The organism is Bacillus sp. z14 (2026) (assembly GCF_058313575.1).
In genome coordinates this window covers 175,734-233,404 of record NZ_JBZFQK010000003.1, presented here as the reverse complement: position 1 = coordinate 233,404, position 57,671 = coordinate 175,734, and the positions used below count along the sequence as shown (strand labels likewise).

At 38.8% G+C, this 57,671-nt stretch carries 52 protein-coding genes, 1 tRNA gene and 1 other RNA gene (2 of these 54 cut by a window edge); 33 read left to right on the top strand and 21 right to left on the bottom strand.

Going from position 1 to position 57,671, the window contains the following annotated elements; genetic code table 11:
- The 4 genes in view from rapZ to AC4G3O_RS12140 are tightly spaced (at most 49 nt apart) and all read left to right on the top strand, a layout consistent with a single transcriptional unit that may run on beyond the window.
- On the top strand, positions 1 to 817 hold the 3' portion of the coding sequence (rapZ, locus tag AC4G3O_RS12155; protein ID WP_373925482.1) for an RNase adapter RapZ. It extends 110 nt beyond the left edge of the window; only the last 817 of its 927 coding nucleotides appear in the window; the start codon falls outside the window, past its left edge; its stop codon occupies positions 815 to 817.
- A complete protein-coding gene (locus tag AC4G3O_RS12150; protein WP_302621342.1) occupies positions 792 to 1,766 on the top strand; it encodes a gluconeogenesis factor YvcK family protein in 975 nt (324 codons plus the stop codon). The genes rapZ and AC4G3O_RS12150 overlap by 26 nt, the downstream gene beginning before the upstream one ends.
- 29 nt (positions 1,767 to 1,795) lie before the next feature.
- On the top strand, positions 1,796 to 2,737 hold the full coding sequence (gene whiA / locus AC4G3O_RS12145; protein ID WP_066106193.1) for a DNA-binding protein WhiA: 942 nt from the start codon (positions 1,796 to 1,798) through the stop codon (positions 2,735 to 2,737).
- A 49-nt stretch (positions 2,738 to 2,786) separates the two neighbouring features.
- Positions 2,787 to 3,041, top strand: coding sequence for an HPr family phosphocarrier protein (locus tag AC4G3O_RS12140; RefSeq protein ID WP_066106196.1), 255 nt, complete (start codon positions 2,787 to 2,789; stop codon positions 3,039 to 3,041).
- A gap of 69 nt (positions 3,042 to 3,110) precedes the next feature.
- Here the strand turns inward: AC4G3O_RS12140 and AC4G3O_RS12135 are convergent, their stop codons facing one another.
- The 3 genes from AC4G3O_RS12135 to clpP all read right to left on the bottom strand — a co-directional run bounded on the left by AC4G3O_RS12135 (position 3,111) and on the right by clpP (position 8,035).
- The gene (locus tag AC4G3O_RS12135; RefSeq protein ID WP_491136232.1) at positions 3,111 to 5,492 is read right to left on the bottom strand and encodes an immune inhibitor A domain-containing protein; all 2,382 of its coding nucleotides are present in this window, start codon (positions 5,490 to 5,492) and stop codon (positions 3,111 to 3,113) included.
- A 169-nt stretch (positions 5,493 to 5,661) separates the two neighbouring features.
- Positions 5,662 to 7,086 carry an amino acid permease gene (locus AC4G3O_RS12130; RefSeq protein ID WP_066106203.1) on the bottom strand — a complete coding sequence of 475 codons (1,425 nt, stop codon included), beginning with the start codon at positions 7,084 to 7,086 and terminating at the stop codon, positions 5,662 to 5,664.
- 346 nt (positions 7,087 to 7,432) lie between these two features.
- The gene (clpP, locus tag AC4G3O_RS12125; RefSeq protein ID WP_066106206.1) at positions 7,433 to 8,035 is read right to left on the bottom strand and encodes an ATP-dependent Clp endopeptidase proteolytic subunit ClpP; all 603 of its coding nucleotides are present in this window, start codon (positions 8,033 to 8,035) and stop codon (positions 7,433 to 7,435) included.
- Between the two features lie 296 nt (positions 8,036 to 8,331).
- On the opposite strand from clpP, the gene AC4G3O_RS12120 reads away from it, so the two are divergent.
- The 9 genes from AC4G3O_RS12120 to eno all read left to right on the top strand — a co-directional run bounded on the left by AC4G3O_RS12120 (position 8,332) and on the right by eno (position 17,419).
- Positions 8,332 to 8,403, top strand: a tRNA-Arg gene (locus AC4G3O_RS12120).
- Positions 8,404 to 8,572: 169 nt separating this feature from the next.
- On the top strand, positions 8,573 to 9,865 hold the full coding sequence (gene rpoN / locus AC4G3O_RS12115) for an RNA polymerase factor sigma-54 (RefSeq protein WP_490552568.1): 1,293 nt from the start codon (positions 8,573 to 8,575) through the stop codon (positions 9,863 to 9,865).
- A gap of 45 nt (positions 9,866 to 9,910) precedes the next feature.
- Complete coding sequence (locus AC4G3O_RS12110) at positions 9,911 to 10,150, top strand: glutaredoxin family protein (RefSeq protein ID WP_257469108.1); 240 nt, start codon at positions 9,911 to 9,913, stop codon at positions 10,148 to 10,150.
- 143 nt (positions 10,151 to 10,293) lie between these two features.
- Complete coding sequence (locus AC4G3O_RS12105) at positions 10,294 to 11,325, top strand: sugar-binding transcriptional regulator (protein WP_066106212.1); 1,032 nt, start codon at positions 10,294 to 10,296, stop codon at positions 11,323 to 11,325.
- A gap of 58 nt (positions 11,326 to 11,383) precedes the next feature.
- A complete protein-coding gene (gene gap / locus AC4G3O_RS12100) occupies positions 11,384 to 12,391 on the top strand; it encodes a type I glyceraldehyde-3-phosphate dehydrogenase (protein WP_066106217.1) in 1,008 nt (335 codons plus the stop codon).
- A 171-nt stretch (positions 12,392 to 12,562) separates the two neighbouring features.
- Complete coding sequence (locus AC4G3O_RS12095) at positions 12,563 to 13,747, top strand: phosphoglycerate kinase (protein ID WP_066106220.1); 1,185 nt, start codon at positions 12,563 to 12,565, stop codon at positions 13,745 to 13,747.
- Positions 13,748 to 13,778: 31 nt separating this feature from the next.
- Positions 13,779 to 14,537, top strand: coding sequence for a triose-phosphate isomerase (gene tpiA, locus AC4G3O_RS12090; RefSeq protein WP_066106223.1), 759 nt, complete (start codon positions 13,779 to 13,781; stop codon positions 14,535 to 14,537).
- Positions 14,534 to 16,069: a 2,3-bisphosphoglycerate-independent phosphoglycerate mutase gene (gpmI, locus tag AC4G3O_RS12085; protein ID WP_066106226.1), complete on the top strand. Its 1,536-nt coding sequence runs from the start codon at positions 14,534 to 14,536 to the stop codon at positions 16,067 to 16,069. The genes tpiA and gpmI overlap by 4 nt, the downstream gene beginning before the upstream one ends.
- A gap of 54 nt (positions 16,070 to 16,123) precedes the next feature.
- Positions 16,124 to 17,419: a phosphopyruvate hydratase gene (gene eno, locus AC4G3O_RS12080; RefSeq protein ID WP_066106229.1), complete on the top strand. Its 1,296-nt coding sequence runs from the start codon at positions 16,124 to 16,126 to the stop codon at positions 17,417 to 17,419.
- Between the two features lie 186 nt (positions 17,420 to 17,605).
- On the opposite strand, the gene AC4G3O_RS12075 is transcribed toward eno, so the two are convergent.
- Positions 17,606 to 18,841: a LysM peptidoglycan-binding domain-containing protein gene (locus AC4G3O_RS12075; protein WP_491136231.1), complete on the bottom strand. Its 1,236-nt coding sequence runs from the start codon at positions 18,839 to 18,841 to the stop codon at positions 17,606 to 17,608.
- A gap of 712 nt (positions 18,842 to 19,553) precedes the next feature.
- On the opposite strand from AC4G3O_RS12075, the gene srtB reads away from it, so the two are divergent.
- Positions 19,554 to 20,297 carry a class B sortase gene (srtB, locus tag AC4G3O_RS12070; protein ID WP_491136230.1) on the top strand — a complete coding sequence of 248 codons (744 nt, stop codon included), beginning with the start codon at positions 19,554 to 19,556 and terminating at the stop codon, positions 20,295 to 20,297.
- A 46-nt stretch (positions 20,298 to 20,343) separates the two neighbouring features.
- Here srtB and AC4G3O_RS12065 read toward each other — a convergent pair whose 3' ends face one another.
- Together AC4G3O_RS12065 and AC4G3O_RS12060 are read right to left on the bottom strand one after the other, a co-directional pair.
- Complete coding sequence (locus AC4G3O_RS12065; RefSeq protein ID WP_066106239.1) at positions 20,344 to 21,186, bottom strand: aldo/keto reductase; 843 nt, start codon at positions 21,184 to 21,186, stop codon at positions 20,344 to 20,346.
- A gap of 90 nt (positions 21,187 to 21,276) precedes the next feature.
- Positions 21,277 to 21,924, bottom strand: a complete 648-nt coding sequence (locus AC4G3O_RS12060) for a bifunctional 4-hydroxy-2-oxoglutarate aldolase/2-dehydro-3-deoxy-phosphogluconate aldolase (protein WP_066106242.1) — start codon at positions 21,922 to 21,924, stop codon at positions 21,277 to 21,279.
- A gap of 193 nt (positions 21,925 to 22,117) precedes the next feature.
- Between AC4G3O_RS12060 and AC4G3O_RS12055 the strand changes: the two genes are divergently transcribed.
- Complete coding sequence (locus AC4G3O_RS12055; RefSeq protein ID WP_490558638.1) at positions 22,118 to 22,888, top strand: IclR family transcriptional regulator; 771 nt, start codon at positions 22,118 to 22,120, stop codon at positions 22,886 to 22,888.
- Positions 22,889 to 23,067: 179 nt separating this feature from the next.
- On the opposite strand, the gene AC4G3O_RS12050 is transcribed toward AC4G3O_RS12055, so the two are convergent.
- The 7 genes from AC4G3O_RS12050 to AC4G3O_RS12020 form a co-directional block, all read right to left on the bottom strand.
- Entirely contained in the window at positions 23,068 to 24,018 is a 951-nt protein-coding gene (locus AC4G3O_RS12050) for a sugar kinase (protein ID WP_066106248.1), read from the bottom strand.
- 57 nt (positions 24,019 to 24,075) lie between these two features.
- Positions 24,076 to 25,065 carry a 2-keto-3-deoxygluconate transporter gene (gene kdgT / locus AC4G3O_RS12045; protein ID WP_066106251.1) on the bottom strand — a complete coding sequence of 330 codons (990 nt, stop codon included), beginning with the start codon at positions 25,063 to 25,065 and terminating at the stop codon, positions 24,076 to 24,078.
- Positions 25,066 to 25,240: 175 nt separating this feature from the next.
- Complete coding sequence (locus AC4G3O_RS12040; protein ID WP_262366002.1) at positions 25,241 to 25,690, bottom strand: NanQ anomerase/TabA/YiaL family protein; 450 nt, start codon at positions 25,688 to 25,690, stop codon at positions 25,241 to 25,243.
- 36 nt (positions 25,691 to 25,726) lie between these two features.
- On the bottom strand, positions 25,727 to 26,503 hold the full coding sequence (kduD, locus tag AC4G3O_RS12035; protein ID WP_148630660.1) for a 2-dehydro-3-deoxy-D-gluconate 5-dehydrogenase KduD: 777 nt from the start codon (positions 26,501 to 26,503) through the stop codon (positions 25,727 to 25,729).
- A gap of 92 nt (positions 26,504 to 26,595) precedes the next feature.
- Entirely contained in the window at positions 26,596 to 27,426 is an 831-nt protein-coding gene (kduI, locus tag AC4G3O_RS12030) for a 5-dehydro-4-deoxy-D-glucuronate isomerase (RefSeq protein WP_140461762.1), read from the bottom strand.
- A 359-nt stretch (positions 27,427 to 27,785) separates the two neighbouring features.
- The gene (gene putP / locus AC4G3O_RS12025) at positions 27,786 to 29,252 is read right to left on the bottom strand and encodes a sodium/proline symporter PutP (protein ID WP_066106265.1); all 1,467 of its coding nucleotides are present in this window, start codon (positions 29,250 to 29,252) and stop codon (positions 27,786 to 27,788) included.
- Positions 29,253 to 29,594: 342 nt separating this feature from the next.
- Positions 29,595 to 29,930 carry a winged helix-turn-helix transcriptional regulator gene (locus tag AC4G3O_RS12020; RefSeq protein ID WP_139892222.1) on the bottom strand — a complete coding sequence of 112 codons (336 nt, stop codon included), beginning with the start codon at positions 29,928 to 29,930 and terminating at the stop codon, positions 29,595 to 29,597.
- 174 nt (positions 29,931 to 30,104) lie between these two features.
- Here AC4G3O_RS12020 and AC4G3O_RS12015 point away from each other — a divergent pair, with 174 nt between their 5' ends.
- Positions 30,105 to 30,953 carry a VOC family protein gene (locus AC4G3O_RS12015; RefSeq protein WP_491136229.1) on the top strand — a complete coding sequence of 283 codons (849 nt, stop codon included), beginning with the start codon at positions 30,105 to 30,107 and terminating at the stop codon, positions 30,951 to 30,953.
- 42 nt (positions 30,954 to 30,995) lie between these two features.
- Positions 30,996 to 31,601: a nitroreductase family protein gene (locus AC4G3O_RS12010; RefSeq protein ID WP_491136228.1), complete on the top strand. Its 606-nt coding sequence runs from the start codon at positions 30,996 to 30,998 to the stop codon at positions 31,599 to 31,601.
- Between the two features lie 90 nt (positions 31,602 to 31,691).
- Here the strand turns inward: AC4G3O_RS12010 and AC4G3O_RS12005 are convergent, their stop codons facing one another.
- Positions 31,692 to 32,225 (bottom strand): hypothetical protein, encoded by a 534-nt coding sequence (locus AC4G3O_RS12005; protein WP_491136227.1) that lies wholly within the window; start codon positions 32,223 to 32,225, stop codon positions 31,692 to 31,694.
- Positions 32,226 to 32,403: 178 nt separating this feature from the next.
- Between AC4G3O_RS12005 and secG the strand changes: the two genes are divergently transcribed.
- The 8 genes from secG to AC4G3O_RS11965 all read left to right on the top strand — a co-directional run bounded on the left by secG (position 32,404) and on the right by AC4G3O_RS11965 (position 40,108).
- Positions 32,404 to 32,622: a preprotein translocase subunit SecG gene (gene secG / locus AC4G3O_RS12000; protein WP_373925489.1), complete on the top strand. Its 219-nt coding sequence runs from the start codon at positions 32,404 to 32,406 to the stop codon at positions 32,620 to 32,622.
- Positions 32,623 to 32,762: 140 nt separating this feature from the next.
- The gene (locus AC4G3O_RS11995) at positions 32,763 to 33,503 is read left to right on the top strand and encodes an alpha/beta hydrolase (protein ID WP_139892225.1); all 741 of its coding nucleotides are present in this window, start codon (positions 32,763 to 32,765) and stop codon (positions 33,501 to 33,503) included.
- A gap of 50 nt (positions 33,504 to 33,553) precedes the next feature.
- On the top strand, positions 33,554 to 35,920 hold the full coding sequence (rnr, locus tag AC4G3O_RS11990) for a ribonuclease R (protein WP_491136367.1): 2,367 nt from the start codon (positions 33,554 to 33,556) through the stop codon (positions 35,918 to 35,920).
- A gap of 202 nt (positions 35,921 to 36,122) precedes the next feature.
- Positions 36,123 to 37,505 (top strand): L-cystine transporter, encoded by a 1,383-nt coding sequence (locus tag AC4G3O_RS11985; RefSeq protein ID WP_491136226.1) that lies wholly within the window; start codon positions 36,123 to 36,125, stop codon positions 37,503 to 37,505.
- Positions 37,506 to 37,642: 137 nt separating this feature from the next.
- A complete protein-coding gene (locus AC4G3O_RS11980) occupies positions 37,643 to 38,020 on the top strand; it encodes a RidA family protein (protein WP_066106287.1) in 378 nt (125 codons plus the stop codon).
- A gap of 69 nt (positions 38,021 to 38,089) precedes the next feature.
- Complete coding sequence (gene smpB, locus AC4G3O_RS11975; RefSeq protein ID WP_066106290.1) at positions 38,090 to 38,554, top strand: SsrA-binding protein SmpB; 465 nt, start codon at positions 38,090 to 38,092, stop codon at positions 38,552 to 38,554.
- Between the two features lie 142 nt (positions 38,555 to 38,696).
- Positions 38,697 to 39,059: a transfer-messenger RNA gene (gene ssrA / locus AC4G3O_RS11970) on the top strand.
- A 176-nt stretch (positions 39,060 to 39,235) separates the two neighbouring features.
- The gene (locus AC4G3O_RS11965; RefSeq protein ID WP_066106293.1) at positions 39,236 to 40,108 is read left to right on the top strand and encodes a hypothetical protein; all 873 of its coding nucleotides are present in this window, start codon (positions 39,236 to 39,238) and stop codon (positions 40,106 to 40,108) included.
- Positions 40,109 to 40,253: 145 nt separating this feature from the next.
- On the opposite strand, the gene AC4G3O_RS11960 is transcribed toward AC4G3O_RS11965, so the two are convergent.
- On the bottom strand, positions 40,254 to 41,177 hold the full coding sequence (locus tag AC4G3O_RS11960) for an aldo/keto reductase (RefSeq protein WP_139892228.1): 924 nt from the start codon (positions 41,175 to 41,177) through the stop codon (positions 40,254 to 40,256).
- Between the two features lie 657 nt (positions 41,178 to 41,834).
- Here AC4G3O_RS11960 and AC4G3O_RS11955 point away from each other — a divergent pair.
- Entirely contained in the window at positions 41,835 to 42,683 is an 849-nt protein-coding gene (locus tag AC4G3O_RS11955; RefSeq protein WP_140461925.1) for an SAM hydrolase/SAM-dependent halogenase family protein, read from the top strand.
- A gap of 156 nt (positions 42,684 to 42,839) precedes the next feature.
- Here the strand turns inward: AC4G3O_RS11955 and AC4G3O_RS11950 are convergent, their stop codons facing one another.
- The 4 genes from AC4G3O_RS11950 to AC4G3O_RS11935 form a co-directional block, all read right to left on the bottom strand.
- Positions 42,840 to 43,478, bottom strand: a complete 639-nt coding sequence (locus AC4G3O_RS11950; protein ID WP_066106296.1) for a hypothetical protein — start codon at positions 43,476 to 43,478, stop codon at positions 42,840 to 42,842.
- A gap of 152 nt (positions 43,479 to 43,630) precedes the next feature.
- A complete protein-coding gene (locus tag AC4G3O_RS11945) occupies positions 43,631 to 44,311 on the bottom strand; it encodes a hypothetical protein (protein WP_139892229.1) in 681 nt (226 codons plus the stop codon).
- A gap of 151 nt (positions 44,312 to 44,462) precedes the next feature.
- The gene (locus AC4G3O_RS11940) at positions 44,463 to 46,070 is read right to left on the bottom strand and encodes a glycoside hydrolase family 43 protein (RefSeq protein ID WP_491136366.1); all 1,608 of its coding nucleotides are present in this window, start codon (positions 46,068 to 46,070) and stop codon (positions 44,463 to 44,465) included.
- 78 nt (positions 46,071 to 46,148) lie between these two features.
- Positions 46,149 to 47,348, bottom strand: a complete 1,200-nt coding sequence (locus AC4G3O_RS11935; protein ID WP_257469110.1) for an ROK family transcriptional regulator — start codon at positions 47,346 to 47,348, stop codon at positions 46,149 to 46,151.
- A 138-nt stretch (positions 47,349 to 47,486) separates the two neighbouring features.
- On the opposite strand from AC4G3O_RS11935, the gene AC4G3O_RS11930 reads away from it, so the two are divergent.
- The 3 genes from AC4G3O_RS11930 to AC4G3O_RS11920 all read left to right on the top strand — a co-directional run bounded on the left by AC4G3O_RS11930 (position 47,487) and on the right by AC4G3O_RS11920 (position 50,568).
- A complete protein-coding gene (locus AC4G3O_RS11930; protein WP_066106303.1) occupies positions 47,487 to 48,782 on the top strand; it encodes an extracellular solute-binding protein in 1,296 nt (431 codons plus the stop codon).
- Between the two features lie 69 nt (positions 48,783 to 48,851).
- Positions 48,852 to 49,730, top strand: a complete 879-nt coding sequence (locus tag AC4G3O_RS11925) for a carbohydrate ABC transporter permease (protein WP_066106306.1) — start codon at positions 48,852 to 48,854, stop codon at positions 49,728 to 49,730.
- A 16-nt stretch (positions 49,731 to 49,746) separates the two neighbouring features.
- The gene (locus tag AC4G3O_RS11920; protein WP_139892231.1) at positions 49,747 to 50,568 is read left to right on the top strand and encodes a carbohydrate ABC transporter permease; all 822 of its coding nucleotides are present in this window, start codon (positions 49,747 to 49,749) and stop codon (positions 50,566 to 50,568) included.
- Between the two features lie 139 nt (positions 50,569 to 50,707).
- Here AC4G3O_RS11920 and AC4G3O_RS11915 read toward each other — a convergent pair whose 3' ends face one another.
- Positions 50,708 to 51,340, bottom strand: a complete 633-nt coding sequence (locus AC4G3O_RS11915; RefSeq protein ID WP_139892232.1) for a YesL family protein — start codon at positions 51,338 to 51,340, stop codon at positions 50,708 to 50,710.
- 180 nt (positions 51,341 to 51,520) lie between these two features.
- Positions 51,521 to 52,354 (bottom strand): TetR/AcrR family transcriptional regulator, encoded by an 834-nt coding sequence (locus AC4G3O_RS11910; RefSeq protein ID WP_491136225.1) that lies wholly within the window; start codon positions 52,352 to 52,354, stop codon positions 51,521 to 51,523.
- Positions 52,355 to 52,465: 111 nt separating this feature from the next.
- Between AC4G3O_RS11910 and AC4G3O_RS11905 the strand changes: the two genes are divergently transcribed.
- The 4 genes from AC4G3O_RS11905 to AC4G3O_RS11890 all read left to right on the top strand — a co-directional run.
- Complete coding sequence (locus AC4G3O_RS11905) at positions 52,466 to 55,564, top strand: efflux RND transporter permease subunit (protein ID WP_491136224.1); 3,099 nt, start codon at positions 52,466 to 52,468, stop codon at positions 55,562 to 55,564.
- A 138-nt stretch (positions 55,565 to 55,702) separates the two neighbouring features.
- Entirely contained in the window at positions 55,703 to 56,548 is an 846-nt protein-coding gene (locus AC4G3O_RS11900) for an aldose epimerase family protein (protein ID WP_140461751.1), read from the top strand.
- 157 nt (positions 56,549 to 56,705) lie between these two features.
- Complete coding sequence (locus AC4G3O_RS11895) at positions 56,706 to 57,224, top strand: PH domain-containing protein (protein WP_066106323.1); 519 nt, start codon at positions 56,706 to 56,708, stop codon at positions 57,222 to 57,224.
- Positions 57,221 to 57,671: the start of a PH domain-containing protein gene (locus tag AC4G3O_RS11890; RefSeq protein WP_139892237.1), read on the top strand. The gene runs 992 nt beyond the window's last position; only the first 451 of its 1,443 coding nucleotides appear in the window; the start codon lies at positions 57,221 to 57,223; its stop codon lies off the right edge, out of view. Before AC4G3O_RS11895 ends, AC4G3O_RS11890 begins: the two co-directional genes overlap by 4 nt.

The window sequence follows — 57,671 nt, the reverse complement described above, 5'->3', positions numbered from 1 at the left end:
CTTCTACTGTGTGGATAACCTTCCCCCTACGCTTCTTCCTAAATTCATGGAGCTTATGAACAATTCAGGAAAGAAGATGAATAAGGTAGCATTAGTAATGGACTTACGAGGCAGGGAATTTTTTGAACACTTATTCAAAGCCTTGGATGATCTTAACGAATCCTCCAAGTTTGTTCCTGAAATTTTATTCCTGGATGCGGATGACTCCGTTTTAGTAAGAAGATATAAGGAAACAAGACGTACTCATCCATTGGCTCCATCAGGATCGCCGTTGGAAGGGATTAGACTGGAACGAGATTTGCTTGAGGAATTAAAAGGACGGGCTCAAACGATTTATAACACATCAAATTTTAAGCCAAAAGAGCTGCGTGAGAAAATTGCCAAACAGTTTTCCGTTAATCAACGGGTAGAGTTCTCGATTAATATCATGTCGTTCGGTTTCAAACATGGGATCCCTATTGATGCAGATTTAGTTTTTGATGTAAGATTCCTGCCTAATCCGTTTTATATAGAAAATATGCGTCCGCAAACTGGACTGGATGAAGAGGTTTCTTCTTACGTAATGAAATGGAGTGAAACCCAGAAATTTATTGAAAAATGGACGGATTTACTTGATTTTATGATTCCTCAATATAAACGTGAGGGAAAAGCCCAGTTAATTATCGCTGTGGGATGTACTGGAGGCCAGCATCGTTCCGTAACTTTAGCTGAATATCTGGGTAAACGGTATAACAATGAGTACCATACGAGTGTAACGCATCGTGATATTGATAAAAGGAAGGTACGCACAGATGACATCCATATCAGCACAACCTAAAGTGGTCATCATAGGTGGTGGATCGGGCCTTCCTGTCCTATTAAGAGGGCTAAAGGCATATCCCCTCGACATTACCGCTATAGTGACCGTTGCGGATGATGGTGGCAGTTCTGGCAGACTGAGAGAGGAACTGGACATCCCTTCTCCTGGTGATATACGGAATGTTTTAGCAGCTATGTCTGATGTAGAGCCATTAATTGAGCAAATGTTTCAGCATCGATTTACAGGCTCTGAACAATTATCAGGTCATGCTCTAGGGAATTTAATTCTTGCTGCGATGACCTCTATTACCGGTGACTTTGTACATGCTATTCAGGAGATGAGTAAGGTTTTAAATGTAAGAGGGCAGGTTTTGCCCTCTGCTAACCAGAGCGTAATCCTACATGCAGAACTCGAGGATGGGACGGTTGTTTCCGGTGAATCAAAAATTCCATACTCCGGGAAACGCATAAAGCGGGTATTCCTCAGTCCTGAGCATATTCAGCCTCCTCATGAAACCATCCAGGCCATCAGACAGGCAGATTTAATTTTGATGGGGCCGGGAAGTCTTTATACAAGTATATTGCCTAATTTGGTTGTGCCTACAATTGCAGCTGAAATTGCAAATGCCAAAGCATCCAAGGTATATATTTGTAACTTAATGACTCAAGCAGGGGAAACCCTGAATTATACAGCAAGTGACCATTTGAAAGTAATAAATGAGCATTTAGGTGAGTCATGTATGGATACAATCTTAGTCAATAAAGAGGATATCCCTGCGCATTTAAAATTAAAATATAAAGAAGAGTATGCCCAACCGGTTATCTTTGATATAAACAGACTTGAACAAATGGGACTGCAAGTGATTAAGGATAATATTGTAACAATTCAAAATAACCGTGTCAGACATGATACAGTCGTTGTTGCTTCTATTATCTATAATTTATTAAAGGAAAAGAATAAAGTGTAAGTTGTAAAGGGATTGAGGTGTAAAAAAGGGTGTCGTTTGCGTCGGAAACAAAAAAAGAATTAACCAATTTAGAAGTAAAAGAGTGCTGCGCACGGTCAGAACTATCTGCGCTAATCCGGATGAACGGATCCTTATCCTTTTCCAATCGTCATCTTATTGTGGATGTGCAAACAGAAAATGCAGCGATTGCCCGGAGAATTTATACGTTTTTAAAGAAGCTTTATAATCTCCAGGTTGATTTGCTTGTTCGTAAAAAGATGAAGCTGAAAAAGAATAATGTCTATATTGTACGGTTTTCTGAGAAAGCGAAGGAAGTACTAACAGACTTGAATATCATTGAAAATGGATTTACGATTATCCATGATATATCCGAGGAACTAATCCACAAGAAATGCTGTAAACGATCATATTTACGTGGTGCATTTCTTGCAGGCGGATCAGTTAATAATCCTGAGACTTCCTCTTATCACTTAGAAATATCGTCTTTATATAAACAGCATAATGATTCTTTGTGTGAGTTGATGAACTCATTTGGATTAAAAAGCAAAACGCTCGAAAGAAAAAAAGGATTTATCACCTATTTGAAGGAAGCGGAAAAGATTTCTGAGTTCCTGAATATTATTGGAGGGCATAATGCACTCTTGAAATTTGAGGATATTCGTATTGTTAGAGACATGCGAAATTCTGTAAATCGACTTGTAAATTGTGAAACTGCAAACTTGAATAAAACAATCAGCGCTTCATTGCGCCAGGTTGAAAATATACGTTATATTGAAAATACAGTTGGTCTGGATATATTGCCTGATAAGCTACGTGAAATTGCAAGACTGCGTGTCGAATACCAAGATGTAACCCTAAAAGAACTTGGGGAAATGGTTTCAAGCGATAAAATAAGCAAGTCGGGTATAAATCATCGTCTACGTAAAATAGATGAAATTGCCGAGAGGCTGCGAGCCGGTGAATCTAAATAAGTATTCCAAGCATTATGATATAAATAATATTTAATGGAGGGGAATCGCTGTGATTGAAAAAGAAGTCACTGTACAGCTTAAAACAGGCTTGCAGGCACGCCCGGCTGCTCTATTTGTTCAGGAGGCAAGTCGTTTTTCATCTGATATATTTATTATAGATGGAGAAAAGAAGGCCAATGTAAAAAGTATTATGGGATTAATGAGTATGGCGATTGGTTCAGGTAAGACAGTGACCCTTGCAGCAGATGGTCAGGATGAAGAAGAGGCTATACAGGTTTTAGAAGCATTTATGACAAAAGAGTAGTAAAATGGAGAACCGTTAGGATACAAACAGAAAAGAGGTGGCTATCTATGAGCCGCCTCTTTTCCTGCCTTATTTACTAATAAGAATTTTTCCGACAGTACGGTCTTTACTTTGGCCCGTTAACTTGATTTTTACGCCAAACTCAGGGATATTCCGCCCTGCGTCCGGTTTGCCAGGATTTAAATAATTTTTGCTATCATCAAACACAGAAAATGGTTTCGTATCAAAATCAGACAATGTTAAACCATTTATGTTCTTATAATCCAAATACATTTTATCTGTTTTATCTAATCTAAATGCAGCATCATGAATTTGATAACGAGTTGCAGCTAAGGATTTGTCACTCCATTTCAATGTTCCTTGGTCAGCATCGACTACTCCAAGGAAGCCTTCACCTGGATGTTTGCCTGTCCAGTTATCTGAATAGCTGTCATCCACATACCAAACCACTAATCCGCCATCATATTTCATTAGGCTGGCTCCGCGTTTGATATGAGCAAGTCCCAAATCGACGCCCTGATGATTCCGCCATTCTGCCAAATAGTATTGATCACTTGTATAGAAGCCTTCATTCTTTGTGAAGCCATCTAATGTAAAGGAAGAGGTTGAAGTATCTGCATTATCTTTTACGAGTTCCTGACCATCGGCAGTAATTGTAATATCATCTACATAAAAACCTGCTTCAATAGCTGCTACATCAGTCCAGTAATTAAAACGCAATTCAATTTTCTTGCCAGCATAGGCCGTTAAATCAAATATACCATCTACCCATCCGTTGGAGTTTCCTGTTATACCATTACCCGGATTTTGTTTATATGGATTAGTAGAAGTGGTTATATTCCCTGCTACCCCTGTCCAGTTTGTTTGTCCTTCTTCACGCACTTGAACAGATGCATAGTCCCAATCCTGCTCTATTTGATACCAAGTCTTGAAAGATAACTGGGCTGTCGACTTATTTGTTAGATCAAGAGAAGTAACCAAAGAGTTATTTAGGTTATTACCTTTTCCGCTATGATATTCATACTTCCCGCTATAAGGGGTATTTACTGTGATTTTCTTTTGTGGCAAATTCACTTTAAGTGCATCCAGGTTTCTTCCCTTTGTAATGGCTTGATCGAGAAGGAATTCAGATCCCCGTCTAGTCAGATCATCAAGATCGACCTCTTCATAATTAAGCCAGTTTCCTCCAAGGCTCTCCTGAAGATATTCTTTTGCATATGGGCTGAACCCAGTTGGTTCTCCTCCTGGAACTTTACCTGCCCAGCTGCCGCTTGCCATGATTGACCAATAGCCAATGGCTTCACCAGATCCTGAGTATTGCGTATCATACTCATCCGGTAGACCTAAATCGTGGCCATATTCATGGGCAAATACTCCGGCAGCTCCATCAATTGGTTCAATGGTGTAATCGTAAGCAGCCATTTGTCCATTCCAGTAAGGTATGTCTGTTTCCGTATTATCGATTGGGAATACCCCTCCCAAATTTGAACGATGGGACCAGATTGCATCTCCGCCCAGTGTACCGCCACCTGCTTCTTCACCTACAGCAGAGTGGACAATCATTAAGTGATCGACTAATCCATCTGGTTCGCGTTTATTGCCGTCTCCATCATAATCGTAGCGATCTTCCTGATCATATTCAGCAAGATCTACATTTGGATCGTTTGCTGCTGCCTCTAATGCTTCTTTTACAAGGCTACGTGCATCCTTGTCATTTCCATCGGGTGTGGGAATATTTCCACCATACTCAGCGGCAGGTTTTTCAGCCATATACCAACCAGCTACTTCACCATCTACGGTATAGCTACCGCCAGATTGCTGTTCATAATATTGCTTCATAGAAATTAGCTTTTCGCCGTTAGGACCTGTATATCCCTTTTTACCAAAAATCATTTGTTGATAATGATCCTTAGTATAATCTTTATAATACATGTCTGTATCCTCTGGTCTGACATTGTCACCATTGTAATCAGGGAATTCAATCATCAGAACCAAAACTTTATCTTTTACTACAGACCCTCTATATTTCTCTTCTTTTACTGGTTGAACAACACCGTTATTAGGTTTGGAACCTTTGCCAGGTTTTTTTCCTTTTTTCTTTTTGTTCCACTTCTTTTGTAGTTCTTTCATTTGTTTATCGAATTTTTTTGATGAGTCCTTTTTAGCATTTTCTTCTTTTTTCTTTAGGTACTTTTTCAGCTGTGTCTGCGCTTCTTTATCTGTTGCATTTTTCTTGATAGTACCTTCCTTTTTAAGCATTTTAATTAATCGTTCTTCGTTGGCAATGCTTAAATCAAAAGTGCTTCCTGTATAGACAGCTGAATGATTGTGATTGGTCTCGGTTGCATGATTACTTATTGTCGAAACTTGGTGAGCAGAAGTGGCTGGTGCAAAGGCACTGAATGTTAAAGCAGCAGCGAAGGCCGATGCCAAAATAGATTTTCCTCGCAAATGGTTTCCTCCTCTATAATTTTAATTAACATCTATAATATTCTAACTATTCTGTTAAAAAACCTCTTTAATGGTAGAAAATGGTAGAATAGGAGTGGTTGAGGAAAAAGAGGTGGGTAATTAGGCATAAAAAAACCACCCTTTTTGAAAGAGTGGTTTCGTCTTATAATTATCTATCTTCTGTCAAACTTCTAGAAATTTCTTTTGGTTTCTTGTTTTTCATCAGGATTGGATAGAGAACAAGACCGAGGACAAATAATCCTATACCGAGCGAGAAGGTTTTTAAGTCGGCTGTTCCGGTTTTAATTACCCATAGGGTGTATACAAGAGCCACTATCGCTATTATGCCATCTATCAATCGTGATCGCTTCATCCCTGTGTATGTTTCACCGGTAATAATCAGTTTTACCTGATAAAGAACACTAACGAAATACGGGATTAAGTAAGCTAATGTAGCAACGACCATTGCGAATTCATAAGCTTCCATTATCGTTCCGGAAACAGTAGCGAATAAAAAGAATTGCGTTAAAAGGTTTGTGATAGTCAAAGAATTGACTGGACTTCCTTTTTTATTCGTTTTTCCGAAGAATGCCGGGAACAAGTTGGATTTAGCAGCTTGATAAGGTACCTCGGAGCTAACGACAATCCAACCGACTGTGGATCCGAATAATGAAATTAAGGCAAGGAATCCTAAAATATAAGCACCGCTAGATCCGATTGCAGCCTGCAGAGCATCAACCAAAGGTTTATGTGACTGTTGCAATGCCTCTTGGGATAAAGCGCCCATTGTTAATAGTGTTATTCCAATATAGATCGCAATGGCAATAATCAGTCCGGTGATTGTCGCTTTTTTCACATCAGTCTGAGACTTTGCCCTATTAGATAGCATCACAGCAGCTTCTACCCCAATAAAGGCCCATAGCGTGGCAATAGCTGCGTTATTTACTTGTCCACCCAATGAATGGGAAACCCCAGATGCATCGATGAATTCTTTACCGTTCATTATATTAGCAGAATCAAATATGAAAATGGTTGCGACAATAAAAAGTGCGAAACCAATTACTTTTGTGATAGTAGCCAGCAAATTGATTTTTCCAGCGCTGTTAAAACTTTTGCAGAGAATAAAGTGAATGCCCCACAGCATAACTGTGCATACCATAAAGTTTAAGAATTTCCCTAATTCAAGATCAAAATTGCCGCTTGAAAAAAGGATGTACTGGCTTTGCATAATTGGGAAGAAGGTAGATAAGTACCCCGCAAACGAGATGATGACTGATGCCGTTGCAGCCCAGTTAGCAGCCCAGTAACCCCAAGCAATACTGTAACCAGCAATTTTCCCTTTCCTTGGTGAACTGAACATGGCTTGAGCATAGCTTTGCGGTCCCGTTTTTAATTCCGGTTTTCTGATAGCCAAATTTCCAAATACAAGAGCAACCATTAATACTCCAGCTCCTGTTAGAATCCAGGCCATTGATGCTCCAAACGGACTAGAAACACCAGCTAGGTTTGCCGGAAGCATAAATATTCCTCCACCAACCATGTTGCCGACAACAAACATGGTTAATATCCAAAATCCCCATTTTTTATTATTCATGATGAAAGACCCCTTCTGTTTTCAAAATATGCGAAAAATATAATAAGATAAATTATTGCTAGTGGTACAAATCGTTATAATTCTATACCCGAATTATAATTTGATCATTCCGGTGGCTGTATTGGTTGAGACTTTTAAGTATGAAATTCAACACAATAAACACTCTTTAGAATGACTAATTATTAAATTGTGCTTTCATATTAACATCAAACTTTAATTTGGTAAAGTGATAAACAATTAGAGAACTAAAATATTGTGAGGTAGGGGAGTAGAGGGGGATATCTACATTATTTTTTTGATAAAACAAAAGAGCTGCCGAATATCTCGACAGCTCTTAATCAGTTTATTATTTTTTATTTTCTTCTACTACATTGCGGGTGATAATTTTATCAACTAATCCGTACTCAACCGCACGTTCAGCTGTCATGAAGTTATCACGTTCTGTATCGCGAGCAATTGTTTCATAAGATTGACCAGTACGTTCAGCCAAAATTTTGTTTAAGCGCTCACGCATAAAGAGAATGCGTTTAGCAGCGATTTCAATCTCAGTCGCTTGTCCTTGAGCTCCGCCAAGTGGTTGGTGAATCATCACTTCACTGTTTGGTAACACAAAACGCTTTCCTTTTTCGCCGGCAGCAAGAAGGAATGCACCCATTGAAGCAGCCATACCGATACAGATCGTAGAAACCTTTGGTTTAATATATTGCATTGTATCGTAGATTGCCATACCAGCTGTGATGCTTCCGCCTGGGCTATTGATGTAAAGATAAATATCTTTCTCTGGGTTTTCAGTTTCAAGGAACAATAATTGGGCAACGATAGAGTTGGCAACATTGTCATCAATTGCACTTCCAAGCATGATAATCCGGTCTTTTAATAAACGGGAATAAATATCGTATGCGCGTTCCCCGCGATTTGTTTGTTCAATAACTGTAGGAATTAAATTCATTTATTTTCTCCTCCTTATATGTAAAAAAATAATACATTTGGCTTTGACTTTATCATACACTTTATGGTCAATAAAGGTCAAACAAAAGACGCTTACATTACTATATGTTTTTTATTAAGGACTGATGTCTAGTTTATCTGATTGGTCTGCGCATAATTTGCAACTGATTCTATGTATAGAAACAAAATAATCCCTGATATCCATCTTACCCAACATAAAGGCTTATAAACCTAAGGAATAGTTCTTGCAAAAAGACTTTCTCTTCCTTATAATATAATTTTGTAGGCTAACATTTTGCCCTCGTAGTTTAATGGATAGAACATAAGATTCCGGTTCTTACGATGGGGGTTCGATTCCCTCCGAGGGCGTATAATATATTGTAGGAAATGCCTCAGTGCCGAAAGTAGCTTAGCACTGGGGCATTTTTTTATTTATTAACAAATTCAATATTTTGTAAATATATCCTCCTTTTTCTTGCTCTGCTCCTTCCTATTTACTACTATTAATGTAAGCGATTTATTATAAGGGGGCAGGGATTTGAACGTAGAGTTTGGTTTGTACCAGCAACAAAAGTTAAAGCTGACGATGACGCCGGAATTAAATCAGGCAATAAACTTGCTTCAATACCCGGCAATTGAATTAGCTGCCTATATCGATGGAAAAGCACTTGAGAATCCGTTAATTGAAATAGATGACGAGTATCCGAAAGTCTCAGGCAGATCATATGGCGACTCATCAATCAATCAAATCAGTGAGGAGACTGTTTCATTAAAATCTTATTTACGATCCCAAATTCCATTTAAAGTATTAACCGACAGGGAAGAGTGCGTTTTATTGTTTTTGATTGATTGTATCGATGAAAATGGATATTTACGTATTACCTTTGAGGAAGCTCGATCCCTTGTGGAGGTTAGTCAGGCAGAATGGGATGTTGCCTTATCTGTTTTGCAGGCATTGGAGCCTGTCGGAGTGGGTGCCAGGAATCTAAGTGAATGTTTGCTCATACAGGCTAAACGTGATTATATCGATGATCTGCCACTAGAAGAGGTTTTGGTTAATCATTTCGATATGCTTGTGAATAGAAAGTGGAAAGAGCTTGCCAAGCTGGTTGGTGTAACAATTGCAGATATTCAATCCATTTTTGATTTAATACAGGCATATAACCCCAAACCTGGTTCAGCTTTTAATAGTGGTGAATTCCAATATTTCATACCGGATGTAAGTGTTTCTGTTTCAAAAGGAGTACCCACTGTAAAAGTTTTATCAATGAGAAGATTTAAAACGAATGAATTTACTTCCCCTATAAATGGAAGTGATGACATAACTAAAAAGTATATGTACGAAAAGAAATTGGAGCTTAACTGGCTAAAAAAGGCTATTGAGCAAAGAGAGCAAACTTTAAGGCGTGTAACTTATGCCATCATGGAAAAGCAATCTGCCTTCTTTGATACTGGAAAAAGTGTCACCTTAAAGCCATTAACTATGAAGGAAATCGCCAAAATGGTTGATGTGCATGAGTCCACAGTAAGCAGGGCGATTAGAGACAAAGTGGTAGAGACGCCATTTGGGACTTATGATATGAAAATGTTTTTTACGAGCAGCATCCCGAACGCTCAATTGGAAGACTCTTCATCAGAACAAGTAAAGCAAGAAATAGTGCGGTTGATAAAGGCAGAGCAGAAAACATTACCTTTATCGGATCAGGCAATTGCAAAGCAACTTCAGGATGATTTTGGTATTCTTGTATCACGGAGGACAATCGCGAAATATCGGACTCTGCTTCATATACCATCTTCTTCAAAAAGAAAACGATATGAGGTTAGTGAATAATTAATTTATAAATGTAGAAAATAAGAAAGAGCAGGGGGAAAGAGAGTGAGTGTACCAATCATTCATTTTTATACAAAAAAGAATTGCCCATTATGCGAAGAGGCAAAGGATCTTTTGAAAATTTTGCAAAGAGAAATGACGTTTACTCTCCTTGAAGTCGATATATATTCCAATGATAAATTACTGGAACAATATGGGCTTATGATTCCTGTAGTCGAAATCAATGATCAGGTTATTCAATACGGTCGTATCGATTTAGATGAGATTCGTCGCTATTTAACGTGATGTTCACATTTAGAACCTTGCAACTATTCGAAACTCCTGTTAGAATGGAATTACATCAGGAGCTATTTTTTTTACATAAACTGGGACGCTAAACGTCTTGCTAGGACAAAAAATGACCAAAGTATAAAAGGAGTTTGAAGGATATGGACGGAATACTCCATTTACAGAAGAAATTAATTCCAGATATATTTGAGGTCATGCAAAAAAGATACAATATCTTAAGAACGATTCGTACTCTGCAGCCGGTAGGCAGACGAAGCTTATCACTGACTTTGAACATTACGGAGCGGATTTTGCGCAGCGAAGTGGAATTTTTGAAAAACCAAAATCTTATACTCATTGCGAGCTCTGGAATGACTGTTACCAATGAAGGGAAAGAGGTACTCGACCATCTGGGTGGTGTAATAAGGCAATTATCGGGTATAGATGATATGGAACGCCTATTACAGGAAAAACTTAATTTGGAGAAAATTATCATCGTTAGCGGTGATAGTGACCAATCCCCATGGGTAATAGATGAGCTTGGACGTGCCGGTGCTTCGCGTATGAAAAGTCTCTTAACGGGTAAAAATATCATTGCCGTAACAGGTGGAACAACAATGGCAGCAATAGGAAGAATGTTACCTGATGTCTCAGAGCTTCCAGATGTGGATGACATTTTGTTTGTACCAGCGAGAGGCGGTCTTGGCAAGGGTGTTCAATACCAGGCCAATACAGTTTGCGAACAAATGGCGGAAAAGATGCATTCACGATATCGTGTCCTGTATGTACCGGACAACCTAAGTGAAGCAGCATACAATACGCTAACCAGTGAACCTGCTATACATGAGGTATTGAATTTGTTGAAATCAGCTAATATCGTTCTTCATGGTATAGGGGAAGCCAAAACAATGGCTGAAAGAAGGAAATCATCCGATGACAGTCTTCAGGAGCTTGAGAATAAAAAGGCAATTGGAGAGGCGTTTGGATATTATTACGATGAAGATGGCAACATAATACAAAAAGTCCATACAATCGGCCTTCAATTAGATGATCTGGTTAATGCGGAACATGTAATCGCCGTCGCTGGCGGAGCTTCAAAAGCTAAGGCAATAAAAGCCTATATCAAAATGGCACCTAAAAAACCGATTTTAATTACGGATGAAGGTGCGGCACTACAGTTACTTAAGGGATAACACCCTTTTGAATATAATTTAAATCTATTTCTAAGATTCCAAAAGGAGGAACCTTCTAATGGCAGTAAAATTAGGTATTAATGGTTTTGGTAGAATTGGACGTATCGTATTCCGTGCAGCGTTAAATAATCCGGAAGTAGAAGTTGTAGCAGTTAACGATTTAACTGATGCAAAAATGCTTGCGCATCTTTTAAAATATGATTCCGTTCATGGAACTTTAGATCAAGATGTAACAGTTGACGGAGACTACTTAGTAGTAGCTGGACAACGTGTAAAAGTTCTTGCTGAAAGAGATCCAGCTCAACTTGGTTGGGGAGATCTTGGAGTAGATATCGTTGTTGAATCTACTGGACGTTTCACTAAACGCGCAGATGCTGCAAAACACCTTGAAGCTGGCGCTAAAAAAGTTATCATTTCTGCACCTGCATCTGATGAAGATATCACAATCGTTATGGGTGTTAACGAAGATAAATATGACGCAGCTAACCATGATGTAATCTCTAATGCATCTTGTACTACAAACTGCTTGGCTCCATTTGCAAAAGTATTGAACGATAACTTCGGTATCAAACGCGGAATGATGACTACAATTCATTCTTACACAAATGACCAACAAATCTTAGACTTGCCACACAAAGACTACCGTCGTGCTCGTGCTGCTGCTGAAAGCATGATCCCTACAACTACTGGTGCTGCTAAAGCTGTTGCTCTAGTATTACCTGAATTGAAAGGTAAATTGAACGGTATGGCTATGCGTGTACCAACTCCAAACGTATCTGTTGTTGACCTTGTTGCTGAATTAGAAAAAGAAGCAACTGCAGAAGAAATCAATGCAGCATTGAAAGCAGCTGCTGAAGGTGAATTAAAAGGAGTTCTTGAGTACAGCGAACTTCCATTAGTATCTCGTGACTACAATGGAACTACTCAATCTTCTACTATTGATGCTCTTTCTACAATGGTTATGGAAGGCAACATGGTTAAAGTACTTTCTTGGTACGATAACGAAACTGGTTACTCCAACCGTGTAGTTGACCTTGCAGCTTACATTGCTAAAAAAGGTCTTTAATCTTTACGGAGTAGATAGAAAACCTTATTAAAGGTATAATGAATTTGTTTAAGGGGGGAGAGGGGAAAATTCCCCTTTCTCCCTGTTTTATTTTAACGGCAATTAATCAGAGTTTGGGCAGACCTGATTAAGTCTTTAGCTGGTCCCTTATTTTAAAGGAGGTTCATTTAAGTGAACAAAAAATCGATTAAAGACATTGATGTACAAGGAAAAAAAGTATTTTGCCGCGTTGATTTTAACGTACCAATGCAAGATGGCAAAGTAACTGATGACACAAGAATTCGTGCGGCTTTACCGACTATTCAACTTTTAATTGAAAAAGGCGCAAAAGTAATTCTTGCAAGCCATTTAGGCCGTCCAAAAGGTGCAGTAAAAGAAGAGTTACGCTTAACTCCTGTTGCTGCGCGTTTAAGCGAATTGCTTGGCAAAGATGTTAAGAAAACGGATGAAGCATACGGAGAAGCTGTACAAGCTGAAATCGGGCAGATGAAAGATGGCGATGTACTTCTTCTAGAAAACGTACGTTTCTATCCTGGTGAAGAAAAGAACGATGCAGAATTGGCAAAAGCATTTGCAGATCTTGCAGATGTGTATGTAAATGATGCATTCGGTGCAGCTCACCGTGCACATGCTTCCACAGAAGGAATTGCAAAACATATCCCTGCTGTAGCCGGTTTGTTAATGGAAAAAGAATTAGAAGTGCTTGGAAAAGCTCTTTCTAATCCAGAACGTCCATTCACAGCAATTATTGGTGGAGCAAAAGTAAAAGATAAAATCGGTGTAATTGATAATCTTCTTGAGAAAGTGGACAACCTAATCATTGGCGGTGGACTAGCATATACGTTCATCAAGGCTCAAGGTTATGAAATTGGTCAATCTCTTTTAGAAGAAGATAAAATTGAATTGGCTAAATCCTTTATGGATAAAGCAAAAGAAAAAGGTGTTAACTTCTTAATGCCGGTGGATGCGGTTATTGCAAAAGAATTTTCACCTGATACAGAGTCTAAAGTGGTAGATATTGATGCGATTCCAGCTGATTGGCAAGCGCTTGATATCGGACCAAAGACTGCAAAATTATATGAAGACACTATTAAAAATTCCAAACTCGTGATCTGGAATGGACCAATGGGTGTATTCGAATTTGATAAATTCGCTGGCGGTACAAAAGCAGTAGCAGAAGCACTTGCAAATGCGGAAAATACATACTCCGTAATTGGTGGTGGGGACTCAGCTGCGGCAGTTGAAAAGTTCGACCTTGCGGATAAAATGAGCCACATCTCTACTGGAGGCGGTGCTTCCTTGGAATTCATGGAAGGTAAAGAGCTTCCTGGTGTTGTAGCATTAAACGATAAATAAATATACGGACACATACGAGAGGATGAGGAAAGTGCGTAAACCAATTATCGCAGGAAACTGGAAGATGAATAAAACGGTTGGCGAAGCTTTACAATTCGTAGAGGAAGTTAAAGGTTCCATTCCTTCTCCAGAAAAAGTGGATGCGGTTGTGTGTTCTTCTCCACTATTTCTTGAATCGCTTGTAAAAGCAACAAAAGGAACAGACCTTAAAGTTGGTGGGGAAAATATGCACTTTAAAGAAAGTGGCGCATATACCGGTGAAGTAAGTCCGGAAGCACTTTCTGATTTAGGGGTAGACTATATTATCATTGGACATTCCGAGCGTCGTGAAATGTTCAATGAAACTGATGAAACAGTTAACCAGAAGACATTGGCTGCTTTTAAACACAATTTAATCCCTATTGTGTGTTGTGGGGAAACGTTGGAGCAGCGTGAAGCTGGTAAAACAAAAGCTCTTGTAGCTGATCAAATTAAAAAGGCATTCAAAGGCCTTACGGAAGAACAAGCTAAGAAGACAATTATTGCTTATGAACCAATCTGGGCAATTGGTACAGGAAAGTCTTCCACAGCAGCTGATGCTGATGAAGTTTGCGGTCATATCCGTCAAACAATCGCTGATAGCTTTTCAACTGATGTGGCAGAAGCAATTAGGATTCAATATGGCGGTTCTGTTAAACCTGAAAACATCAAAGAATATCTTTCAGAAGATAATATCGATGGTGCTTTAGTTGGCGGAGCAAGCCTTGAACCAACTTCTTTCTTAGGATTATTGGAGGCTGTTTCTAAATGAGTAAGAAACCAGTAGCGTTAATCATTCTCGATGGGTTTGGATCTCGAGATGTAACACAGGGTAATGCTGTGGCACAGGCTAAAAAGCCTAACTTTGACCGTTATTGGGCAGAGTATCCACATAATCACCTGATAGCGAGTGGCTTAGCAGTTGGTTTGCCGGAGGGACAAATGGGTAACTCAGAAGTTGGCCATTTAAATATCGGTGCAGGCCGGATTGTTTATCAAAGCTTAACTCGAGTAAACCTTGCGATTCGTGAAGGTGAATTCGAAAAGAATGAAACTTTCTTAGGCGCGATTCAACATGCGAAAGAAAATAATAAGGCTCTACACTTAATGGGATTATTATCTGATGGTGGAGTACACAGCCATATTCAGCATTTATTTGCATTACTTCGCTTGTGTGCTAAAGAAAACTTTACAAATGTTTATGTACACGGCATTTTAGACGGACGTGATGTTGGTCCTCAAACTGCTGAAAAGTACATTCAACAAACTGAAAATATGTTTAAAGAAATTGGTGTAGGCCAGTTCGCGACTATTTCAGGACGTTATTACTCCATGGACCGTGATAAACGCTGGGATCGTGTAGAAAAAACGTATCGTTCCATGACTTATGGTGAAGGACCTTCTTATTCTTCCGCAATGGAAGTAGTAGAGGATTCCTACCGTAATGGGATTTTTGATGAATTCGTTCTACCATCTGTAATTACGAAAGCTGATGGACAGCCTGTGGCGAAAATTGAAGATAATGATTCTGTTATTTTCTATAATTTCCGTCCTGACCGTGCTATCCAAATTTCTAACGTATTTACAAATGATGATTTCCGCGGCTTTGACAGAGGCCCAGGATTCCCGCAGAATTTGTATTTTGTTTGCTTGACTCACTTTAGTGAAACTGTTAAAGGATATGTTGCATTTAAACCAACAAATCTGGATAACACAATCGGTGAAGTCTTATCGCAAAACAACTTAAAACAGCTTCGCATTGCCGAAACTGAAAAATACCCACACGTTACCTTCTTTATGAGTGGTGGACGTGAAGATGAATTCCCAGGCGAGAAACGTATTTTGATTAATTCTCCAAAGGTTGCCACGTATGACCTTAAACCTGAAATGAGCGCTTATGAAGTGACTGAAGCCCTTATGAAGGAATTGGATGAAGATAATCATCATGCGATCATCCTAAACTTTGCTAACCCTGATATGGTTGGGCACTCCGGAATGCTTGAACCAACAATCAAAGCAATTGAAACTGTGGATGAATGCCTTGGAAAAATCGTCGATAAAATCCTATCTATGGGTGGTAAAGCCATTATCACAGCTGACCATGGTAATGCTGATGAGGTAATCACTCCAGATGGAGATCCGATGACAGCACATACGACAAACCCTGTTCCAGTGATTGTCACTGATAAAGAGGTAGAACTTCGTGACGGTGGAATTCTGGGTGATTTAGCTCCAACTATGCTTGAACTATTGCATGTAGAGCAACCGAAAGAAATGACTGGAAAATCATTAATTAAAAAGTAAGTTGTACAAACTATAAAATGTACTATATTTTCCAATTAAAAGGAGAGAAATTTAATGCCAATTATTATTGACGTTTATGCACGTGAAGTATTAGACTCCCGTGGTAACCCAACAGTTGAAGTAGAAATTGAAACAGAATCTGGCGCATTCGGCCGTGCTATGGTACCAAGTGGTGCTTCCACTGGTGAATACGAAGCAGTAGAACTTCGTGATGGCGATAAAGACCGTTACCTTGGAAAAGGTGTTCAAAAAGCAGTAGATAACGTAAACAATATCATTGCTGAACAAATCATCGGTATGCATGTTCTTGATCAAGCTGGAATCGACAAAGCGATGATCGACCTTGATGGAACTGAAAACAAAGGTAAATTAGGTGCGAACGCAATTCTTGGTGTTTCCATGGCTGCTGCAATCGCTGCTGCTGATTACCTAAACATTCCTTTATACCGTTACCTTGGCGGATTCAACACGAAACAGCTTCCAACTCCAATGATGAATATCATCAACGGTGGTTCTCACGCTGATAACAACGTTGACTTCCAAGAATTCATGATCATGCCTGTTGGAGCTCCAACTTTCAAAGAAGCAATCCGTATGGGTGCTGAAGTATTCCACAGCTTGAAAAAAGTTCTTCACGACAAAGGCTTAAACACTGCAGTAGGTGACGAAGGTGGATTCGCTCCAAACCTTGGTTCTAACCGTGAAGCTCTTGAAGTAATCATTGAAGCAATCACTAAAGCTGGCTACGAAGCTGGTAAAGATATCTACCTTGCAATGGACGTAGCTTCTTCTGAGTTCTTCAACAAAGAAACTAAGAAATACGATCTAGCAGGCGAAGGACGCAATGGTCTTTCTTCCGAAGAAATGGTTAACTTCTATGAAGAATTAATCAACGAATTCCCAATCATCTCTATTGAAGATGGTTTAGATGAAAACGACTGGGAAGGCCACAAATTGTTAACTGAGCGCATTGGCGATCGTGTACAACTTGTTGGTGATGACTTGTTCGTTACAAACACTAAAAAGCTTGCTGAAGGTATCGAAAAAGGTATTGCTAACTCTATCCTAATTAAAGTTAACCAAATCGGTACTTTAACTGAAACTTTCGATGCAATCGAAATGGCAAAACGCGCTGGTTACACTGCAGTTGTATCCCACCGTTCCGGTGAAACAGAAGATTCTACAATCGCTGACATTGCAGTAGCAACAAACGCTGGCCAAATCAAAACTGGTTCTATGAGCCGTACAGACCGTATCGCGAAATACAACCAACTTCTTCGTATCGAAGATGAGCTTGGCGATTTAGCTGAATACAAAGGTCTTCAATCTTTCTACAACCTTAAGAAATAATTAACGAAGTAGAAATTTTTGATGAGAGTATTTTATATGATTTTCAAGGACGCTTGAGAAGTATTATAAAAGCTCAAAAGGGAAAACTTCTTATACTGATGAATTTCAGTATAAGAAGTTTTTTTTTTACCATAAAACGCCTCTTTCCTTATTGGAAAGAGGCGTTTTTGTTAGAATAATGGTTGATTAATTTTGAATGAACATTTGCACCCAGTAATGCTCATACTTTTCATAACCAATCCCGATTTCAGTATAGTTTGGATTTAGGATATTTTCTCTGTGACCCTCTGAGTCCATCCAACCTTCCATAACGGCTTCAGCTGTTCTGTGGCCTTGCGCAATGTTTTCAGCTGCTGCTACATATGTGATTCCGAAAGCCTTCATCATATCAAAGGGACTTCCGTATGTTGGTGAAGTATGGGCGAAATAACCGTTTTCTGACATATCCACAGCTTTCGTGTAAGCAACCACGGATAAGTCTGCATTATTGCGGAGAGGTTGTAGACCGTTTTTAGCTCTTTCCTCGTTGACTAATGCAACAATTTGGTTGACGATGGCTTGGTCATTGCCCTCTGGCTCTGTTACTTCAGGAGTAGTCTCAACAGGTCCCGTTACTTCGGGAGTGTTCTCAACGGGCTCCGTTACTTCAGGAGTAGTCTCAACAGGTTCCGTTACTTCGGGAGTGTTCTCAACGGGCTCCGTTACTTCAGGAGTAGTCTCAACAGGTTCCGTTACTTCGGGAGTGTTCTCAACGGGCTCCGTTACTTCAGGAGTAGTCTCAACAGGTCCCGTTACTTCGGGAGTGTTCTCAACAGGCTCTACTTCAGGAGTAGTCTCAACAGGTTCCGTTACTTCGGGAGTGTTTTCAACAGGTTCCGTTACTTCGGGAGTGTTTTCAACAGGTTCCGTTACTTCAGGAGTAGTCTCAACAGGTTCCGTTACTTCGGGAGTAGTCTCAACAGATTCCGTTACTTCAGGAGTAGTCTCAACAGGGACCATTACTTCTGGAGTAGTTTCTTCAGGTTTAGTAACTTCCGAATTGGTTTTCTCAGATTCTGTCACCTTTGGTAGATTAATTTTTTGTCCTGGAAAGATTAGATCTTTATCATGAATTTGAGAATTTACATTTAGTAATTCAAGAAAATCCACGTCCAATTTCCTGGCAATACCCCATAATGTATCGCCAGAAAGTACGGTATATTCCTTCATAGCATCAGGCAAGTTAATAACTTGGTCGGGATAGATTAAGTCTTTATTCGGAATTTGATTATTAACTTCTAAAAGTGCTTGAAAATTAACATTATTACGTTCCGATATATTCCATAAGTTATCACCAGATCTTACTGTGTATGTTTCAGCAAAAGTTGACATTGGGCTTAACAAAATGACTGATGTCATCGTAAGGGCTATCTTTATTTTCATATAATAAAATGTGCCTCCAGTATTGTTTAGGTATATTATCAACTAATGCCTAGGAATACTAGTTTAATAATATTTATTCGCATATAAACAACCAATCTATCTAAAATTTTAAATAGTAAACTGTTGGTTAACCATATTGAAGGTAACATTAAAGAGAAAATTCAGTCAAGTTTTATGCAAATATTGTCGAATAATGACGAAAAACATCCATGTTATCCCTAAATTGGTATCGTTCTCGAGAAAGACATAAGGATGAGTCTGTGACAGTAATAAGCTTATGCACTGGGAATTGGAGTTAGTGAATAAACAGCTCAGCAACTAAGTTTATCATTTAAAAGCATACAAACGGACGATTGATTGTTTCGATAAAAGATGAACAACTAGAATGAGGATCTGAGATGACTAAATTACAACAAGAAGAGACTTCAATGGAAATTGGTGAGGGAATACTTAAATACCAATATAGATTGTGAAAGGGAGTAAAAAGAATAATTCTACGAAGTAAAATTCCTATCCGAGTATGTATATGATTCCCAAAAATCGCTTGAGAAGTTTTTGAAACTTTAAAGGGATAGAATTAGTCAGACTTTAACCTCCTTATGCTTAAAATGTGAGGGTTTTGTTTTATTTGATAAGCTATTGTATTCTGAAATGTCTGTTATTAAACTTATATTATATAAGAATAATAATTTTCTTAAGAGAGTTGAGAGGCATGAAGCGAAGTCGGACAATTATATCAAAGTTAATCGGTTTAGGACTACTGATTGTGTTTTGCTGGTCAGGGATTTATTTGTTTCAATATGCAATGGATGAATATCAGATGTATAAATTGGAGAAGAAGCTGGTTCAAGATAAACACAAGGTCATATCAGAAGAAACAGGTAATGCCGATTTTACTAAATTGGTAGAGCTGAATGACCAATCGGTTGGTTGGATCACCATTGATGGAACAGCCATTGACTACCCCGTTGTACAGGGTGATGATAACAGTTACTATTTAACACATGATTTTAACAATAGCTCATCCATTCAGGGAAGTATTTTTATGGATTATCGTAATCAGGAAGGTTTTGCAGACAATCATATCATTCTTTATGGACATAATATGAAGAACGGTACGATGTTTCATGATTTGAATAAATACAAGGATGAAAACTTCCTATACGAGCATAGATACATAAACTTTTATGGGAAAACGGGCTATTATAAGTGGGAGGTTTTCTCTACTTATAACACAGATCCAAATTTTAATTATATCCAAACTGAGTTTGGAACTAGTGAACAGTATCTTGCTTTTATAAACCAATTACGATCAAGGTCAGATTTTAGCTATAAGGGAGAACCGTTGTCTGATAAGGATAAGGTTTTAACGCTCTCCACATGCAGCCAAGGTCTAAAGGATGGAAGAAGGGTGGTCCATGCAAGATTAATAGAAGAGAGAGCATACGCGGAGTAACAATAGAAAGGAGGCAGCCTATATATAAGCTGCCTCCTGATTATTATTAAAATTCAAAGCCTGCTTTCATTGTATCAGGATGAGATCCAGCACGGCTATCTTGATTTAATTGATCAATTCTTTCCATATCCTCTGCAGATAATTCAAAGTCAAAGATACTGGAATTTTCAATAATGCGATGTTCTTTAATTGATTTTGGAATCGTTACGACACCATGTTGCAGATCCCAGCGCAGGATAACCTGGGCAACCGATTTATTGTGTTTCTCGGCAATTTCTTTAAGAACTGGATTGTCCAAAAGCTGTCCTTGTTTTAAAGGAGACCAAGCTTCAAGTTGAATTCCTTCTTTTTTGCAATATGCACGAAGATCCTCTTGTGTTAGATGAGGATGGAATTCCACTTGATTCACCATTGGTTTAATTTCAGCTGTAGCAATTAAATCCTCAAGGTGATGAACCAGGAAGTTACTTACGCCAATTGCACGAACTCGTCCATCTTTGTAGAGTTTTTCAAAGGCTTTCCATGTTTCTTTATATTTATCCTTCCCAGGCCAATGAATTAGATAAAGATCCAAGTAATCCAAGCCTAGCTTTTCCATGCTTTCATCGAAGGCTTTTAAGGTAGATTCATATCCTTGTTCACTATTCCATAGCTTTGTTGTAATAAATAAATCCTCGCGTGGCACACCTGATTCTTTTATCGCTTGGCCTACGCCTTCTTCATTACCGTAAATGGCAGCTGTATCAATGCTGATATATCCATTTTGGATGGCTGCTTTAACAGACTGGATAACCTCTTCGCCTTCTTGAACTTTAAAAACGCCCAATCCAAGCCATGGCATTTCAACGCCATTATGTAAGGTGACTGTATCTTTGAGATTTGTTGGCATATCTGAATCCTCCTCTGTCTAATTTGGTTTTTTCTAACTATTCTTTTATTATAAAGGATGACTGTTCAACTTAGTTAATAGAATGAATTCTTATTTTTTTCTTGCTGCTACAGCCTTTTCAATATACATCTTTGCGATTTCAGTAATCTGATCGTAATCGCCTGTTTTGGCCGGTGCTAACAGATTGCCGCCGACTCCGACAGCAACGCAGCCATTTGAAATCCATTCTTCAATATTATCTAAACTCACCCCGCCGGTTGGCATTATATTTACCTGAGGGAGAGGGGCTTTTACGGCTTTTATAAACCCAGGGCCAAACGCATTTCCAGGGAATAGTTTAACAATATCAACCCCAGCTTCCAATGCTGTTTTCATCTCTGTAATCGTCATACACCCAGGCATATAAGGGATTTGATAGAGGTTACACAACTTAGCTGTTTCCCCATCAAATGCCGGGCTGACAATGAACTGGGCACCTGCTAAAATAGCAATTCTTGCAGTAGTAGCATCCAGGACGGTTCCAGCACCGATGACTACCTTTTCATTAGTTTTATAGACAGAAACCAATTCCTTGATGACCTCGTCTGCTGACTGGACTGTGAAAGTCACTTCAATCCCCTGAATACCACCTTTTACACAGGCTTCGGATATCAAACGAGCTTCTTCCTTAGAGTTAGCTCTAACGACTGCGACTACACCACATTCCGTAACCTTTTGTAAGATTGCTTGTTTTTTCAATATGAACACTCCTTTTCGTACTGTAATCATTTCTTTGCATACTTGCTGAGTTTTATCTTTCTATAATAGTTCTTATTTCGAATTTACAAAAATTGTAGGTTCCCGTATCATTATAGATAGAGCAGGATATTGGGAAACCTTACGATTGATCAGGAATCTCTCTATACAAATCAACTAAAAGAGGTAGAAAATCATGTCTAATGTTCAATCGATTGAACGAGCTTTAACTATATTAAATAAACTTTCAGAATATCCGAATGGTCTCCAGGTTACACGTCTGTCCGAACAGGTGGGTTTAACAAAGAGTACCGTCCACAGGCTTCTGACTACCTTGTCCAATATGAACTATGTTGTAAAAGATGAAGAGACCGATAAGTATAAACTTGGGCTGCAAATTCTCTTTTTATCTAGAAATCTTCTGAACAACAATGATGTCATCACAGTGGCAAAGCCCTATCTCGAAAAATTATCTCTTGAAGTCAATGAAACGGTTCATTTATGTATAGAGAACCTTGGTGAGATTGTTTATATCGATAAAATAGAAAGTAATCAAACGGTTCGCATGTTTTCACGTATTGGTAGCCGGGCGCCGATGTACTGTACGGCAGTCGGTAAAGTGTTATTATCTGGAATGGATCAGGAAAAATTTGATTCTATTCTTTCCAAAACAGAATTCATTGCTAAGACTCCTACTACAATCACGTCGCAAGAACAGCTTTTAGAAGAAATCGAGAAAATAAAGATAGAAGGCTACGCATTGGATAACTCAGAGAATGAAGAAGTCTTAAGATGTATTGCGGCGCCTATTTATGATCATAAAGGGAAGATCATCGCGAGTTTCAGTATATCTGGGCCCAATAATCGCGTGACTATGGACTTGATTAATGAAACGCTAATTGAAAAAATGAAACACTACAGTATGGCCATCTCTAGAAACTTGGGATACATAGGAAGTTTAAACTGAAAAGTAATCTCTGCGCCTTTGATTGATTTTATCCAAAGATCCTATTAGGAGATTAGGATATCTAATCTCTTAGGGAGCGCATGTGCAGAGTTACAGGGAATGGCATTTATTCTGATCATTTTAAAAAGCAAAAGTAAAGATAATGGATGCCATTATCTTTACTCTTTATGAGCCTTTATTTAAATCTCTGCGATTGAATCCTCCATGTAAGCTAGTAAACTTTCATGGTTAGGCAATCCATCATTGTCTCCTGGAGACATAACGGCAAGTGCCCCAATTGCGGCTCCACGCTTTACAGCTTCTTTGATGGGAAGTCCTTCTAATAGACCGCTTACTACCCCAACTGCAAAGCCATCTCCGGCACCTACCGTATCAACAACCTGTTTGACAGGGAAACGGTCGGTATAGAAACGTTCGCCTTCTGAACTGGTAAATGCCCCTTTTTCACCAAGTTTAATAACGACGGTTTTAACACCTGCTGCATGATAGTAGTTCGCAATATGTTGAACATCATCCTGGCCGGTTAACAGTACCCCTTCCTTAATGCCGGGAAGGACAATATCTGCGCGACATGCCAAATCATTGATAATTTCAGCCATCTCTTGTTTATCCTCCCAAAGACCTGGACGGAGGTTGGGGTCGAAAGAAATTTGCACACCATTGGCTCTTGCTGTATCCATTAATTCATAGACCATATCTCTGCAGCCCCCTGAAAGAGCTGGTGGTATACCAGTTAAATGAATATGATTATAATCGGTCCAGTTTATATGAGCGATTGTTTCCCGATTCATATGGGAAGCGGCTGAATTTTTCCGTGCCGAAAATACTTCCGGGTCGCCAGCACTAACTTTTTGCTTAAATTGCATACCTGTTGTATGGGTTGAATCATATTTAATATATTCGGTGTTAATCGAATTTTGCTGAAGAAATGTTTCTATGCTTTTTCCAAACGGATCTTGGCCTAATTGGGTTATATAGGTGACCTGATGGCCTAAACGTGCCATACCGATTGAAAAATTAACCTCGGCACCTGAAACAAAACGAACAAAACGGTCGGCGGTTTCTAATGAACCTTCTTTTTCAGAAACAAAAAGGGCCATTGGTTCTCCCACGGTGATAATTTTACTCATAGGATCCTCCTGTTCATTCCAGAAGGGGCAAGCCATTTGCCCCCCGGGACTAGAATATTAAACGGTAGCTTTGCTATCTGGTGATATCGTATCTTTGTTTCTCTTTTTCATATATTGAGCCCAGTATGCAGTTAAGATTGGTACCAATATCGATGTTACAATAACAGATGCGGCCACCAGAGAAGTAGCAGATTGAGCAACAGGCATGAATTCAGGTGCCATTGTTGCAATGATCATTGGGTTGGCGACAGCAGCTCCTGCTGTACTTGATGCAGCAAGACCAGCTGTTCCGTTACCGCCTCCAATATATTTATCTGCCAGTATCAATGGAATACCCGTAATAATAATAACTAATACACCCAGCAAGATTCCTCCAATACCTGTTTGAAGAATAACACCTAAATCGATTGAGTTACCCAATGCAAATCCAAAGAATGGAATCATAGTAGTAGTAGCCTTGCTGAAAAAGTCGCGTAAATCAGAATCAAGGTTTCCAAGAAGGAATCCTAGTAAGAAAGGTAATACAGCACCTACAAAAGCTTGTGGTTCAAATGCAGCAAGACCGGTTGAACCCAGAATCAACATTGTTACAAGCGGGCCGGATTCTATGGACATCAAGACAAAAGCGCCTGCTTCTTCTTTGGTTCCATATTGTTGCATGATGGATGCATAAAGTCCGCCGTTTGTCATATCCATGGCTGCCACTAAAGCGAGAACGGACAATCCTGCGAAAACTCCAGTCTGGATTCCACCATCAGGAATAAACATAGATGCCACTAATGCTATAAGCCAGGCAACCGCGATTTTGGTTATAACAAGGGTTCCGGATTTACGTAATACAGTTCCTGTTGCTTTAATATTAATACCGGCACCCATACAGAAGAACCAAACGGCTAAGATTGGAACCGTTCCTGTCATTAATCCGTTTGTGAATGAACCAAAGTATTCACCTGATGTTGGAGCAAAAGTATGTATAATGGCCCCTAAAAATAGTGGTACCAGCATGAGCCCGCCTGGGATTTTTTCAATCGTCTTTAAAATTCGCATGATGATCTACCTTACCTTCCGGATTAAAATGAGGTCACAATTATGTAAGGTCTAAGATGGTAGATTTATGGATATAAAGCTGGAATTATGATTTTCTATGATTGATAGATTTCTCTTGTTCACATACATATTCTCTTTGGTTGGATTGAATCTTCATATCCAGGGATTTTAGGATTTACCGTTTTACTTTAAGAACAATTTTTTTAACCATTTGCTTTTCTTCAGTTATAATTCCAACCTTGTGGGAATCTTTTGGGAAACAAATCATCACATCACCTGGATTCATGGCTACAAGCGTTTGGACATCACCTTCAAGAAAGATAGCATCTTTTGCTTCATCGTAATTTTCCTTGATTTGTTGACGATTTATATGGTCAACGGCAATGTTTTCTTTGCCTTCAAGAATATAATGGATGTCCAGGTATTTTCGGTGGGCTTCCCAAATACAGTCAGGTTCTTCCTTTGTTTCATATTCATTGAGGAAGAAAAATAAATTCTCGTCAATGTCATGGCGCCCAGCAGAGTACTGGGAGCTATCGAACTCTTTTAAAAATGTTAATTTTGATTGTAAATTTTCAGCAAGACTCTTTTGCTCAATCAGGTCATCTATATTGCCGGTAATCAATGAAATCAGCCCCATTCAAATTGGTGTAAGCCCTTTTTAACGCGCTAACCAACCACCGTCTACTGCGAGAATATGTCCGTTCATATAATCGGATGCTTTACTTGCCAAGAACACAACGACTCCCATCAAATCAGCTGGTTTAGCCCATCTTCCAGCAGGAATTCTTGATAGAATTTCCGCATTCCGTTTCTCATCAGCACGAATAGGATCAGTGTTAGCGGTTTCAATATAACCAGGTGCAATCGCATTAATTTGAATATTGTATTGTCCTAACTCATTGGCAAACGCTTTTGTTAACCCGGCAACACCGTGTTTACTCGCTGTGTATGGTGGGATAAACTTACCGCCCTGGAAGGAAAGCATGGATCCAATATTGATGATTTTTCCGCTTTCTTGTTTGACCATCACTTTTGCTACTTCTTGGCTAAGGAAATAAACAGCATTTAAGTTAATGTCCATGACTGCGTTCCAGTCTTCTTCTTTATATTCAAGTAAGGGAGCACGGCGAATTGTTCCTGCATTATTAACGAGAATATCAATCCGACCAAATACACTTACGCATTCTTCGACAATATCTTTTATACTTTCTCTATCCGTCAGTTCAGCCTGTTTAAAATGAGCTTTCCTTCCGGTAGCTTCAATTAAGTCCTGCGTTTCCTTCCAATTATCATTATGGGTAACTACGAATACATTAGCTCCGGCTTTCGCCAAGGCAACCGCATATCCTTGTCCTAGGCCTGTATTGCCACCGGTCACGATGGCTACCTTGTCTGTTAAATTAAAGTAATCAAGTGAAAAGTTTTCTAGACTCATTTGAAACCCACCTTAAACATTATTTTTAAAATCTGTGTTTTTTTGGAATAGCAAAGAAAAATTAATGCCATTATTTTAAATCGTTCCTGAAATTATCTGAGCTCATCTATTGATACAGCATCCATATCATTGTAGGTTTTGTTTTCGCCGGCCATCGCCCAAATGAATGTATAGTTACTAGTAGCACTACCGCAATGGATGGACCATGGAGGTGAAATAACCGCCTGCTCATTTTTCATCACAATATGGCGAGTTTCTGTAGGTTCACCCATCAGATGGAACATTCTCGCATTTTCATCTAAATCAATATATAGGTATACTTCCATTCTGCGGTTATGTGTATGGGTTGGCATGGAGTTCCATACGCTTCCTGTATTTAATTGCGTCATTCCCATTACGACTTGGCAGCTTTGTATTCCTTCATTATGAATCATTCGTCTAATCACACGGTCATTTGCATTTTCTGCTGATCCTAATCGGTCGCCCTCAATATCATTAAATGCTACATGTTGGGTAGGATACTCTTTATGTGCAGGGGCAGAGAACAAATAATATTTTGCCGGTTGATCAGATTGGTTGCTTGTGAAAATTAACTCTCTTTTGCCTAAGCCAACATATAAACAGTCTTTATTCTCCATTTCATATACTTCACCATCAACGGTAATTTTACCGCCGCCTCCAACATTGAAAATTCCGACTTCTCTGCGCTCAAGGAAATAATCTGCTTTAATTTCATCGTAACCCTCTAGAGAGATAGATTCGTTTAAAGGAGTAATGCCTCCGATAATAGCGCGGTCTTCCATTGTATTCACAAGCTTAATTTCTCCTGGTACAAATAATTCCTCAATTAAATAATGTTTACGGATTTCCTCCGTTGTAAAAGTTTTCGCATGATCAGGGTGAGTAGAATATCTTATTTCCATTATTCACATCTCCTTCATTTAATTTATAAAATTTTGTGCAGCAATCAATGAAGCTCTTTACTTTAGTTGTTGGGAACAAACTGCTGGTTGCTTAAAAGAGTACAAGTAGCAGCTCTTCCAGAATCAAGTCTTCTGGTTACCACTCTCCAATTTTTAATTAATTTTGAAATTGTTCCACATTATGGTACATCGTCCCATAAATTAATTATAGCGCTTTCATAGATAAAAAGATAGCGAGAATATGACAATATATTGAATTTAATAAAAAAGTTGGAGGGGAATTGCGGACTAGTAGTCCAGTCATATGGGGCTATTTTTCAAAAAAAAGCATTGGGGCTCGCCCCAATGCTTTTTACTTTCTATTGCCTCATTAAATCATTAAATTGCTTGTATTGGATACCCACTTCTTGCTTCGGTGGAGCGGTCAGTAAGCTGACAATGATGATAGCAAGTGTGCTTGCTCCAAAGCCAGGAATCATTTCATAGAGCGTATCAGAGAGACCTAAGCTGGACCATATAATAACAGTGAAGGCACCCATAACGATACCTGCCAATGCTCCCCATTTATTCATACGTTTCCAGAAGAGACTTAAAAGGATGAGCGGACCGAATGATGATCCGAAGCCTGCCCAAGCATAACCAACCAGTTCGAGAATTGTGGAGTTCTTTTCCCAGGATAAAAATAACGCGACAATCGAGACAATTAAAACGGACAATCTTCCTAAGAAAACAAGTTCTCTATCAGATGCTGATCGTCTGAAAAATGTTTTGTAGATATCTTCTGTTAACGAGCTGGATGTAACGAGAAGTTGCGAAGAAATGGTACTCATAATAGCTGCTAAAATAGCTGAGATTAAAAATCCAGTAATAATCGGGTGGAATAATACTTCTCCTAAAACGATAAAGACCGTTTCCGGGTTTTCTAATGGTGAGCCATTTTGTGAGAAATACGTAATCCCGATAAATCCAGTCAGCATTGCCCCAATAATAGAGAAAATCATCCATCCCATTCCGATTCGACGGGCCTTTTTAATTTCTTTAACAGATGAAATGGCCATAAAGCGGACAATGATATGAGGCTGGCCGAAGTAACCAAGTCCCCAGGCAATGGAAGAAAGGATGCCCAGTATCGTTGTGCCTCTGAAAATATCTAATAAGGCTGGATTGATAGATCGTGCTGTATCAATTGATTCTCCAAATCCGCCCACTTCAATAAGAGTGACGATTGGAACAAGAATCAGTGCTATAAACATGATGATCCCTTGCACAAAGTCAGTCCAGCTGACGGCAAGAAATCCTCCAAACAAAGTGTATGCGACTACTACTAGAGTAACCACTATTAATCCAGTATGGTAATCAAGCCCGAATGTACTTTGGAATAGTATACCGCCGGAAACCATCCCCGATGAAACATAAAAGGTAAAGAATACAAGAATAACAAGTCCAGAAATCAAGCGCAGTATTTTTGAGGTATCGCCAAAGCGGTTCTCTAAATAGCCAGGAATTGTAATGGAATCATTGGCTATTTGTGTATAGGTACGCAGTCTTGGCGCTACATAAATCCAGTTAGCCCAGGCTCCTATAGTTAAACCGATGGCAATCCATGCTGCGCTAAGGCCGGATACGTACATAGCTCCGGGTAATCCCATTAACAGCCAGCCACTCATGTCAGCAGCTCCTGCACTTAATGCTGTTACGGCAGGTCCGAGTGTTCTGCCGCCAAGCATATAATCAGATAAATTGGATGTTCTTTTATAGGCAAAATATCCGATCCCGAGCATTAAAATCATGTAAATAATAACTGATGTTAATAATGCATAATCCATCTGTGATCCCCCTTTGTCTCTTCTCTAATTTGTCCTGCACTTTCACTTACTATCTAGAATAAAACGTTTGATTAAGTTTATCAGAAAAGTTAAAATATTTCACTTTATATATAAGTAGATCAAAAATTAAAGATAGTGAATACATAGCTTCTAAATGAAAGCGTATATAATTAACGCTTGTATTAGGGCTTTTTATAACCAGCACCTAAACAAGTGATGATTAAAAAATAATGAAGGGATGGGAGAGTAGGGAAACCTCCTATTCTCTTTTTTTTTATTGTAGGCTGATATGAATTTCAATCAAAAAAAGAAAAAACCGATTGCGGCCAGCGCAATCGGCATTTATTTTTGATCAGTTTCTGGAGAATCCTTTTTCATCCATTCATCGGCCCATTTTGCAATGGATTGCATCATAGGCTTCATGGCTTCTCCTGCTTCTGTTAAGGAATATTCAATTCGGACCGGCGTTTCCGGATAAACTTCGCGTTTGACAATCCCTTGTTTTTCCAATTCCTTTAGCCGTTCAGATAGTACTCGTCCACTGATACCAATTGAGGATTCCAGCGTACAGAAACGCTGAGGACCGGATTGCAGTTGATAAATAATTAACCCTGACCAACGGCGGCTGAGGATATCCATAGCTTTCTCAAATTTAGGACAAATGTGAGATTGATTCATATTACATCACCCCTCTGGTCTATATTATATCGTATTATTGAAAAATCATATAATTATTTATAGGAAATAATTTACTTGATATAAATTTATTACTAAAGTATAATTACTTACATAAAGTAAGTTATGTACTGATTAAATTATAAAAAAACAAAATGCCATTTGGGAGAGAGTAATATGAACTTTCATCAGAAAACAAATACGTTTGTGAAAAGTCTTGAATTGAAGATACTTAATATGGAAAGATCGCTCGCCTTTTACGAAAACATCATTGGTTTTAAAGTGCTGGAGACAGAGGAGAATCGTACAGTTTTAACAGCTGATGGGGAAACACCATTATTAACTTTGATTCAACCTGAAAATGTTATACCAAAAGAGGCACATAAAACCGGGCTGTACCATTTTGCTTTATTGTTGCCTTCACGTGCAGATTTAGGAAGCTTTTTGCATCATATTGCAAAAATTAATTACCCATTGGGTGCTTCAGATCATCATGTTAGTGAAGCACTATATTTACAGGATGTTGATGGGAATGGAATTGAAATTTACGCAGATCGCCCAGCTTCCTCATGGATATGGAAAGACAAAGAGGTTCATATGGTTACGGAGCCTTTGAAGGCAGAAGAAGTATTGGCAGCAGGAGAAGACACGATGTGGAAAGGCCTTCCGTCTGATACGGCAATGGGGCATATTCATTTGCATATTGGCAATCTTGAACTGGCGGAGGAGTTTTATTGCCAGGGATTGGGATTTGATGTAGTTACTCGTTATGGAAATCAGGCATTGTTTTTGTCCACAGGTGGCTACCACCATCATATCGGTTTAAATGTATGGAATGGCAGGAATATACCGGCTGCTTCAAAAGAAAGTGTGGGACTCCAAACATTCACTATTCATTATCCTAATCATGAACAAAGAGAAGAAGTGATTTCACGTTTGAATAATATAGGTGCTGAAGTTCGAGAAGAGAATGGAATTTGGGTAACAACAGACCCGTTTGGTTTATCTATTCGGTTATCTGTCTAAATAGATTTTAGTATGTATAAAAACATTGGGGAGGAATAAATCATGACAAATACAAATGAATTTTTATCAGCAATTGAAAAAAGACGTTCACTGTATGCGATTAGTAATGAAAAGGTAATTTCTGAAGAAAGAGTAGAGGAGATTGTTAAATTCGCCGTCAAGCATACACCATCTGCCTTTAACTCACAAAGCGCAAGAGTAGTCGTATTATTTGGAGAACAAAGTAATAAGTTTTGGAGTATCACAACTGAAACATTACGAAAAGTCGTACCTGCCGAAAATTTTGGTGGCACTCAGGAAAAAATGGATATGTTTAATGCTGGATATGGCACTATACTCTTCTTTGAAGATCAATCGGTCATAGAGGGGCTGCAGTCACAATTTGATCTATATGCAGATAAATTCCCTATTTGGTCTAATGAAGCCTCCGGAATGCTGCAGCTCGTCGTTTGGACAGCTCTTGAAGCGGAAGGATTAGGAGCTACACTTCAGCATTACAATCCGTTGATTGATGAAGAAGTGAAGGCAACCTGGAATATACCTGCAAGCTGGAGATTATCCGCCCAAATGCCATTTGGTAAACCAGTTGCTCCTGCTGGTGAAAAACAATTCAATCCAATTGAAGATCGTGTGAAAGTGTATAAATAAATCAACAAAAAAGACGCTCCATTTTTAGTTTACTCCAAAAGTTAGATTTTATATCTAACTTGAGGTGCTAAAAAGTGAGCGTCTTTTCATTTAATTTCTATCGCGGTACTCTCTCCTTAGTTCGTTTTGAAAACGGTCCAAAAATACGCCAATCAGGAAAAATGCGATTAATATAGAATAGAAGGTTTTAAATACGACCTGGACAGATCCTGGACTCCAAACAGTCGACCAGAAAGTGCCTTCGCCAATAAATCCATAGGCAAGTATTAAGATATGTAATGCCAACCAAAAGAGGCTTAGAGTGCTCGTATTCGAGCGAATAATGACTGCTATTAAGCTAATCAGTGCTGCTATACAAACCACTAAAAGGATGGGGTTAATAGACAACCATTCTATAGATAAGAGTTCAAAAATCAATAAACCAATCAAACATAGATGTACAAAATAGGTCATAAAATAGATGAACGGCCTTCCATTAAGTTTAGAAATGATTAATAGTACACCGGCCGCGAGTAAAAGAGCTCCCATTAAGGGGGCATTCCATCCGAAGAACATCATTAAACTGCCAAATATAAATCCGATCATATTTATGTAATTTACTTTATATAACCAATCGGTAAACATAATCATGTCCCCCTCTGTCCCGGGTTTTTGAATCCTCTTATTTGATTATACCCTGCCTGCGGTGAATTTAACTATTACCTCCTTGTTAGTTATTGTGAAAAAAAGGTGGTTATGGTAAAGTGATAGTATTGATAAGACCGTAATTAGGAGGTATTTGTTCGTGTTGCATACTACGCTCATGGTATTATTGGTTATTACATGTATTAGTTTAATTGTTGTGGTCTTACTGCAATCCGGTAAAAGTGCAGGTTTATCCGGCGCGATTTCCGGTGGTGCTGAACAGCTTTTTGGTAAACAAAAGGCGAGAGGACTTGATTTATATTTACACCGCGCTACTATTGTTTTATCAGTATTATTTTTTGTTTTAACCATTCTGGTTTCTTTCTTTGCAAAGTAATAGTGCGAAAACAAACATTGCCTGGCAGCTTTGCCAGGCTTTTTTGATGTGTAAATCGTTCATATTAATAGCGTTTTGTTCCTCTAACATCGTAAACTAATAGTACATAGTATAAGTTTTAACAAAGGGAGATTTTTTATATGAAGTTAACTCAGCCAAAACCATTTACATTCGAGGGAGGAAACCGTGCAGTCTTATTGCTTCACGGTTTTACAGGGAATAGCGCTGATGTAAGGATGTTAGGCCGATATCTTGAAAGCAGGGGATATACATGTCATGCACCGCAATATAAAGGGCACGGAGTACCTCCGGAGGAGTTGGTAGAATTCGGACCAACTGATTGGTGGAAGGACTGTATGAAAGCCTATGATCGATTGCGGGCAATGGGCCATAAGGAAATTGCGGTAGCAGGTCTTTCGTTAGGAGGGGTATTTTCCTTGAAATTAGGTTACACTGTACCTGTTAAGGGTATCGTTACCATGTGTTCACCTATGTATATAAAAAGTGAAAAAGTTATGTATGATGGGGTACTTGAGTATGCCCGTCAGTATAAAAAGCGTGAAGGTAAAAGTCAGGAACAAATTGAGGCAGAAATGAATTGTTTTCGTCCAATGAATACCCTGCAAGCCTTGCAAGAATTGATTGGCAATGTAAGAGATCATGTGAATCAAGTGGATGTTCCGCTTTTTGTCGCTCAGGCACGCCACGATCATATGATCAATACTGACAGCGCTAATATTATCTATAATTCTGCAATTACTGAACAAAAAACATTAAAATGGTATGAGGAATCAGGCCATGTGATAACACTGGATAAAGAACGTGATCAGCTTCATCAGGATGTTTTTGCGTTTTTAGAGAGTCTTGATTGGGCAAATTAATAGATAGATCAATGATAAAGGAAAGAAAGGAGGGGTTTGTGATGGATGACATGATACGTCAACATGTAGAAAAGCTGTATTCTTATATGAAAGAAGAAGCTTACAAACCCATGACCGTACAAGAATTAGAGGCAGCAATGGGGGTAGAAGACTCCGGGGATTTCAAGGATTTTGTGAAGGCTCTTGTGTATATGGAGGAGCATGGCCAAATCGTGAGAACTCGTTCTGATCGTTATGGACTGCCAGAACGTATGAACCTTGTAAAAGGGAAGGTATCTGGTCATGCTAAGGGATTTGCTTTTGTGCTACCTGAAGAGAAAGGCATGGATGATATTTTTATTCCTCCGCATGAGTTAAATAATGCGATGCATGGAGATATTGTTATGGTCCGTGTTTCTTCACAATCATCAGGCCAAAGACGGGAAGGCACCATTGTTAAAATCATTGACCGCGGTGTCCAAAATGTCGTAGGGACATATACGGAAACAAGAGGGATTGGTTTTGTAATCCCAGATGATAAAAAAATGGCTAATGATATCTTTATTCCTAACGAGGCGAAGAACGGTGCCGTTGAAGGTCATAAAGTAGTTGTTAAAATAACAAATTACCCAGAAGGCAGAATGTCGGCAGAAGGTGAAGTTATCACGATCTTAGGGCATAAAAATGACCCGGGTGTTGATATTTTATCCATTATTCATAAGTTTGGTTTGCCAGGAGAATTTCCAGAGGATGCACTGGAACAAGCTAATCAAACACCTGAAGTCATAGATGAAAAAGATCTGGCCAATCGTCGTGATCTTAGGGATGAAACGATTGTCACGATTGATGGTGCGGATGCGAAAGACTTGGATGATGCTGTTACAGTAACGAGACTTGATAATGGAAATTATAAATTGGGTGTACATATTGCCGATGTTTCTCATTATGTAACCGAAGGATCGCCAATTGATAAGGAAGCGGCAGAGCGTGCAACAAGTATCTATCTTGTGGATCGAGTTATTCCGATGATACCACATCGACTATCAAATGGAATTTGTTCATTGAATCCACGTGTTGACCGTTTAACATTATCATGTGAAATGGAGATTGATTCTGAAGGAACTGTTGTTTCCCATGAGATTTTCCAGAGTGTCATTAAAACAACAGAGCGTATGACGTATTCAGATGTGAATGAGATTCTTGTTGATAAGAACGCAGAATTGATTGAGCGCTATGAACCGCTTGTTCCGATGTTTGAGGAAATGGAGAAATTGGCTGGAATTCTTCGCGAAAAACGGATGCGCAGAGGAGCCATTGACTTTGATTTTAAAGAAGCAAAAATCCTTGTTGATGAGAATGGAGAACCAACCGATGTTGTTCTTCGTACACGATCTGTTGCAGAAAAATTAATTGAAGAATTTATGTTGGCAGCTAACGAAACAGTGGCTGAGCATTTCCATTGGATGGACGTGCCGTTCCTTTACCGGATCCACGAAGATCCAAATGAAGAGAAGCTGAGAAAGTTCTTCGACTTTATCGTAAACTTTGGTTATATCGTTCGTGGTACGGCGAATTCCATTCACCCACGTGCTTTGCAGGAAATCATTGAAGCGGTACAGGGAAAACCAGAAGAAATGGTTGTATCGACAGTCATGCTTCGCTCCATGAAGCAAGCAAAATATGATCCTGAAAGCTTGGGACACTTTGGATTGTCGACCGATTATTATACGCACTTTACATCACCGATCCGCCGTTATCCGGACCTAATTGTCCACCGCTTAATTCGTACGTATTTAATAAATGGAGATTTAAGCAAAGAGACGCAGGAAAAATGGAATGAAAGACTTGGTGAGATCGCCCAGCATACTTCCTCAATGGAAAGACGGGCAGTAGATGCTGAGCGTGAAACGGATGATCTGAAGAAAGCTGAATACATGGAAGATAAAGTGGGCGAGGAGTTTGATGGGATTATTAGCTCTGTCACAAACTTTGGTATGTTTGTTGAGCTATCCAACACAATTGAAGGTCTTGTCCATGTCAGCTATATGACTGATGATTACTATCATTTTGACGACCGGCAATTTGCAATGATTGGTGAACGTACAGCTAAAGTCTTCCGCATTGGTGATGAGATCACGGTAAGGGTTATTAAAGTAAATAAAGACGAGCGTGCCATTGACTTTGAAATTGTTGGGATGAAAGACAATCGTGAACGGGTTTCTGGTGAAAAACGTATTTTTAAAGCAGAACCGGGTAAAAACCGCCGCAAGGATTCTTCCAGACCACAGGGAGGAAATGGAGACAAAAGCGGTCCTAAAGGCCAGGGCAAAGGTAAGCAAGGAGAAAGCTCCGATAAAAAAGGCCCGAGAAAGAAAAAGAAGTTTTATGAAAACGCACCGGCTGCTAAGCGTAAATCCGGTAAGAAGAAAAAACGATAATAAGCAGAAGAGAGCTGACTTATGTTGGCTCTCTTTTCTTTGAGAAAGATATGTAGTTATATTTACCATGCTGAGGTATATAGATAAAAAAGAATTTTTGATATAGAAAAACAGCTTGTCTAGTCATAATACTGTACATTAGGTAGTACAATCTATATAATACATATGTATTTAGTATGAATTAAAAGGGGGAGAAATTGAAATGGATACGACCTTAGTTATTATAAATATTCTTATTTTGTTAGCATTAGTCGGTGTACTTTTCTATATGCAAAAGAAACATGTTTCCTTTGCAAAACGAGTATTTACAGGTCTCGGATTAGGAATTCTTTTAGGGGTATTCCTTCAATTTGCATTTGATCCTGACAGTGCTGTATTGGCAGATACAAAAAATTGGTACAGCATTGTTGGAACAGGTTATGTCAGCTTTTTAAAAATGATTGTCATGCCTTTGATTGTTGTGTCGATTATATCAGCTATCATTCGCATAAAAGGGCAAGCTGGAGTTGGTAAAATCAGCTTTTCTATTATCGGTATTCTGGTTTTAACAACAGCTATAGCAGCCGCTGTTGGAATTGGCAGTGCTTTAACGTTTGATTTATCAGCGGACCATCTTGAATCTGGCGAAGCAGAGGAGGCACGTTCGGCTCAATTAGAAGAAACAATGGTTCAAGTAGAGAACCAGAGCTTTCCGGAACGTATTTTGCAGGTCATCCCAACAAATCCGTTTCTTGATTTGACTGGCCAACGACCTACTTCTACAATCGCAACCGTAATTTTTGCAGCGTTTGTTGGAATTGCGGCAATCGGAGTTAGAAGAAAGGCGCCAGCGGAGTTTGAGACATTTGAGAAAATCATTAATGCCTTATATAAAATTGTCATGCGAATCGTTACGTTGATTCTTCGTTTAACACCGTATGGTATTTTAGCGTTAATGGCTACAACTATTGCCAATACAAATGTACAAGGAATCATTGAATTATCTACATTTGTTATTGCTTCCTATTTAGCATTGATCGTGATGTTCCTGATCCACTTAGTTATATTATTCTTTAGCGGTTTAAATCCAATGCAATATGTTAAGAAAATGGGTCCATTACTTACGTTTGCTTTTACATCCCGGTCCAGTGCGGCAGCTATTCCTATTAATATAGAGACTCAAACCAAACAATTTGGTAACTCTGAAGGGATTGCTAACTTTTCTTCTTCATTGGGAGCGTCTATTGGTCAAAATGGATGTGCAGGAATTTACCCGGCTATGCTGGCTGTAATGATTGCACCTGATCCGCTAGATCCCGTTTTCCTTATTCAATTAGTCATCATTGTAGCTATCAGTTCATTTGGTGTAGCTGGTGTTGGCGGAGGAGCTACCTTTGCCGCATTAATCGTATTATCCAGCATGAACCTGCCAATTGGTATAGCAGCCTTACTGATCTCTGTAGAACCATTAATCGATATGGGAAGAACAGCTCTTAATGTCAGCGGTTCAGCAACAGCAGGATTAGTAACCGGCCGTATGACAGGCGAATTGAACAAAGAAGTATACAATGGTAAAATGGTTAAAATGAATTCACTTGAAGCATAAAAGAGTAAGGAAGAATGCGTAATTGTTGCATCTTCCTTTTTTCTTTAAGTCCGCATCCCATTCCTGATGGAAGGATAAGAGGACATTTCAATCGAATACTAAAGGTATGGAATTTAGCGAAATGGAGGAATACTAGAATGAGTAAGATTACGATTCAAACAGCTAAAGCACCGGCCGCAATCGGGCCATATTCTCAAGCCATTCGAGTGAATGGGTTTATTTATACATCAGGCCAGCTAGGATTAGATCCTGAGACGGGCGAATTAAAAGATGGTGTGAAGGAACAAACTCACCAAGCATTTAAAAATATTCAGGCCATTTTAAACGAAGAAGGCCTTGGTTTGGACCAAATTGTGAAGACAACGGTCTTCCTGAATGATATGAATGATTTTGCAGCAGTTAATGAAGTATACGCAACCTACTTTACCGGCAGCTTTCCGGCAAGGAGTGCGGTAGAAGTAGCGCGGCTTCCAAAAGACGGACTTGTAGAAATAGAAGCCATTGCTGTAGTATGATAAAAGGAGAGCCTGATATTCTGGGCTCTTTATTCACCTAACCCATATAAAGAGAGAGGGGGCAATTATATGCCAAAAGGTTCAGGAAAGGTAATCGGCCAAAATAAAAAAGCGTACCATGATTACTTTATCGAGGAAACCTATGAAGCAGGAATTGTTTTGCAGGGAACTGAGATTAAATCGATTCGAAATGGTCGTGTGAACTTAAAGGATTCATATGCAAGGATTATTAATGGGGAAGTATTCTTAATGGGAATGCATATTAGCCCATATGAGCAGGGTAACCGCTATAATCACGACCCATTGCGTGTGCGTAAGCTACTTTTGCATAATAAGGAAATCAGTAAATTAATTGGTTCCACAAAAGAACAGGGATATGCACTTGTTCCATTGAAGCTGTATTTAAAGAACGGTTTTGCAAAAGTTTTGATCGGTTTAGGTAAGGGTAAAAAGAATTATGATAAACGTGAAGACTTGAAGAGAAAAGAAGCAAAGCGTGAAATCGAACGAGCGTTCAAAGAACGTCAGCGTTAAGCTTTGACTGGTTGGTACTCTCACCAAGTTCTTACAATTGAATTTCATATTCATTATGTTATAATTACTTATGTACCACAATTGAATAGAAGCAACGCTCAAAGTACGCTTCTTCATTTCGTACGATCCACATTCTTATCATGGGGACGTTACGGATTCGACAGGGGTAGTTCGAGCTTATGTTGCGAGTCGAGGGGATCGGCCTCGTTAAAACGTCACAGCCTATAACTGGCAAACAAAACAACAACTTAGCTTTCGCTGCTTAATAACAGTCGATAAGCTGTTCCTCCCTCCATCGTCCATGTGGTAGGGTAAGGGACTCAACTTTAGTGGACTACGCCGGATCTCACCGTCTGAGGGAGAAGGAAGAGAATAACCAGACTAGCTGTCCGGACGCCTGTCGATAGGCATAAGGCACAGCGAATTGCCAATATATCGACTACACTCGTAGATGCATAAGTGCCGTTATCTTTGGACGTGGGTTCGACTCCCACCGTCTCCACCAAATACATAATTTTGGTGGTTTTTATTTTATATATGACATAAAGCATAAATTTTCCGCTTCGGAAGGTTTATGCTTTTTTTTTGAGGAATCAGTCTTGTTATAATTATACCGTTTTTTGGTATATAGGATTATCTGGCATCATAACGTGGTAGACGACAAAGAAAGGGGTGAGTAAAATGTTGAAACAGATGGGTATCGTGCTAGCTTTAACAAGCATTTACCTTGCTGGATGCTCGCATGAAGATGCAGCTACGGATAAAAAAGCAGGGGAGAAACATGAAGAATCAGCTCAACCTGTAACAACAGAAAAATCTTCAACGGATCAGAAGGAAGACAGCGAATCTGCCAACGGAAGCCCTGTAAAAGCTGAACAAAACGACTCACATGATGCCTCATTATCTCAGGAAAAAGTAATAAAAGATGCCAAGGAACAAATCAAAGGCTCAATATCTCCTAAGCTACCCATACATCTTCCGCTATCGTCTGAGGACAAGAATCTAAGTGCGGCGACCCTTTCGGAATCTGATATGTATCGCGTTATATTTTTTGAAAGCGAAAAAATGATACCAGTCAACAGTAAAGAGTTGAACAATAGTACCATTGCAAAACCGATTGCTGTAATAGAAGTCCATCAGTATAAAACTGAAGAAGAGGCTAAATCAAAAATCGGCTATATACAGCCTGAGGGGATCCAGGCAGGGAATCCTATAGATCTGGGTCATTCCATCCAAGGATATGAGGACGCAGGGGCAGGACATAAGTGGCTAAATTGGCATGAAGGAAGATGGTATCTACAAGTCCAAGCCTCCAATATAGAAGGCAACAGTGACTACGTCCCGCTCGCTAAACAAATGGTCTCCTATCTTGAAAGCAACCAACTGCCAGTGCCCCATGAATATGGTTCTGTAAAAGCGGATATAGATTCGCAAAAAGCAGGCAATAACCGTATTTCTTGGCAGGAAGGTACAGTCGTTTATACGGTCTCCGAAGTGGCAGACCCCATTGACATGCTAGCGATAGCTTGCAATTTTGATGAAACGAAAGAATAAGTGTTGGTATAGATAGAGAATAGTTTTAGTGAAATTGATGACTTTCTAATAAGATAAGAAGAGCCTCAATTCAAATAGGATAACACTGGAAAGGAAAGTGTCTTCCTAAGTGTATCTTAAGGCTCTTCATTTTATTCGGAAGATTTTAAGGCAATATATGCCCGCTGTTCAAATAAAGGCGATACCATTCTTCACGGCTTAACTGTAATTCATTGCCCCGAATAATGTCAGCCATCCGTTTTTGATTAGTTGTACCAGCAATCAACTGAATGTTTGCTGGGTGTCGCAAAATCCAAGCTGCTGCAATAGCGGTTGGAGTTGTTTCATATTTATCAGCTAACTCTGTAAGAGTCTCGTTCAATTCGGGGAACTTCTCATCATTCCCGATAAAAACGCCTTCAAAGAAACCATATTGAAAAGGTGACCAAGCTTGGATGGTTATATCATGGAGTCTGCAATAATCTAGGACACTACCATCCCTCTCAACGGCGCCTTCTGTTTGCATATTCACTTCCATCCCATTAGCAATCATGTTCGAAAAGGGGAGGCTTAGTTGCAGTTGGTTTACAATGATCGGCTGCTTTACATATTTTTTTAACAATTCAATTTGCATTGGCTTATGATTGGATACGCCAAATTGACGGACTTTGCCAGAGCTCTCTAAGGTATCGAATGCTTCAGCTACTTCCTCAGGATCTACCAAAGCGTCTGGACGATGAAGTACCAGTGCATCTAAGTAATCGGTGTCCAGGCGTGTTAGTATTTTATCGACAGACGTTAAGATATGCTCTTTTGATAAGTCATACATAGTACCCGGCTTGATCCCGCATTTTGATTGCAGGATTACATCTTCTCTGTTATATCCCGCAATCTTTAAGGCCTTACCAAACTTGGATTCACAAATGCCATTTCCATAAATATCAGCATGGTCAAAGAAATTCAGCCCATTCTCCATACAAAAAGTAAGATGTGCTGCTAAATTGTCATCATTCATAGAATCAATTCTCATACAGCCTACAGCAATAGCTGGAACGCTTAAACTGCTGCTACCAAGTTTTATCCTTTTCATGCTTATTCCTCCATCCATTTAAAAAACTCTTATTTTTCTATCTATGTTAGCGACTGATTATACCGGAAAACAGTGTATCCCTCATCGTAATCTGTACGCTGTCCCCATTTTACTATAATTCAGAAAATTTTTATGGATGACTCTATTCCTGTGTTAAAAGAATTACAGTCGAAATTTAGACGAGCATGTAGACACACTTTATAAGATATAGACAATGTAAAAAAAGAATAGGGAATTCATCAGTTTTATCGATTATTGTTTCCATATTTGGATAATGTATATTGACAAAGCATAATCAAGCTCATTATAATTTTAATAATTCAAAATATTATAAAGTATGGAAGAGGAGAGTAGATTCTGGATATTTCTCTTTTAGAGAGCTTCGGCAGCTGAAAAGGAGCGGGAAGTACCATTATTGAAAATGGCCTCTGAGCCTCGTGCTGAAAGTATAATTTATTAATTATATGAATAGGTTTCGACGAGATTTGGTACTCGTTATCCATACCAGAGTGTAGGAAGCGTTGATTCGTTTTTACGCTTACGAAGGCTGTTTATGTGAGTAAGCAGCGAATTAAGGTGGAACCACGTGAAGTCACACCACGTCCTCATCATGGTAAGGACGTGGTGTTTTTTATTTTGGACAAAGAAATGGGTGGGATGAAGTTGAAACGTTTATTAGTTTTTCAATCAGATTTTGGATTAAGTGATGGGGCTGTAAGTGCTATGTATGGAGTAGCGCTTTCTGTCGATCCATCTTTAAAGATTAGTAATAATACGCATGATATTCCAACGTTTAATATATGGGAAGGCTCATACCGTCTATTGCAGGCTATTTCTTATTGGCCGGAAGGAACGGTATTTGTATCGGTGGTAGATCCGGGTGTAGGATGCGATCGCCGAAGTATCGTTGCAAAGACCTCTGGTGGACACTATGTGGTCACGCCTGATAACGGTACCCTATCCCATATCAAAAATAAAATTGGCATCACGGAAGCAAGAGTGATAGATGAGAAGGTAAATCGTTTGCCGCGTTCAGGAGAATCCTACACTTTCCACGGGCGTGATGTTTATGCGTATACAGGGGCAAGGATTGCAGCTGGGGTGATTAGTTTTGAGGAAGTGGGGCCGGAAATACCTGTTGATTCCCTTATTGAACTACCTCTTTATGAGGCATACATACATGATCATAAGATTACCGGTATTATTGAAATTCTTGATATTCGATTTGGAAATCTATGGACGAATATTTCGCGAGAACTCTTTAGAAAACTGGAAATCTCACTGGGAGATAAGGTCTGGGTTCAAATTGAAAAGGATGGAACAGTGAGGTTTGAGGAAGAGGTTGTATATGGCAGATCTTTTGCAGACAGTGCATTAGAGGAAGCCATTCTTTATGTTAATTCACTTGATAATCTGGGGCTGGCCCTAAATCAAAAATCATTCGCTGATACTTATCACATTAGTACGGGCAGTAATTGGCGCATTACCATTCGTAAAGCGCCATAATTGATGAAGGTTTGTCTAACCTTCCTTAAATACATCATTGAGACGTATTATGCGACTTAAGCATGGTTGGTGTGTTTTTCAGAACAAGGGGTTATTTTAGGTTAGATATTTTACTGCTAGTGTTGTTTAATATTGTTTTTCTCCTTTCAGCTAATGCTAAAATTGCATTTCGATGGAGATAATTCTTTTTGATTCATCTATCCACAGGCAAAGTGTTTGTGTGTGATGAGAGAAATAACGCAGAGCATGCGAATTTTTTAGGGAATCATTCAGAATCCAATTTGAGAGTTGAAAACCAAATGAAGGGCTTTCCGTGTTTTCTTTTAAATAGGCTAGTACTAGATCAAACTCCTTGTCCTCGTAGGAATTGATTTTCTCTGGAATTACTCTATACGGACTTGAAGGTGAGAATTGAACTTGTTGAAGTTGTTTGCTTTGTGGAAAAAGGCTCTTAATAACAGGGTTTAAGGGATTAGACATGAGATGCTTTAAAGAATCATTATTGGGCTTAGCCAACATGATCTCAATCGGTTTATCATTCACTATAAATTCTTTTCGCTCATCGAAGTGCAAGATGATTTCTCGCAGCTCCTTATCCTTGATAAGGCCATTTTTTATCGGATAATAAGTAACGCTATCGCTCAACTGTGCACTTAATAATAGGAAAAATTGCGTCAGAAGGGAATATTGTTTTGGCACTCCATTACCATCAATGGATTTGCTCCTGAAGAAAGGAGAGCTATCCTCTTCTTCATCAATAAAAAAATCTCTATTAAAAGGTTCTAGCCAATTCAAATGAACTCCCCCAATAACTATGATTTATTTTATTGTCTTATATTTCCTTTAAATGCGCATCTGTTATTTATCGTAAATGGAGTTTAACCTAATAAGAAATAGAGCTTTAAAGAGACCAAGCTGATTTTCATTGGGTTGGTCTCTTTGGATATTCAACCGAGAGCCAGTTTTTTGCCCCCCTGATAACGATCCTGATACCTTTTTGTAAACACAAGAGAGATGAGTAAGATTAATTCAAACGCATTGGTGATTGCGCCGCTTTCAATTGGGATCTTGACCATGCTCCCGACAATCATAAGTGCGGTTCCAACGAATATCCAATACCAACCTGTCCTTTTCCAAAGAATAATGGATGACACAAGAAGTGCCAGTGTGACCATTAAAATCATGATTGGCGGTCCTTGTGGAGAATTGGTTGAAGAATAGCTTAGAATGCCATAGCTTTTTTCCGCTTTTAGTGAGAGGTCCCACACAACTGTAAATAGTTCTATCAAAAAAGCAATTAGTGTAAAGGCAACTGTAATCAGTATGGCTGAGGTGGTATTCACCCACTTGACCCTAGCACGTTTAAGTACATCCCAGGAAAATAAAATTAACAAAGGTGTAAAAATCGCATGCATCCAGTATCGAGCAGCATTCAAATTCTCTAAAACTTCTCCCTCCCCAATCCACTTTCCGATGCCAAGAATGGCATTATCATAGATGAGCGGTACAATAACCAGAATTAATACATTCGATACTATGCTAACACCACTCTTTTTTATGGATTGAAGCATCATGATGAGCAAGCCGGCATAAAAACAAGCAAACAGTATATACAAAAATGTATCCATCAGAAAACCTCCTCGTTATCCTATACCTTTCCTAAAACAGTAAGGACTTAAACATAGGAATGCTTACGATGTATTTATACATGAGAAAAGAGGATATCCGGTCTGGATATCCTCTCTTAAGCTAATGCAGTCTATTTTACCCCTACGCAAATTATTCATTGACCTTATAAGTAAAGTAATCAAAATCAGCAGCCTTGCCTTCTCCAGATGTATCCTGGCACTGCATGCCTACAAAGGCTCCAGTAAAGAATCCGCCACCGCGGATATAATCATCAGATAGTTTATAAGAGTATAGGGTTACTGGGATTTGTATCCAAGCTTCTCCGTCAAATGAATAGGAGTAGTGATACGTGTTTGTTTGGACTTCGGAACGTATATAAACATATTCAATTTCATCCGGTACCGGAATTTCATTACCACTCAATGGTCGATCAAAGGTGAAATTATCACATACGGTTAAATCTAGAACTCTACCTTTCTCTTCGTTCCATGTAAGCTGAAGGGCGCTCCAATTTTCCGTGTTGTAATAGTTTACTAAGCCGGCGGCCTGCTGGAATGTGTCCGGGTTAAAAGCCAATTTAGTTTCAGCTGTAAAGTTAAAATGCTGCCAGCGTCTTGCCACAAAAGCCTGTGTGAATTTTGAAGTGAGTGATTCTTTACCGTACAATCGCAAGTGACCTGGTTTGTCTTCCAATGAGAGATGATCTCCTAGAGGAATCCGTAAAGTTTGGAAGTTAAGATTCAATGATTTCTCGTTAAAATCATCTTTTTCAGGATAATCTTTTTCCCATTTTACTTCCTCCATCTTAGGTCCTTCTATTTCAAGAGAAGGCTGATTACCGCCCACTACATACGGCCAATCGTTCTCCCAAGTCAATCGTTGAATGGCTGTTTCACGGCCGAGCGGACAAAACCCTCTTGGATCCAGCAATGCCTGATTCTCTTTAGGAAGAGGGCGTCCGGTTAAATGAACTAAAAACCATTCATCTGTATGAGTGTGAACGATAGAAGCATGGCCCGCTTTTTGTAATGGATTTCTTGGATAAGGAAACGATGTAATTAACGGATTTTCCGGATGTACTTCATATGGTCCATCAATCGTTTTGGAGCGGGCAATGGTTGCCTGGTGATCATATTTTGTTCCACCCTCTGCCGTTAACAGATAGTAGTAGCCATTCCATTTATATAAATGCGGAGCTTCTGTCAGTTTGATGTCGGTTCCTTTAAAGATAATTTTTTTATCTCCAACTAACTTTTTCTCTTCTACACTATATTCCTGAAGTACAATTCCATAGAAACTATGGTTTCCAAGGCGATGATCCCAGACCATATTCACAAGATATTTTTTGCTGTCATCATCATGGAATAAAGATGGATCAAAGCCAGAGCTATTAAGATGGATTGGATCAGACCATTCGCCATCAATCGTTTCACAGGTACTGAGATAATTATGGCTGTCTTTCCACTGTCCGCCTGTCACCTTGACATCTGTATAAATGAGCCAGAACTTCCCATCATGGTAGGAGAGAGCAGGAGCCCAAATACCCCCTGAATCAGGATTTCCCATCATATTTAATTGGCTTAATCTATTTAATGGGCGGGAAACTAATGACCAATTTTTTAAATCCTTAGAGTGATAAATACCGACCCCGGGGAACCATTCAAACGTAGAAACGGCAATATAATAATCTTCGTCACGTCTGCAAATACTTGGATCAGGGTTAAAGCCAGTTAAAATAGGGTTTTGAATTTTCATTATTGTAGCCTCCTTAATATATAAAAAAATAGAAGCGCTTTCATAAATGTGTAATCTTGATTGCGTCAGCAAAGAAAGCAGCTAATATTGATGCACTAATGGATAGGTCTGAATACTTTGATGATACAGGTCGTTATCTAAGAAATGTTCAGTTGAAAAAGCAGCTACGCCCAGTGCGCAAGAATGACTCGCTAAACTTGAATATTGTATATGTAAGTTCTTTTGATGATTAGATAGAGAATGATTTTTTATGGTTTCTACTAATGAAGAGTGAATCCATTTTTCACAGGCGGCCAGGCGATTGCCAAGAATAACTTGATTAGGGTTAAAAATATTAATGATATTATTAATGCCAATCCCAATCGATTTCCCTATTTCACTGAATAATTCAATTGCTGTTAGGTCTTCATTTTCAGCAAGATCAATTAAGTGTTCGAGTGTAATGGCGGGATCATTCATCATGAGCTTCGCCTGACTGACTAGGGCTCTCTCTGATGCATATAATTCCCAGCATCCATGGTCTCCACAGCGGCATTTTTCTCCGCTTCTTTCGATTGTCATGTGACCCAGCTCCCCTGAAAGTCCATTATTGCCCTGATAAAGTTGGTTATTCAGGATTAAGCCGCCGCCGATTCCAAACCCAATACTGATGTATATCATGTTGGTGAAGTTTATTCCGACACCGAATTTTTTTTCGCCATATGCCCCACAGTTTGCTTCATTCTCAACTTTAACAGGTACACAGTATTTCTTTGCGACCATATTTTTCAAATCGATGTTTTTCCAGTTTAAATTGGGAGCCATTAAAATTCTTCCAGTTGTATCAACTGTGCCCGGTACACCAATACCAATCCCGACTAAACCATATGGTGAATCAGGAATGGAAGCAACCATACAATCAATCATTTCATACAGTCTTTTTTTAATATCTTCATAGGTTAGTTCCTGGAATTTTTCCAGTTTTTCTTTGTGGATTTTCCCCTGTAGGTTGGTTACGATTCCTAAAATATAGTTAACTCCAAGATCAACTCCTATGGAATAGCCTGCATTTTCATTGAAGAATAACATAACTGGCCGTCGGCCACCGTTGGATTTGCCAGGTCCGGATTCAGATACGAGCTGTTCCTCTATAAGCTCGGAAACCAATGAAGAGACTGTTCCTTTATTAAGGCCGGTTTTATTGGCCACATCTGTGCGTGATAAAGGAGGAGATTCCTTAATAACATGCATGACCAAAGATTTATTTTCTTTTTTTACAACCTGCTGATTATACGTTTTCAATGGTCCGCCTCATTTCTATCACATTTACTATAATAGTAACATCTAATACTTTGTTTATCTAGTAGACAAACAAAGTATTCCATGATATTCTAAATTTAAGTTTAATAGTAAGTAAAATTAACTATTGGGGGTTTAATTATGCGTAAAAAGAAAGCGTTTTCATTTCTTGCTGGGTTCTTGGCCTTATTTTTAGTTCTAGCGGGATGTTCGTCAGAAACTGAAAAGTCAAACAGTGATGGAAAGAAAGTTGTTAAGTTTATGCACCTATGGCCGGAAGGAAGCTCTAAACAACATCATGAAATTGTTCAGAAAATCGTTGCTGATTATGAGAAGGAACATAAGGATGTTAAGGTTGAGCTTGAAGTACTTAGCAATGAACAATACAAGGATAAAATTAAAGTTTTATCTGCTTCCAATGAACTTCCTGATGTGGGAATGACATGGTCAGCAGGATACCTTCAACCATACGTGGATGGCAAAAAGTTTGCGCCGCTGGATGACATTCTAGAAGGAGATTTAAAGGATTCTTTTGTAGCTGGTACTTCGGAAGCTTACCAAATCGATGGTAAAACGTACGGTCTGCCACTGGAGCTTAATATAGCCTCTGTCTTCTATAATAAGAAAATGTTTAAGGATAATGGCTTAGAAGCTCCAAAAACATTTGATGAGTTAGTAAAGGCCGCAAAAACGCTTGATAAAAATGGAGTTGAGCCAATTGCGCTAGGTAATAAGGATAAATGGACTGGTTCATTATGGTATATGTATTTAGCAGATCGAATTGGCGGGACTGAAGCATTGAAAGGTGCCATTGATCGTTCAGGTTCTTTCGAAGATCCAGCGCTTGTATCTGCCGCTGAAAAAGTACAGGAATTAGTTGATGCAAATGGATTTGTAAACGGATTCAACGGTTTATCTGATGAAGAAGCAAAAAGTATGTTCATGAACAGCCAAGCCGCTATGTATCTAATTGCTACATGGGATTTGCCAAACTACACAACAAATCCAGATGTACCTCAGGAATTTAAAGATCAGGTTGGTTTCTTTGACTTCCCATCTGTTGATGGAAAAGGGGATATGAACAGTTATGTTGGTGGACCTGGAGTAGGATTGTTTGTTTCTGAAGACTCTAAAGTAAAAGAAGAGGCGAAGGATTTCGTATCTTACTTTGTTCAGCAGTGGGGAGAAAAATCTGTCACGGATGCCGGCGTAATACCAGCTACTAAAATTGATGCTGAGAAGCTAGATTTGCCGCAAATGTATGTAGATGTTTTAGGGAAATTAAATAAAGCAACTAATATTACCTTATATGCGGATGTACAATTAAGCTCCGATGCAGCACAGGTTCACTTAGATCAAATTCAAGCTTTATTCGGCAAGGAAACAACTCCAGAGAAATTTGCAAAAGAGCATGAAAAGGCGCTTTCTTCAAAGTAAAACGACAAAGGAAAAGGATTCATCCTGATACGATGAATCCTTTTCCTACATACAGATGAGGTGGTTTTTATGAATAAGGTGATGTCCAATAAGTGGATTATAGCTATGTATATTCTGCCAGCTTTGTTATTGGTCAGTGTACTGATTTTTATCCCGCTTATTTTGACAGGTTATTATGGACTTATGGATTGGGATGGCATTGGAGCCATGAAGTTTATTGGATTGGAGAACTATATAAATGCAATCCAGGACGCGAAATTTTGGGATAGTGCCTGGCATTCCATTTTACTGGCTATCTTTTCAACATTGAGTTTAGTTATCTATTTAGCTATTTCTCTCATTCTTGCTTCCAAAATAAAAGGGGCAAATTTATTAAGGAAAATTTATTTGATTCCAATGCTGCTATCTTCAGTGGCTATTGCGCAGCTTTGGATTAAAGTGTTCAATCCATCGAACGGAATATTAAATACGATATTGGTTTGGTTTGGGGTTGAAAATCCACCATTATGGTTATCTGATACATCTATCGTTTTATATGCTATTTTTATCCCCATCCTATGGCAGTATGCAGGATTTTATATTTTGATTTATTATGCAGCCCTAAAAAATATACCTGAATCTTTAATTGAAGCAGCAAAAATAGACGGTGCTACTCCATGGCAGATTGCCATGAAGATTAAATTGCCGCTAATCATGGGAGTTGTAAAAGTTACAATTGTACTGGCTATTGTTGGTTCACTTAAATATTTCGATCTTATTTATGTTATGACAGGCGGAGGTCCGAACGGATCCAGTGAAGTAATGGCATCCTATATGTATAAGCTGGCTTTCTCATCCTCTAATTTTGGTTACGGCAGTGCAATTGGCTTCCTGTTACTGGTCATTACGTTAATTGTGACGTTTATTATCAATAAACTGACTGCATCCAAGGAAGAAATCCAATATTAGAGAGGAGAGGAAAAGAATGGCTCGTTTTGGAAAGATAGTATTATATATTTGTTTGACAGTTGTTGCGGTCTTTCAGGTGTTCCCAATTATTTGGCTTTTCCTGTTTTCATTAAAGAGCAATCAGGAGATATTTGCGGGTTCGCCCTTTGCTCTTCCCTCCGAATTTAGATGGGAAAACTATTTGAAGGTTTGGGATGGAGGCATAGGATTATACTTTTTTAATAGTATTTGGATTACAGGAGTAGCCATTATTTTGACAGTTCTTTTTGCAAGTATGGCAACTTATGCGATTACGAGGATGCATTGGAAATTCAGTAAGCTGGTGCTTGGTTTGTTTATGATCGGGTTGATGATTCCAATTCACTCAGCATTAATTCCATTGTTCAATATGTTTTTGAACGTAAACTTAATTGATAATCCATGGTCGATTGTTCTTACCTACACTGCATATAATTTACCGATTACGATGATGATTCTGCTTGGCTTCTATACTACATTGCCAAGAGAAATTGAAGAGGCTGCGATCATAGATGGAAGCTCAATCAACCGGATGTTTTTCCGGATTGTCCTGCCAATGTCCATGCCTATTCTTTCTACGACAGTCATCATCAATATGATTTACAATTGGAATGAATTCGTTTTTGTTAATACGTTTATCAGCTCTGATAAATATAAAACCTTAACAGTCGGCATTCAGAATTTTATTGGACAGTATATGACTGACTGGGGTGCCATCGGTGCCACATTAATTATCAGTTTCCTACCATTATTGCTTGCCTTTATTTTCTTTAGTAATAAAGTAATTGAAGGATTATCAGCTAGCGCAGTAAAAGGATAATAGGATAAACCAAAGCGACATACACCTGGCATGGGGAGTATGTCGTTTTTATGGTTAAGGAATTTATTCAATGAAATCAATAAAAGCACAAGTGCGATAAAGGAGCATTTGTGCTTTGCGTTTTAATTAACTGACAGAGTTATAAATCAGTCTGTTTGATTTTGTTGTTTGCCTCTAAACGTTTGAAAGAGGAAGAGGCTAACCATGATGTAATAAAGGAATAAAAGCTTAAACCAAAAATAAATGCAAGTGCAGGGAAGATGAACGAGATGATTGAAAATGCAACAAGGCAAATGACCATCATGATAATTTGGATTGGGCTAATTAACATAATGAAGAATGCTTGTTTATAATTGGATCGTACCGTTAAATCATAATGAGCGAACACAGGAAACAGGTAAAAAAGTAAAAAGATAAAAAATAGAATGCAAGCAAATATCGGGATATGAGTCCAGGTCATAAGCTTGCTTGCCTCGCTCTGTATGTAAAAAAGATCAATACCTATCAATAAAAAGATAATGGATGTATAAATTCCTAAATGATTACTTTTCCAAAAGTCTTTTTTGTAATAGGACGAAAAAGTATTGAACACAGGTAAATCCGAATTCCCTCTCAACCATTCTCTCATTACAGAAAACATGGCTGTGGTGGCGGGGTATATCCCTAAAACAATTACACCGGCCAGCGTGAATAAAATCCATAATATATTTACATAAGCAAACCTCATAACCCATTCCAATATGGTATAAAGGCTGTTTCCTAAATCCTTCAATTACGAAAACCCCTCCCTGGTGAAATCATCTTATTCTATTTATTATACTGCAATATCGCAGGGTGTAATAAATATTAATAGAATAAATAGAATATTTGATATGGAACTATCAATAAGTATAAATAAAATCCCAGGCATTTTCTGCGTTTGGGATTTATGAATAATTCCGGTTGTTAAAATTTATTGTAATGTCTCCAAATATGTTTCATATAAATAAGCAGTCCATTTAGTGTGGGAATTTGCCTTTAAGTTTTTTAGTAGCCCTTGAATGATGACTCCTGGATATTGGGGGTTCAATAAATCATCTTTTAATAGCTCTAATGATTGCTGTATGGTTTGATCTGATATTTCATCCTTTTTTGCAGTGAGCAAATCCACCAGTTCCCCCTTGGTAGGAATGATAGATTTTGAGCTTGTATAGGTTAAATATTCTGCTGAAATAAGCGGAATGTCTGCCTGGTTAGCTAGAATGGTTACCTTTTCAACTAACGATTTGCATACTGTATCAAGCTCAAAAGGATAATTTGATATGAATAGCTCTGCATATAGTTTAGAGAAACTTTTAATGGTATAAACCAAATCTGGTCGCATCGAATCATCCGCATTTGGAAATTGTCGGTCAACAATAGAGAATATAATAGAGTTCATAAATTGATCATATTTTGATAACTGTTCAAATAATTCCATACTACAGGAGGTAAATTGTTCTGTTATTAAAACCTTTGCAAAGTTGGAATGGCTTTGATACGAACTAAAAATATTAAAATAAAAATGATAAAGCAGTGAATGGTCTGAATTAGATTCACTGACCGCCTGTTCAATATTCGCTGCCATATCGCTCAGGAAGTAATCAATAAGTGCATAAACTAATTCATCCTTAGATTTATAAGATAGGTAGAATGCGCCTTTTGAGATTCCGCATACTTCCGTTATTTGTTGAACAGATGTTGCTTCAATTCCATTCTTTGCGAAAAGCTCAAAGGCCCTTTCCATTATTAATTGTTTTTTAACCATGCCGACACCCCTGTTCATTTAGTTGACATCTGACCAACCAGTCATTATTATAATTAATTGTAGGAATCGAGTCAATTGTTTGAATTTTTTTAGTTAAAGGAAGGTGTAAGGGTGAAGGGGTTAGTCAACTTTGTTTTAGGAAATAAACTGGCCGTGTGGCTATTAACGATTATTATTACAGCATCAGGAATCTATTCAGGTACAAGAATGAAAATGGAGTCAATTCCAGATATATCTATTCCTTACTTAATTGTAATGGGTGTATATCCCGGTGCTGCTCCAGAGCAAGTAATGAATGAAGTCTCCATTCCAATGGAGAAGGCAATAGAAGGACTTGAAGATGTCAATGCCGTATATTCCAATTCATCATCCAGTGTATCTCAGGTTCAGGTAGAGTATGAGTACGGAGTAGATATGGATGAGAAAAAGCGTCAGCTTGAATCAGCTATTGACGGAGTAAAAATGCCGGAGGATGCTGAAGAACCATCTATTATGGCAATCAGTATGAATATGATGCCGATTCTATCCTTATCCATCAGCAGTGAGGAAGAGGACATTGTAGATTTAACCTCGACTGTTGAAGATACAATCCTGCCTAAGATTGAAGATATTGATGGTGTAGCTTCTGCAACTATCACAGGACAGCATATAGAAGAAGTAAACTTCAGTTACGATCAGGAAAAGATGAAGCAATTGGGACTGACTGAAGACAAAGTGAAGGAAATGATTCAGGCGAGTGATATGGAGCTTTCACTCGGTCTTTATGAGTTTGAGGAAGGCGAAGAAGCGGTTTATGTAGATGGTAAACTAAAAACAGTTGATGACCTGAAAAACATGGTCATTCCAGTTACACCGTCTGCGGAAAATCCAACGCCATTTGTGAAATTGAGTGACATTGCAAAAATTGAAACGGTTGGTAAAGTAGAATCCGTTTCACGTACGAACAGTAAGGATGCCATAGCGATTCAAATCGTTAAAGGGCAGGAAGCAAATACCGTGACAGTCGTGAATGCTGTTAAAGATTTAATTGATGACCAGGAGAAGGCAATCGATGGATTGAAGATCGATGTTACGCTTGACCAGGGTAAACCAATTGAAGACTCTGTATTTACGATGATTGAAAAAGCTTTATTTGGCGGATTAATTGCGATTCTGGTTATCTTGTTATTTTTACGGGATATCAAATCTACGATTATATCCATTATCTCTATACCAGTATCCATTTTCATGGCATTGTTGCTCTTGAATTGGATGGATATTACTTTAAATATCATGACACTTGGTGCGATTACGGTTGCGATTGGACGGGTAATTGATGACTCCATTGTCGTTGTGGAAAATATTTATCGAAGAATGCACTTGAAAGAAGAGAAGCTTAGAGGGCGTGCACTGATTCGTGAAGCAACGCTTGAAATGTTCAAGCCTATATTGTCTTCAACATTAGTAACGATAGCAGTATTTGCCCCAATGGTCTTCATTGGTGGTATGGTAGGAGAATTGTTCATGCCATTCGCCTTAACAATGTCATTTGCCTTGATTGCATCGTTAATCGTGGCCATTACAATTGTTCCGGCACTATCTCACTTCTTATTCCGTAAAGGAATATATGGTGAAAGAAAAGAAGGTCAGCATAAAGAAGTAGGTAAACTAGCATTATGGTATAAAGGTGTATTGGCGAAGGTGCTGAACCATAAAATCATCACCTCCATTATCGCTGTTGTTCTGCTAGTTGGTTCAATAGCCTTAACACCGTTAATTGGATTCAGCTTTATGGGATCACAGGAAGAGAAAACAATGTATATTACGTACACACCAGCTACTGGTGAGTTACAGGAAGATACATTGAAAAACATTGAGCAAGTCGAAGAGAAGTTAATGGATCGGAAAGATATAGATACAATCCAGATATCCGTAAACGATTCTGATTCTGCTGATATGGCAGCATCTATGGCTATGGGCGGCGGTGCTGGCGGAGCATTAATGTTCCTCATCTTTGATCCTGATATGGAAAACTTCAGTGAGGCAAAAGAAGAAGTTGAAGAATATTTACTTAATATCGGCCAATCAGGTGAATGGAAGCTGCAAGACTTTGCAGCTATGGGCGGCATGTCATCCAATGAAGTAAGCTACACGATTTACAGTAAGGACTTGGATGATCTGCAGAATGCTGTTAAACAAGTGGAAGGCGCTCTCGGTAATGTGGATGAAGTTGAAGATGTGACTTCTGATGCCGAGGATCCATATGTTGAGCACGTATTAAATGTGGATCAGGCGGATGTCCTGCAATATGGTTTAACTACTGGCCAAATTGTTATGGCACTAAATGCATCTGATCAAAAAGAAGTATTAACGACAGTTGAAAATGATGGCAATGATATAGAGGTAGTCGTTCAACGTGAAGCGAAAGCTGATCCGAAATCAATGGATGACTTACTGAAAACGCCAATACCAACTGCACAGGGTACGGCAATGCCTTTATCCGAGTTAGTAAAAGTTGAAGAAGGCACAACACTCAACACATTAGCTCGTTCTGAAGGTGAGTATTATGCGACTGTGTCTGCAACCATTATCGGTGAAGATGTATCCAAGGCTTCAACTGCAGCAGATGAAGAAGTGGATAAACTCGATCTACCTAAGGGTGTAACGACGGGAGTTGCGGGCGTTGCAGCAGATATGACTGAGACATTTACACAGCTAGGGGTGGCCATGATTGCAGCAGTTGCAATTGTCTACTTTATCCTAGTTGTCACATTCCGTGAAGGATTGGCGCCATTTGCCATTCTGTTCTCCTTGCCATTTGCAGTAATAGGTTCATTTGTTGGATTATATCTAACTGATCAAACCATTTCTGTATCTGTTATGATGGGTCTGTTAATGTTAATTGGTATTGTTGTTACAAATGCCATAGTGTTAGTTGACCGTATCATTCACATGGAACGTGAAGGAATGAAGATGCGTGAAGCCATTCTTGAGGCTGGAGCAACAAGATTGCGCCCAATTCTCATGACTGCTATTGCTACAATTGGTGCAATGATACCAATGGCACTCGGTGATGGCGGCGGTGGAGGTCTTGTTTCAAAAGACCTGGCTATTACCGTTATTGGCGGTTTGATTAGTTCCACGCTATTAACTTTAGTAGTAGTACCGATTGTTTATGAGGTACTTTCTAAAATGCTTAAGAAGAATCGTAAGGATATAGTAGAAGACTAAACAACTAAAAACACAGTTTCCTAGCAACCTAGTTTGCTAACGAAACTGTGTTTTTTTGTCTAGCCATTAATCAATATGAGTATGAATTGTGGTATAATTCACAAATATAAATCAATTTAGGTTTAAGGAGTGAACGGAATGACGATGGAAGTAATGGCGGGTTATAACGTAATCGTTCTTACGGAAAAAGCCACAGATTCAAGAGCGGTTTTATGTCCGGAAAGAGGGGGCATCTTAATTCAGCTAACTCTTCATGGAAAGGACATTTTATATTTACAAGAGGAAACGTTTGCGGATCCAGCAAAAAATATCCGCGGAGGAAACCCGGTTCTGTTTCCAATCTGTGGTCCATTACCAAACAATGAATATCAATTAAACGGACATACATATACAATGCGACAGCATGGATTTGCCCGGAATAAAGCTTGGAAAGTAATCGATCAAGCTTCAAATTGGGCTACTTTACAACTGCAGGATGATGAAGAAAGCTTTAAACAATACCCTTTTCATTTTTCTCTAGAATTTACGTATAAATTGGAAGACGGAAAACTAAGTATCTACCAAACCTACAAAAATTTATCATCAGAAACCATGCCATTCTATGCTGGTTTTCATCCTTATTTTAATGCGAATCATCCAAACAGTCGTTATGAAATTCCAGCAACTCAATATGTTGATAATGAAGATGGCATAACAAAAAAGTACGAAGAAAATCTAAAAGATTTACCTATTCAGGATGCAAAGAATTTCAATCCGGTATCTGAAGGGATATCCAGACTAAGTAATAATCAAGACACTATAGAAGTAGAGTATAGCAACGACTTTACTACCATTGTTGTGTGGTCAGAACGGCCAAATCAATATGTATGTCTTGAACCATGGATGGCATTACCTGGTGGATTTGAACAGATGGAAGGTGTTGTTCGTTTACCTGCGCACGATGAGTTACAGGCTAAATGCAGTATCTCAATCAAGCTGGGATAAACCTGGAAGGATACAACTCGGTAAGGCTAGTTACCGGGTTTTTTTATTTGATTGAAAGGAATAGAAGGTTTTTTGTCGAAATAAGGGATAGGAGCATAACAGAGTAAATATCTATCCTCACGTATAGATAGTAAAAGATAAGCAGGGATGTGGAGCAATGTATTTACAGATTCAAGAACCGACGCAGAGAATATCGAAGGACAGTATATTGGTTTGGAGGCTGTCCAAAACACTTGGGCATGGAGCCACTATCCTCGTAGCTGGGGTATTATGGTATCTATCTGAAATGTATGAATGGAAAACGTGGATCACCTATACTTTAATCGTGCTTATAGGTTTGACAGTGCTTTCAGCTATTTATGAAATTTTATTTGAACCGTACTATAAATATAAAACCTGGAGATACGAGATTGACGAGGAATACGTTCAATTGAAGCGTGGCCATTTTATTGTAGAGCACATTGTGATTCCGATGGCAAAAGTAGAATATGTATCGACACATCAAGGCCCCTTCTTACGAAAGTATCAGCTTTATGATGTTGAAATAGGAACCACAACTACAAATCATACGATTCCAGCGATACCAGCTGAACAAGCGATCGCTTTAAGGGAGCAAATTGCGATTTTCGCGAAGGTTAAAGACCGTGATGAAAAAGGAATGGAGCAGGAGTTATGAATCACTCTAAAAAAAGACAGCATCCTGCCTGGATTCTTATAGAAATCGTTTCATTTATTAAAAGTCTCTTATTTATTATCATCTTCCTATTTATTTTAAATGCTGGCACAGAGACCGGTTGGGTTGTATGGGCGCGATATGCATTTTGGGCTGTTGTTGCCTGGGCCCTTATATACATTCCATTAAAATGGTATTCAAATACCTATGAATTGAACGAAGAAGCGATCGTTCTTCATGAGGGTGTGTTGGTTAAAAAGCTGCGTACAACAACCTATGAACGAATTCAGGACCATCATATTCAAACAAACTTTATTCATAAGCTGCTTGGGCTAACAACGATTAAACTTGAAACCGGGACTACGGATGACGAATCGACTCTAATCTTTGAGGCTGTTAGTTCAGAGGAAGCGGATCGCATCCTTGATTTAGTATACAGGAAAAATTCCA

What these genes read in the sequence shown, in the direction of transcription:
- AC4G3O_RS12150 (WP_302621342.1), top strand. Translation starts at nt 792, where the DNA reads ATGACATCCATATCAGCACAACCTAAAGTGGTCATCATAGGTGGTGGA.
- AC4G3O_RS12130 (WP_066106203.1), bottom strand. Translation starts at nt 7,086, where the DNA reads ATGAATAATAAAAAATGGGGATTTTGGATATTAACCATGTTTGTTGTC.
- clpP (WP_066106206.1), bottom strand. Translation starts at nt 8,035, where the DNA reads ATGAATTTAATTCCTACAGTTATTGAACAAACAAATCGCGGGGAACGC.
- AC4G3O_RS12105 (WP_066106212.1), top strand. Translation starts at nt 10,294, where the DNA reads ATGGACGGAATACTCCATTTACAGAAGAAATTAATTCCAGATATATTT.
- gap (WP_066106217.1), top strand. Translation starts at nt 11,384, where the DNA reads ATGGCAGTAAAATTAGGTATTAATGGTTTTGGTAGAATTGGACGTATC.
- gpmI (WP_066106226.1), top strand. Translation starts at nt 14,534, where the DNA reads ATGAGTAAGAAACCAGTAGCGTTAATCATTCTCGATGGGTTTGGATCT.
- eno (WP_066106229.1), top strand. Translation starts at nt 16,124, where the DNA reads ATGCCAATTATTATTGACGTTTATGCACGTGAAGTATTAGACTCCCGT.
- AC4G3O_RS12075 (WP_491136231.1), bottom strand. Translation starts at nt 18,841, where the DNA reads ATGAAAATAAAGATAGCCCTTACGATGACATCAGTCATTTTGTTAAGC.
- srtB (WP_491136230.1), top strand. Translation starts at nt 19,554, where the DNA reads ATGAAGCGAAGTCGGACAATTATATCAAAGTTAATCGGTTTAGGACTA.
- AC4G3O_RS12065 (WP_066106239.1), bottom strand. Translation starts at nt 21,186, where the DNA reads ATGCCAACAAATCTCAAAGATACAGTCACCTTACATAATGGCGTTGAA.
- AC4G3O_RS12055 (WP_490558638.1), top strand. Translation starts at nt 22,118, where the DNA reads ATGTCTAATGTTCAATCGATTGAACGAGCTTTAACTATATTAAATAAA.
- AC4G3O_RS12050 (WP_066106248.1), bottom strand. Translation starts at nt 24,018, where the DNA reads ATGAGTAAAATTATCACCGTGGGAGAACCAATGGCCCTTTTTGTTTCT.
- kdgT (WP_066106251.1), bottom strand. Translation starts at nt 25,065, where the DNA reads ATGCGAATTTTAAAGACGATTGAAAAAATCCCAGGCGGGCTCATGCTG.
- kduD (WP_148630660.1), bottom strand. Translation starts at nt 26,503, where the DNA reads ATGAGTCTAGAAAACTTTTCACTTGATTACTTTAATTTAACAGACAAG.
- kduI (WP_140461762.1), bottom strand. Translation starts at nt 27,426, where the DNA reads ATGGAAATAAGATATTCTACTCACCCTGATCATGCGAAAACTTTTACA.
- putP (WP_066106265.1), bottom strand. Translation starts at nt 29,252, where the DNA reads ATGGATTATGCATTATTAACATCAGTTATTATTTACATGATTTTAATG.
- AC4G3O_RS12020 (WP_139892222.1), bottom strand. Translation starts at nt 29,930, where the DNA reads ATGAATCAATCTCACATTTGTCCTAAATTTGAGAAAGCTATGGATATC.
- AC4G3O_RS12015 (WP_491136229.1), top strand. Translation starts at nt 30,105, where the DNA reads ATGAACTTTCATCAGAAAACAAATACGTTTGTGAAAAGTCTTGAATTG.
- AC4G3O_RS12010 (WP_491136228.1), top strand. Translation starts at nt 30,996, where the DNA reads ATGACAAATACAAATGAATTTTTATCAGCAATTGAAAAAAGACGTTCA.
- AC4G3O_RS12005 (WP_491136227.1), bottom strand. Translation starts at nt 32,225, where the DNA reads ATGTTTACCGATTGGTTATATAAAGTAAATTACATAAATATGATCGGA.
- secG (WP_373925489.1), top strand. Translation starts at nt 32,404, where the DNA reads ATGGTATTATTGGTTATTACATGTATTAGTTTAATTGTTGTGGTCTTA.
- AC4G3O_RS11995 (WP_139892225.1), top strand. Translation starts at nt 32,763, where the DNA reads ATGAAGTTAACTCAGCCAAAACCATTTACATTCGAGGGAGGAAACCGT.
- rnr (WP_491136367.1), top strand. Translation starts at nt 33,554, where the DNA reads ATGATACGTCAACATGTAGAAAAGCTGTATTCTTATATGAAAGAAGAA.
- AC4G3O_RS11985 (WP_491136226.1), top strand. Translation starts at nt 36,123, where the DNA reads ATGGATACGACCTTAGTTATTATAAATATTCTTATTTTGTTAGCATTA.
- AC4G3O_RS11980 (WP_066106287.1), top strand. Translation starts at nt 37,643, where the DNA reads ATGAGTAAGATTACGATTCAAACAGCTAAAGCACCGGCCGCAATCGGG.
- smpB (WP_066106290.1), top strand. Translation starts at nt 38,090, where the DNA reads ATGCCAAAAGGTTCAGGAAAGGTAATCGGCCAAAATAAAAAAGCGTAC.
- AC4G3O_RS11965 (WP_066106293.1), top strand. Translation starts at nt 39,236, where the DNA reads ATGTTGAAACAGATGGGTATCGTGCTAGCTTTAACAAGCATTTACCTT.
- AC4G3O_RS11960 (WP_139892228.1), bottom strand. Translation starts at nt 41,177, where the DNA reads ATGAAAAGGATAAAACTTGGTAGCAGCAGTTTAAGCGTTCCAGCTATT.
- AC4G3O_RS11955 (WP_140461925.1), top strand. Translation starts at nt 41,835, where the DNA reads ATGAAGTTGAAACGTTTATTAGTTTTTCAATCAGATTTTGGATTAAGT.
- AC4G3O_RS11945 (WP_139892229.1), bottom strand. Translation starts at nt 44,311, where the DNA reads ATGGATACATTTTTGTATATACTGTTTGCTTGTTTTTATGCCGGCTTG.
- AC4G3O_RS11930 (WP_066106303.1), top strand. Translation starts at nt 47,487, where the DNA reads ATGCGTAAAAAGAAAGCGTTTTCATTTCTTGCTGGGTTCTTGGCCTTA.
- AC4G3O_RS11925 (WP_066106306.1), top strand. Translation starts at nt 48,852, where the DNA reads ATGAATAAGGTGATGTCCAATAAGTGGATTATAGCTATGTATATTCTG.
- AC4G3O_RS11920 (WP_139892231.1), top strand. Translation starts at nt 49,747, where the DNA reads ATGGCTCGTTTTGGAAAGATAGTATTATATATTTGTTTGACAGTTGTT.
- AC4G3O_RS11910 (WP_491136225.1), bottom strand. Translation starts at nt 52,354, where the DNA reads ATGGTTAAAAAACAATTAATAATGGAAAGGGCCTTTGAGCTTTTCGCA.
- AC4G3O_RS11900 (WP_140461751.1), top strand. Translation starts at nt 55,703, where the DNA reads ATGACGATGGAAGTAATGGCGGGTTATAACGTAATCGTTCTTACGGAA.
- AC4G3O_RS11895 (WP_066106323.1), top strand. Translation starts at nt 56,706, where the DNA reads ATGTATTTACAGATTCAAGAACCGACGCAGAGAATATCGAAGGACAGT.